This window comes from Streptomyces sp. TRM49041, from assembly GCF_008271805.1.
Lineage (GTDB): Bacteria > Actinomycetota > Actinomycetes > Streptomycetales > Streptomycetaceae > Streptomyces.
In genome coordinates, this window is sequence record NZ_VSRY01000124.1 from 1 (window position 1) to 57,671 (window position 57,671).

42 protein-coding genes, 1 other RNA gene and 2 pseudogenes (1 of these 45 running past the window's edge) are annotated in these 57,671 nt (G+C 72.2%); 25 read left to right on the plus strand and 20 right to left on the minus strand.

The window, feature by feature from the left end:
- Positions 1-147 precede the first annotated feature (147 nt).
- Genes FVS66_RS15110 through FVS66_RS15130 form a run of 5 tightly spaced genes read right to left on the minus strand, consistent with a single transcriptional unit; the run spans position 148 to position 5,540 of the window.
- Complete coding sequence (locus tag FVS66_RS15110; protein WP_149181722.1) at positions 148-1,458, minus strand: DUF58 domain-containing protein; 1,311 nt, start codon at positions 1,456-1,458, stop codon at positions 148-150.
- 3 nt (positions 1,459-1,461) lie between these two features.
- Complete coding sequence (locus FVS66_RS15115; protein WP_149181723.1) at positions 1,462-2,454, minus strand: MoxR family ATPase; 993 nt, start codon at positions 2,452-2,454, stop codon at positions 1,462-1,464.
- Positions 2,451-3,632, minus strand: a complete 1,182-nt coding sequence (locus FVS66_RS15120; RefSeq protein ID WP_149181724.1) for a DUF4350 domain-containing protein — start codon at positions 3,630-3,632, stop codon at positions 2,451-2,453. Before FVS66_RS15120 ends, FVS66_RS15115 begins: the two co-directional genes overlap by 4 nt.
- The gene (locus tag FVS66_RS15125) at positions 3,629-4,321 is read right to left on the minus strand and encodes a DUF4129 domain-containing protein (protein WP_262387009.1); all 693 of its coding nucleotides are present in this window, start codon (positions 4,319-4,321) and stop codon (positions 3,629-3,631) included. Before FVS66_RS15125 ends, FVS66_RS15120 begins: the two co-directional genes overlap by 4 nt.
- Before the next feature lie 4 nt (positions 4,322-4,325).
- A complete protein-coding gene (locus tag FVS66_RS15130; RefSeq protein ID WP_149181725.1) occupies positions 4,326-5,540 on the minus strand; it encodes a hypothetical protein in 1,215 nt (404 codons plus the stop codon).
- Between the two features lie 194 nt (positions 5,541-5,734).
- Between FVS66_RS15130 and mtnA the strand changes: the two genes are divergently transcribed.
- The 7 genes from mtnA to FVS66_RS15170 all read left to right on the plus strand — a co-directional run bounded on the left by mtnA (position 5,735) and on the right by FVS66_RS15170 (position 14,680).
- A complete protein-coding gene (gene mtnA / locus FVS66_RS15135; RefSeq protein ID WP_149181726.1) occupies positions 5,735-6,886 on the plus strand; it encodes an S-methyl-5-thioribose-1-phosphate isomerase in 1,152 nt (383 codons plus the stop codon).
- A 4-nt stretch (positions 6,887-6,890) separates the two neighbouring features.
- Positions 6,891-7,580 (plus strand): two-component system response regulator MtrA, encoded by a 690-nt coding sequence (mtrA, locus tag FVS66_RS15140; RefSeq protein WP_187645534.1) that lies wholly within the window; start codon positions 6,891-6,893, stop codon positions 7,578-7,580.
- 1 nt (position 7,581) lies between these two features.
- Positions 7,582-9,615 (plus strand): MtrAB system histidine kinase MtrB, encoded by a 2,034-nt coding sequence (mtrB, locus tag FVS66_RS15145; protein ID WP_187645535.1) that lies wholly within the window; start codon positions 7,582-7,584, stop codon positions 9,613-9,615.
- Positions 9,605-11,470, plus strand: coding sequence for an LpqB family beta-propeller domain-containing protein (locus FVS66_RS15150; RefSeq protein WP_149181729.1), 1,866 nt, complete (start codon positions 9,605-9,607; stop codon positions 11,468-11,470). Before mtrB ends, FVS66_RS15150 begins: the two co-directional genes overlap by 11 nt.
- Positions 11,471-11,564: 94 nt before the next feature.
- A complete protein-coding gene (locus FVS66_RS15155) occupies positions 11,565-12,623 on the plus strand; it encodes a ComF family protein (protein ID WP_149181730.1) in 1,059 nt (352 codons plus the stop codon).
- A 333-nt stretch (positions 12,624-12,956) separates the two neighbouring features.
- Entirely contained in the window at positions 12,957-13,646 is a 690-nt protein-coding gene (gene hpf, locus FVS66_RS15165; RefSeq protein WP_149181732.1) for a ribosome hibernation-promoting factor, HPF/YfiA family, read from the plus strand.
- A 263-nt stretch (positions 13,647-13,909) separates the two neighbouring features.
- Positions 13,910-14,680: a response regulator transcription factor gene (locus FVS66_RS15170; protein WP_187645536.1), complete on the plus strand. Its 771-nt coding sequence runs from the start codon at positions 13,910-13,912 to the stop codon at positions 14,678-14,680.
- A 7-nt stretch (positions 14,681-14,687) separates the two neighbouring features.
- Here FVS66_RS15170 and FVS66_RS15175 read toward each other — a convergent pair whose 3' ends face one another.
- Together FVS66_RS15175 and FVS66_RS15180 are read right to left on the minus strand one after the other, a co-directional pair.
- Positions 14,688-15,854 (minus strand): winged helix-turn-helix domain-containing protein, encoded by a 1,167-nt coding sequence (locus FVS66_RS15175; RefSeq protein ID WP_149181734.1) that lies wholly within the window; start codon positions 15,852-15,854, stop codon positions 14,688-14,690.
- A gap of 103 nt (positions 15,855-15,957) precedes the next feature.
- The gene (locus FVS66_RS15180; RefSeq protein WP_149181735.1) at positions 15,958-16,539 is read right to left on the minus strand and encodes a GNAT family N-acetyltransferase; all 582 of its coding nucleotides are present in this window, start codon (positions 16,537-16,539) and stop codon (positions 15,958-15,960) included.
- A 253-nt stretch (positions 16,540-16,792) separates the two neighbouring features.
- Between FVS66_RS15180 and secA the strand changes: the two genes are divergently transcribed.
- Entirely contained in the window at positions 16,793-19,609 is a 2,817-nt protein-coding gene (gene secA / locus FVS66_RS15185) for a preprotein translocase subunit SecA (protein ID WP_149181736.1), read from the plus strand.
- Positions 19,610-19,937: 328 nt separating this feature from the next.
- On the opposite strand, the gene FVS66_RS36825 is transcribed toward secA, so the two are convergent.
- A complete protein-coding gene (locus tag FVS66_RS36825; RefSeq protein ID WP_222946934.1) occupies positions 19,938-20,768 on the minus strand; it encodes an Rv3235 family protein in 831 nt (276 codons plus the stop codon).
- 275 nt (positions 20,769-21,043) lie between these two features.
- Between FVS66_RS36825 and FVS66_RS15195 the strand changes: the two genes are divergently transcribed.
- Together FVS66_RS15195 and FVS66_RS15200 are read left to right on the plus strand one after the other, a co-directional pair.
- The gene (locus FVS66_RS15195) at positions 21,044-21,550 is read left to right on the plus strand and encodes a DUF6912 family protein (protein WP_149181737.1); all 507 of its coding nucleotides are present in this window, start codon (positions 21,044-21,046) and stop codon (positions 21,548-21,550) included.
- A gap of 35 nt (positions 21,551-21,585) precedes the next feature.
- The gene (locus FVS66_RS15200; protein WP_149181738.1) at positions 21,586-22,248 is read left to right on the plus strand and encodes an HAD family hydrolase; all 663 of its coding nucleotides are present in this window, start codon (positions 21,586-21,588) and stop codon (positions 22,246-22,248) included.
- Positions 22,249-22,278: 30 nt separating this feature from the next.
- Here FVS66_RS15200 and FVS66_RS15205 read toward each other — a convergent pair whose 3' ends face one another.
- Positions 22,279-22,845: a DJ-1/PfpI family protein gene (locus FVS66_RS15205; RefSeq protein ID WP_149181739.1), complete on the minus strand. Its 567-nt coding sequence runs from the start codon at positions 22,843-22,845 to the stop codon at positions 22,279-22,281.
- Positions 22,846-23,229: 384 nt separating this feature from the next.
- On the opposite strand from FVS66_RS15205, the gene FVS66_RS15210 reads away from it, so the two are divergent.
- Entirely contained in the window at positions 23,230-28,164 is a 4,935-nt protein-coding gene (locus FVS66_RS15210; protein WP_149181740.1) for an NAD-glutamate dehydrogenase, read from the plus strand.
- Between the two features lie 85 nt (positions 28,165-28,249).
- On the opposite strand, the gene FVS66_RS15215 is transcribed toward FVS66_RS15210, so the two are convergent.
- The 3 genes from FVS66_RS15215 to FVS66_RS15225 all read right to left on the minus strand — a co-directional run bounded on the left by FVS66_RS15215 (position 28,250) and on the right by FVS66_RS15225 (position 31,330).
- Positions 28,250-29,482, minus strand: coding sequence for a glycosyltransferase 87 family protein (locus FVS66_RS15215; RefSeq protein ID WP_149181741.1), 1,233 nt, complete (start codon positions 29,480-29,482; stop codon positions 28,250-28,252).
- 98 nt (positions 29,483-29,580) lie between these two features.
- Positions 29,581-30,348, minus strand: coding sequence for an ABC transporter ATP-binding protein (locus FVS66_RS15220; RefSeq protein WP_262387010.1), 768 nt, complete (start codon positions 30,346-30,348; stop codon positions 29,581-29,583).
- The gene (locus FVS66_RS15225) at positions 30,341-31,330 is read right to left on the minus strand and encodes an ABC transporter permease (RefSeq protein WP_399225603.1); all 990 of its coding nucleotides are present in this window, start codon (positions 31,328-31,330) and stop codon (positions 30,341-30,343) included. Before FVS66_RS15225 ends, FVS66_RS15220 begins: the two co-directional genes overlap by 8 nt.
- 106 nt (positions 31,331-31,436) lie before the next feature.
- On the opposite strand from FVS66_RS15225, the gene FVS66_RS15230 reads away from it, so the two are divergent.
- On the plus strand, positions 31,437-32,060 hold the full coding sequence (locus tag FVS66_RS15230; protein ID WP_149181743.1) for a TetR/AcrR family transcriptional regulator: 624 nt from the start codon (positions 31,437-31,439) through the stop codon (positions 32,058-32,060).
- 243 nt (positions 32,061-32,303) lie between these two features.
- On the plus strand, positions 32,304-32,915 hold the full coding sequence (locus FVS66_RS15235; RefSeq protein WP_149181766.1) for a dTDP-4-dehydrorhamnose 3,5-epimerase: 612 nt from the start codon (positions 32,304-32,306) through the stop codon (positions 32,913-32,915).
- Here FVS66_RS15235 and rfbD read toward each other — a convergent pair.
- From rfbD to FVS66_RS15250, 3 genes and pseudogenes are all read right to left on the minus strand, one after another.
- Complete coding sequence (gene rfbD / locus FVS66_RS15240) at positions 32,896-33,771, minus strand: dTDP-4-dehydrorhamnose reductase (RefSeq protein ID WP_149181765.1); 876 nt, start codon at positions 33,769-33,771, stop codon at positions 32,896-32,898. The genes FVS66_RS15235 and rfbD overlap by 20 nt on opposite strands.
- Positions 33,772-33,776: 5 nt before the next feature.
- A complete protein-coding gene (gene rfbB / locus FVS66_RS15245) occupies positions 33,777-34,778 on the minus strand; it encodes a dTDP-glucose 4,6-dehydratase (RefSeq protein ID WP_149181744.1) in 1,002 nt (333 codons plus the stop codon).
- Positions 34,775-34,954 (minus strand): annotated as a pseudogene (locus FVS66_RS15250) (glucose-1-phosphate thymidylyltransferase); the annotation flags it as partial. The gene rfbB and the pseudogene FVS66_RS15250, both read right to left, overlap by 4 nt.
- 245 nt (positions 34,955-35,199) lie before the next feature.
- Here FVS66_RS15250 and FVS66_RS15255 point away from each other — a divergent pair.
- The 3 genes and pseudogenes from FVS66_RS15255 to FVS66_RS15265 all read left to right on the plus strand — a co-directional run bounded on the left by FVS66_RS15255 (position 35,200) and on the right by FVS66_RS15265 (position 39,661).
- Entirely contained in the window at positions 35,200-35,493 is a 294-nt protein-coding gene (locus FVS66_RS15255) for a hypothetical protein (RefSeq protein WP_149181745.1), read from the plus strand.
- Between the two features lie 159 nt (positions 35,494-35,652).
- Positions 35,653-38,003: pseudogene (locus FVS66_RS36830) on the plus strand (CDP-glycerol:glycerophosphate glycerophosphotransferase).
- Positions 38,000-39,661: a glycosyltransferase family 2 protein gene (locus FVS66_RS15265; protein ID WP_149181746.1), complete on the plus strand. Its 1,662-nt coding sequence runs from the start codon at positions 38,000-38,002 to the stop codon at positions 39,659-39,661. Before FVS66_RS36830 ends, FVS66_RS15265 begins: the two are co-directional and overlap by 4 nt.
- 20 nt (positions 39,662-39,681) lie before the next feature.
- On the opposite strand, the gene FVS66_RS15270 is transcribed toward FVS66_RS15265, so the two are convergent.
- The 4 genes from FVS66_RS15270 to FVS66_RS15285 all read right to left on the minus strand — a co-directional run bounded on the left by FVS66_RS15270 (position 39,682) and on the right by FVS66_RS15285 (position 47,424).
- Positions 39,682-40,611 carry a carbohydrate ABC transporter permease gene (locus FVS66_RS15270; RefSeq protein ID WP_149181747.1) on the minus strand — a complete coding sequence of 310 codons (930 nt, stop codon included), beginning with the start codon at positions 40,609-40,611 and terminating at the stop codon, positions 39,682-39,684.
- On the minus strand, positions 40,608-41,957 hold the full coding sequence (locus tag FVS66_RS15275) for a carbohydrate ABC transporter permease (protein ID WP_149181748.1): 1,350 nt from the start codon (positions 41,955-41,957) through the stop codon (positions 40,608-40,610). The genes FVS66_RS15270 and FVS66_RS15275 overlap by 4 nt, the downstream gene beginning before the upstream one ends.
- Before the next feature lie 3 nt (positions 41,958-41,960).
- Positions 41,961-43,331, minus strand: a complete 1,371-nt coding sequence (locus FVS66_RS15280) for an ABC transporter substrate-binding protein (protein WP_149181749.1) — start codon at positions 43,329-43,331, stop codon at positions 41,961-41,963.
- Between the two features lie 217 nt (positions 43,332-43,548).
- Positions 43,549-47,424: an FHA domain-containing protein gene (locus FVS66_RS15285; RefSeq protein WP_149181750.1), complete on the minus strand. Its 3,876-nt coding sequence runs from the start codon at positions 47,422-47,424 to the stop codon at positions 43,549-43,551.
- Between the two features lie 450 nt (positions 47,425-47,874).
- Between FVS66_RS15285 and FVS66_RS15290 the strand changes: the two genes are divergently transcribed.
- The 4 genes from FVS66_RS15290 (at position 47,875) to FVS66_RS15305 (ending at position 53,486) form a co-directional block, all read left to right on the plus strand.
- Entirely contained in the window at positions 47,875-49,596 is a 1,722-nt protein-coding gene (locus tag FVS66_RS15290) for a serine/threonine-protein kinase (protein WP_149181767.1), read from the plus strand.
- Positions 49,597-49,716: 120 nt separating this feature from the next.
- Positions 49,717-50,958 (plus strand): serine/threonine-protein kinase, encoded by a 1,242-nt coding sequence (locus FVS66_RS15295; protein WP_149181751.1) that lies wholly within the window; start codon positions 49,717-49,719, stop codon positions 50,956-50,958.
- A 78-nt stretch (positions 50,959-51,036) separates the two neighbouring features.
- Positions 51,037-52,149, plus strand: a complete 1,113-nt coding sequence (gene prfB / locus FVS66_RS15300) for a peptide chain release factor 2 (RefSeq protein WP_149181752.1) — start codon at positions 51,037-51,039, stop codon at positions 52,147-52,149.
- Positions 52,150-52,598: 449 nt separating this feature from the next.
- Entirely contained in the window at positions 52,599-53,486 is an 888-nt protein-coding gene (locus FVS66_RS15305) for an LPXTG cell wall anchor domain-containing protein (protein ID WP_149181753.1), read from the plus strand.
- A gap of 156 nt (positions 53,487-53,642) precedes the next feature.
- Here the strand turns inward: FVS66_RS15305 and FVS66_RS15310 are convergent, their stop codons facing one another.
- Complete coding sequence (locus tag FVS66_RS15310) at positions 53,643-53,837, minus strand: hypothetical protein (protein WP_149181754.1); 195 nt, start codon at positions 53,835-53,837, stop codon at positions 53,643-53,645.
- 299 nt (positions 53,838-54,136) lie between these two features.
- Here FVS66_RS15310 and ftsE point away from each other — a divergent pair, with 299 nt between their 5' ends.
- The 5 genes from ftsE to ssrA all read left to right on the plus strand — a co-directional run.
- Positions 54,137-54,826 carry a cell division ATP-binding protein FtsE gene (gene ftsE, locus FVS66_RS15315; RefSeq protein ID WP_149181768.1) on the plus strand — a complete coding sequence of 230 codons (690 nt, stop codon included), beginning with the start codon at positions 54,137-54,139 and terminating at the stop codon, positions 54,824-54,826.
- A 19-nt stretch (positions 54,827-54,845) separates the two neighbouring features.
- Positions 54,846-55,763, plus strand: a complete 918-nt coding sequence (ftsX, locus tag FVS66_RS15320) for a permease-like cell division protein FtsX (RefSeq protein WP_149181755.1) — start codon at positions 54,846-54,848, stop codon at positions 55,761-55,763.
- 67 nt (positions 55,764-55,830) lie between these two features.
- Positions 55,831-57,054 (plus strand): S41 family peptidase, encoded by a 1,224-nt coding sequence (locus tag FVS66_RS15325; protein WP_149181756.1) that lies wholly within the window; start codon positions 55,831-55,833, stop codon positions 57,052-57,054.
- A gap of 18 nt (positions 57,055-57,072) precedes the next feature.
- Entirely contained in the window at positions 57,073-57,552 is a 480-nt protein-coding gene (gene smpB, locus FVS66_RS15330; protein ID WP_149181757.1) for an SsrA-binding protein SmpB, read from the plus strand.
- A gap of 114 nt (positions 57,553-57,666) precedes the next feature.
- Positions 57,667-57,671, plus strand: a transfer-messenger RNA (tmRNA) gene (gene ssrA, locus FVS66_RS15335); it runs 365 nt beyond the window's last position.

Below are 57,671 nucleotides of genomic sequence, written 5' to 3' on the forward strand. Positions count from 1 at the left end.
GTGGGAGAGTAGGACACCGCCGAACTATTTTTGATGGGGGAGCCCCGCACCGTTGGTGCGGGGCTTCTCGCATTTCCGGGGTTTTTGGAGCCTCCTATGGAGACTCCCTTTCCATCCTCTCGTTCCATATCCTCTCGCAGCCGCTTCTCAGAGGCGTCCCGCAGCTTTCAGCGCCAGATACGCGTCGGCGAGGGCGGGGGCGAGGTTCTGCGGAGTCGCGTCCACGACCGTGACACCGTGCCGTTCGAGCTGTTCCGCGGTGTGGCGCCGCTGAGCCTGGGCCTGGGCGCCGGCGGCAGCCTCGTACACCGCCTGAGCCGTGCCGCGAGACTTGGTCATCTCGTCGGCGTGGGGATCCGAGACGGAGGCCACCAGCACGGTGTGCCGCTGGGTGAGCTGCGGCAGGACCGGGAGCAGCCCTTCCTCGATCGGGGCCGCGTCGAGGGTCGTCAAGAGCACGACGAGCGAGCGGCGCGGGGCTGCGGCCAGGGCCGCGGCGCTGAGGCCGCGCGCGTCGGTCTCGACCAGCTCGGGCTCGAGCGTCGCCATGGCGTCCACCATGGCCGACAGGACGTCCCCCGCCGCACGGCCCTGTACCCGTGCCCGGGTCCGGCGGTCGTATGCCAGCAGGTCCACCCGGTCACCCGCACGCGCTGCGAGCGCGGTCAGGAGAAGGGCCGCGTCCATGGCCGCGTCGAGCCGTGGGACGTCGCCCACACGGCCCGCCGAGGTACGGCCGGTGTCCAGTACCAGCAGGATGTGCCGGTCGCGTTCCGGGCGCCACGTGCGGACGGCGACGGAGGACTGGCGGGCCGTGGCCCGCCAGTCGATGGAACGGGTGTCGTCGCCTGGGACGTACTCGCGGAGGCTGTCGAACTCGGTGCCCTCGCCCCTGGTCAGCACGCTGGTGCGGCCGTCCAGTTCACGCAGGCGCGCCAGCCTCGACGGCAGGTGCTTACGGCTGGTGAAAGGGGGCAGCACACGGACCGACCACGGCACGCGGTGGCTGCCCTGGCGGGCGGCCAGCCCCAGCGGGCCGTACGAGCGGACGGTGACCCGCTCAGCCTGCCGGTCGCCGCGGCGGGTGGGCCGCAGCAGCGTCTTCATCCTGCGGCGTTCGCCCGCTGGCACGTCGACCTTGTGTCTGGAAGCCGTCTGCTCGCTCCCCGTGGACCAGCTGCTGGGCGGCCACGCGTCGCGGACATCCGCCCGGAGGCGACGCCTGGACGGGTTCGCCACCATGAGCTCCACCTCGGCGCCGTCACCGAGTCGAACGGTCGTGTCACCACTTCGGGTGAACCGCAGTGTTCGTACTGGCGCCGCGAGCATGTAGTCGCACAGAATTGCGAGGGACAGGGGGGCGTTGACGGCGAGCATCCCTGTCCAGCTGGGAGCCAGGATCCCGACGGGCAGTGAGCCGATCGCGGCCAGGAGCGCGGTTCGTCCGGTGAGGGCCATGGGTCACTGCCTTAGCGAGGGCGCGGGGACGTGGGCGAGGATCGAGCTGATGACGGAGTCGGCCGTAAAACCCTCCATCTCCGCCTCGGGGCGCAGCTGGATGCGGTGACGCAGAGTGGGCAGGGCCAGGGCCTTCACATCGTCCGGGATGACGTAGTCGCGGCCGGTGAGCCAGGCCCAGGCGCGGGCGGTGGAGAGCAGAGCGGTGGCGCCTCGCGGGGAGACGCCAAGTGTGAGCGAGGGGGATTCACGAGTGGCACGGCAGATATCGACCACATAGCCGGCGATCTCGGCGGAGACCGAGGTCCGGGCGACCGCACGGCGCGCGGCTTCCAGATCCGCGGGGCCGGCCACCGGGTGGACACCGGCGCCCTTCAGGTCACGGGGGTTGAAGCCCTCCGCGTGGCGGGTCAGCACGTTGATCTCGTCGTCGCGCGAGGGCAGAGGCACCGTCAGCTTCACGAGGAACCGGTCCAGTTGCGCCTCGGGGAGTGGGTAAGTGCCCTCGTACTCCACGGGGTTCTGCGTCGCGGCGACCAGGAACGGCTCGGGGAGCGGACGCGGGGTGCCGTCCACCGTGACCTGGCGCTCCTCCATGGCCTCCAGAAGCGACGACTGGGTCTTCGGCGGAGTCCGGTTGATCTCGTCGGCGAGCAGCAGGTTGGTGAAGACCGGTCCCGGCTGGAAGGAGAACTCGGCGGTTCGGGTGTCGTAGACCAGTGAACCGGTCACGTCGCTCGGCATCAGGTCAGGGGTGAACTGGACACGCTTCGTGTCGAGTTCCAGCGACGCGGCAAGCGCGCGGACGAGCAGCGTCTTGGCGACACCGGGCACGCCCTCCAGGAGGACATGGCCTCGGCAGAGCAGGGCGACAACGAGTCCGGTGACAGCGGGATCCTGCCCGACCACGGCCTTGGCGATCTCGGTGCGCAGGGCTTCCAGCGAGGCGCGGGCGCGGTCCGAGTTCTCAGGGGTCTCGGGGGTCGGGGCACTCATGAGGTGCGTACCTCTCTTTCGAGGGCGTCGAGTTGATCTGCCAGGAGGACAAGCGCGGCGTCATGTGTGGGAGCCGGGCCGAACAACAGGTCCCGTAGGTCTGTCTCGCCGCCGGACAGCCGGGCCGACAGGGCGGGGAGCAGGGCGTCGGGGGAGTGGGCCTCCCTCGTCGGGACGCCCACGAGTGGGGCGAGTCGTGCGCGGGTCGCCGAGCGCAGCACAGCGGCGGCACGGTCACGGGCGTTCGCCCGGAAGTAGAGGCGGGCACGGCCCTCCGTCGCCTCCGAGGCGCGGATGGCGACTGGAAGGCGCTCCGTGACAAGGGGGCCGAGGCGGCGGGCACGCCAGATCGCGGTGAGCGCGGCAGCCACGGCGAGTTGCAGTGTGCCCCAGAGCCAGCCCGAGGGGATCAGGCTGAGGAAGTCCGATTCCTCCTCGACGCCGCGGTCCCCGCTATCAGCGAGTGAGGGGAGGTACCAGACGAGATGGGTGCGGGAACCGAGGAGTTGCAGAGCGAGCGACGCGTTGCCCTCGTCGGCGAGGCGGTGGTTGAAGAGAAGATCGGCCGAGCCGAGCAGCACGGTGTCGCTGCCGGCGGTGCCCTTGAGGTGGACGAGGGTGGGCAGGCCGTCGCTGAAGTAGCAGGTGTCGGCAGGGTCGGCGCCCGTCGTCACGTACCGCTTGCCGCCGAGATTTGCCGAACCCGCGCGGCGGGCCTCCGGCCAGGAGCAACCCGGTGCGAGCGCCGTGACGGGGTCGGGGAGTTCGGCCGTCACGCCAGGGGCCAGGCTGTCAACGGATGGCGTGCCGGGGGCGAGGAGGACGGTGCGGCCACCGGAGTTGTCCATCACGCCACGCAGCACGGTCTGCTGGTGATCGGTCAGCAGGTCCGGTGCCGTGACCAGCAGAGTGGAATCGGGGCCCGCCGCGGCCGTGACCTCGTCGAGAGAGGTGGCCACGCGGATGGAGACACCGCGTTCCTTCAGCAGTTCGGCGACGGCACGGCTGCCGTTGCGGTCCGTGGAGCGCGGGTCGAGGCGTCCGTGCCGGTCGCCGGTGCCCAGCAGGGCCAGGATGACGCCCGCCACGATGAGCAGGGCGACCGCGAAAAGAATGCCCCGGGCACGGGTCCAGACCTGCCGGGTGTCCCGGGACAGGGAGGTGTTGGAGGCGGTCACTCGGCGGCTCCCTGGGCGGCACTGCTCCACTGGGGCCTGGCCCGCTCCAGAGCGGTGTCCAGATCCTTGAGGCGCTGGTACGCGCGCTGGTCGGCGGTGCGGCCGCCGTATGTCACGTCGTCGAACTCGCGGGCGGCGGCACGCAGCTCATCCGAGTGGGCCGACAGCGCGCGGCCGGCCTCCGCGGCCGCCTCGTCCGCCGTACGGCCCGGGCGCGGGTCGAGGAGAGTGCGTTCCTCCAAGGAGCGGACGACGGCCCGCATGCGCTCCTGCACGGCCTGGTTCCAGCGCCCTGCAGCCGCGTGCTTCTCAGCGGCGGCGCGGTGGTCCCCCGCGGTGCGCGGACCGTCGTCGAACAGCGAGTCCGACGTTCCCGCGGCGCGCTTCGGCGCGCCGAGCCGCAACCACAGGGCCACGGCCAGGGCCACGACGACGAGGACGATCACCATGATGCCCAGCCAGCCGCCCGGGGTGGCACCCGACGCGGACGCGAAGAGGCCGTTGATCCAGTCCAGGAAGGCGTCCACGGCGCGGAGGAGAATGTTCGGCTCGTCCTCCCCGTACATCGGCTTGGACAGCTCCCGCTCCGCCGCCTCACGCGCCGGCACACGCGGAATGTCCAGCGGTGGCACGTCGTCGCCCGTGGGGACCAGCCGCCACGCCGACACCGCTCCCCCCGTGATCGGCACCGCATCAGCTCCTAGGAGTGGTGTCGCCCGGCGAGGCCGGGCCGTAGCCGGGCACGCCCGCAGCCCGGCCGAGTTCGAGGTCGAGGGCCTCCCGGCGGATGCGCTGGTCCACGTACAGGAGGACGGTGACACCGGCGGAGATCGGGTACATGATCGCCGATGCGATGACGGCACCGATACCGCTGATGATCAGGAACGTCCAGCCGAGCTGAGCGTTGCCCCCCGCGAACATGGCGTCGATCCCGTCACCGTCCACCGCGTACGCGACGATGGTGAACGGCAGGGACACGATCATCGCCACCACGAAAGTCAGCAGCGCCGTCAGGATGAGAATGCCGAAGATCCGCCACCAGGAGCCCTGCACGAGCTTCGCCGAGCGGCGCAGCGACGCCAGCACACCCTGCCGCTCCAGCATCAGAGCCGAGTAGGCCAGGCTGAAGCGGACCGTCAGCCACAGCACGACGAGCACCGCCCCGAGACCACCCAGGAACACCAGCAGGGCACCCGCCCCGGAGCCGATCAGCAGCCCCGGTGCGATGCCCACCGCCACGACGGCGACGACGATCAGCGGGACGAGGAACGTCAGACCAAGCAGGGGGAGCAACCGGGGGCGGGCCTCACTCCAGACGTCCGAGAACGTCACCGGACGGCCCAGCACCGAGCGGCTCACCACGAACGTCAGCAGGGCCGTGGTGACGAACGTGGCCATGAGGCCGAGCAGCATCGCCGGAGCCGCGGAGACCATGCTCACCCGCAAGGACTCCGCCAACTGCTCCAGCTGCTCCGACGGGCTCGCGTCCGGATTGATCTGAGGCTGCTGAGGCAGCACATAGCGCTGCAGGAGGATCTGGGTGATCTGCACGACGGCGGACACGGCCAGAGTGATACCGAGAACCGTCCGCCAGTGCGCGCGCAACGTGGACACCGCGCCGTCGAGGATCTCGCCCACACCCAGCGGGCGCAGCGGGATCACACCCGGCTTCGGCGCCGTCGGCCTGCCCCAGCCCGCGTACGGCCCACCGCCCCGGCCAGGGGGCGGTGGCGGAGCCTGCCGGCCAGGGCCGGGAGCGGCCGGTGGGGACCACTGGGCGGCGGGTGGCTGGTTCTCGGACCACTTCGGAGCGGGAGCCTGGTCACCGGCCGGGTGCGGCGCACCGGCGCCCTGGTCGTCGGACGGGGAAGGAGATCCGGGCGAAGCCCAGCCCGGAGAGTCGTTCACGGTCGTCCACCTCGTGGCTTGGTCGCGGGGCCCACTCGTCGAGCCGGGTCGGTCACGGCGCCTGGCCGCCGTACTGAGCGGCAGGTCGGCAGCCATCGTGCCACGCGACACCCGACCCCTGGCCAGGGCCCTGGAGACTTCAACGCCAACGTCAACACCTTCATTGTCACTGGTTCAGCGGGCAGACTGGTCGGATGGCTGATCAGTACGCAGGAAAGCCCCTCGGTGAACAGCCGCCCGCGCCGCCCGTGCTGCGCTGGGCGGACCCCCCGGAAGGCCCCGTCGTGGTGCTCCTCGACCAGACACGGCTCCCCGCCGAGGAGGTCGAGCTGGTCTGTACGGACGTGCCCGCCCTCGTGCGGGCCATCCAGGACCTTGCCGTCCGCGGCGCGCCCGTACTGGGCATCGCGGGCGCCTACGGGGTGGCGCTGGCCGCCGCCCGCGGTTACGACGTGGAGGAAGCCGCGGCTCAGCTTGCCGGAGCGCGGCCCACCGCTGTGAACCTCGGATACGGGGTACGGCGCGCCCTCGGCGCGTACCGGGCCGTGGCCGAGAAGGACGCCGAGCCCGAGCGGGCCGCAGAAGCCGCGCTTGCGGAGGCCCGGCAGCTGCACCGGGAGGATGCCGAGGCCAGCGAGGCCATGGCCGCCCGGGGCGTGGCACTGCTCGACGAGCTCCTGCCCGGCGGCAGTCACCGGATCCTCACCCACTGCAACACCGGTGCCCTGGTGTCGGGCGGCGAGGGCACCGCGTTCGCCGTCGCCCTGGCGGCACACCGGGCCGGGAGGCTGCGCCGCCTGTGGGTCGACGAGACACGGCCCCTGCTGCAAGGCGCCCGGCTCACCGCCTACGAGGCCGCCCGCAACGGCCTGACGTACACCCTGCTCACCGACAACGCCGCCGGGTCTCTCTTCGCGGCGGGCAAGGTCGACGCCGTCCTCGTCGGCGCCGACCGCATCGCCGCCGACGGATCCGTCGCGAACAAGGTCGGGACCTATCCCCTCGCGGTGCTCGCCAAGTACCACCACGTACCGTTCGTGGTGGTCGCACCCGTGACCACCATCGACACCGACACCCCGGACGGGGCGTCCATCGAGGTCGAACAGCGGCCGGGAAGCGAAGTGACGCAGCTCACAACACCGGTGCAGGTGGGCTCGGCCGGACTGGGTACGGGCGCAGGGGCACCGGTCGCGCCACTCGGAACGCAGGCCTACAACCCCGCCTTTGACATCACGCCGCCCGAATTGGTGACCGCGATCGTTACCGAGGCAGGAGTGGTATCGCCGGTGACCGGAAGAGGAATCGAAGAGCTGTGTGCCAGGTCACGCCAGGTAACGATTAGCTAATGGGATGATGTCGATTATGAAGGGACGCGTCCTCGTCGTCGACGACGACACCGCACTTGCCGAGATGCTCGGGATCGTGCTCCGTGGTGAAGGGTTCGAGCCGTCGTTCGTAGCGGACGGCGACAAGGCACTCGCCGCATTCCGGGAGAGCAAGCCCGACCTGGTGCTGCTCGACCTCATGCTGCCCGGACGGGACGGCATCGAGGTGTGCCGGCTCATCCGGGCCGAGTCCGGAGTACCGATCGTGATGCTCACCGCCAAGAGCGACACCGTGGACGTCGTCGTCGGCCTCGAATCCGGCGCCGACGACTACATCGTCAAACCGTTCAAGCCCAAGGAGCTCGTCGCCCGCATCCGGGCACGACTCCGCAGGTCCGAAGAGCCCGCACCCGAACAGCTCACCATCGGTGACCTCGTCATCGACGTGGCCGGCCACTCGGTGAAGCGGGACGGGCAGTCCATCGCCCTCACCCCGCTCGAGTTCGACCTCCTCGTCGCGCTCGCCCGCAAGCCGTGGCAGGTCTTCACCCGCGAAGTGCTCCTCGAACAGGTCTGGGGCTACCGCCACGCCGCCGACACCCGCCTCGTGAACGTGCACGTCCAGCGGCTCCGCTCCAAGGTCGAGAAGGACCCCGAGCGGCCCGAGATCGTCGTGACCGTCCGTGGCGTCGGCTACAAGGCGGGACCGAACTGACATGACCCGCGGCAGTGCTGCTCCGAAGCCCGGGAATCCGGGAGTCCGTGCGGGGCGGGCTGCCGGACCCGGGCACGGCCCCTCACGCCTGGGCCGCGTCCTCCACGGCGGACGCCTGCTCCAGGACGGAGCACCGGGCGGACCGGTGCTCCGCCTCCTGGCGCGCTGGATCCGCCGCCCGCTGCTGCCCGCCGTACGGCTGTGGCGGCGCAACATCCAGCTGCGCGTGGTCGTCGCCACCCTGCTGATGTCGCTCGGCGTGGTGCTGCTGCTCGGTTTCGTCGTCATAGGACAGGTCCGCAACGGCCTCCTCGACGCCAAGGAGAGGGCCGCCCAGAGCCAGGCCGCGGGCGGCTTCTCCGCGGCGCAGGACGAAGCCAGCGCCGCCACCGGCTCCGCCGGGCCCGAAGGCGGCGACGGCACCGGAGCCACCTCACGATCCCTGCTGAACTGGCGCTCCGACCTCGTCGTCCAGCTCGCCAGCGGCGGCGCCGGAGCCTTCGACGTCGTCGCACTCAGCTCCGACTCCGCGGGCACCGCACCCAGCCGCGGCGCCCGCGCGTCCGGCGGAGTCAAAGTCGAAAGCATCCCCGTCGCCCTGCGCGAAGCCGTCGCACAAGGCACCGGCACCTTCCAGACGTACACCCGGATCCAATACGCCGACGGACAGCACTCCGAACCCGGACTCGTGATCGGCAAGCGCCTCAACGACGTCGAGGGCAACACGTACGAGCTGTACTACCTCTTCCCCCTCACCCAGGAAGAAGCCTCCCTCACCCTCGTCAAGACGACCATCGCCACCGCCGGGCTCTTCGTCGTCGTCCTCCTCGGCGCCATCGCCTGGCTCGTCGTCCGGCAGGTCGTCACCCCCGTCCGCATGGCCGCCGGCGTCGCCGAACGACTCTCCGCCGGACGCCTCCAGGAACGCATGAAGGTCACCGGCGAGGACGACATCGCCCGCCTCGGCGAAGCCTTCAACAAGATGGCCCAGAACCTCCAGCACAAGATCCAGCAGCTGGAGGACCTGTCCAGGATGCAGCGGCGCTTCGTCTCCGACGTGTCGCACGAACTCCGCACACCCCTCACCACCGTCCGCATGGCCGCAGACGTCATCCACGAGGCACGCGGCGACTTCGACCCCGTCACCGCGCGTTCCGCCGAACTCCTCGGCGACCAGCTCGACCGGTTCGAATCACTCCTCGGCGACCTCCTGGAGATCAGCCGCTTCGACGCCGGCGCCGCCGCACTCGAAGCCGAACCGATAGACCTGCGCGACGTCGTACACCGCGTCATCGGCGGCGCCGAGCCCCTCGCCGAACACAAGGGCGGCCACATCCGCGTCATCGGCGACGAACAACCCGTCATCGCCGAAGCCGACGCCCGACGCGTCGAACGCGTCCTGCGCAACCTCGTCGTCAACGCCGTCGAACACGGCGAAGGCCGCGACGTCGTCGTACGCCTCGCCGCAGCCGGCGGCGCCGTCGCCGTCGCCGTACGCGACTACGGCGTCGGCCTCAAACCCGGCGAAGCGACCCGTGTCTTCAACCGCTTCTGGCGCGCCGACCCCGCACGCGCCCGCACCACCGGCGGAACCGGCCTCGGACTGTCCATCGCCCTCGAGGACGCCCGCCTCCACGGTGGATGGCTCCAGGCATGGGGCGAACCCGGCGGCGGCTCACAGTTCCGGCTCACCCTGCCCCGCACCGCCGACGAACCCCTCCGCGGCTCACCCATACCCCTAGAACCCGACGACTCCCGCCGCAACCGGGAACGGGCAGCCGCCGAAACGGCACAACAGAACACCCGGCACACCGGCGTACCCGGACAGACCCAGGCCGGCAGCGGCACCGGACTCCACGTCCCGCCACGATCCGCCGTACCACCCCGCCAGACCCGGACCGCCACCGCCGACCCCACCGCGCTCCCCGGCAGCGGAACCCGAGTCGTCGCACGCGGACAGACCGGCCGGACGGCCCACGACACGCCGACCGACCAGGAACACACAGAGCGGAAGGACACCACCCGTGGGCGCTGACCGCCGCCGGCACCACCATCGGCGAACGGCACGCGGCGCGGCAGTCCTCACCTGCGCCGCCGTCCTCGCCGGCTGCGCCTCCATGCCCGACAGCGGAGACGTCAGCGCCGTCAAGGCATCCCGGCAAGGCGACTCCCAGGTACGCGTCTACCCCGTGCCGCCCCGCGAGAACGCCGAACCCGCCGAGATCGTCGAGGGGTTCCTGGAGGCGATGACCGGCGACGACCCCGGCTTCGCGACCGCCCGCAAATACCTCACCAAGCAGGCCGCGCGCACCTGGAAGCCCGAGGAACGCACCACGGTGCTCAGCTCCGCCCCCGTGCCCCAGCAGGCCGAACCCCGGCGCCCGGAACGCGGCGCACCCCGCGACACCCAGACCCTCGTCTACCAGGTGTCCGGGCAGAAGGTCGCCACCGTCGACGACCGGCACGCCTACCAGCCGCTCGGCTCCGTCTCATATACCGAGTCGATCCATCTCGTCCAGCAGCACTCCGCCGACGGCAAGCAGAAGGAATGGCGGATCGACGTCCTGCCACAGGGCCTGCTCCTCAGCGAATCCGACTTCCAGCGCAACTACCGATCGGTCAACAAGTACTACTTCGCGTCCGGCAAGAACTGGGTGGTCGCCGACCCGGTCTACATCCGGAAACGCCAGGACCCCGTGACGCGGATGGACTCACTGACACAGACGGTGAAAGCCCTCCTCGAAGGCCCGACGAACTGGTTGAAACCCGCCGTCGATTCACGCTTCCCCACCGGGACGGCGCTGAAGAAGGACACCACGTCCCTGACGACGGACGACCGGAACACACTGAAGGTGCCGCTCAACGACAAGGCCGACAACGTCGACCTCGAGCAGTGCCGCAAAATGGCCGCCCAAGTCCTCTTCACCGTCGGAGACCTGGCCTCCACCAGAGTGGAACAGGTGGAACTCCTGCGCTCCGACGGGCGCTCGCTGTGTGTCGTCGGCGAGGACCAGCGATCCGACTTCACCGCCGACCCCACCCCAGGGCTCCGCGAGAACCCCTACTACATCGACGCCTCCGGAAAGCTCGCCCGCCTCCAGGCCGGCGCCAAGGAAACCGTCGAACCCAGACACGTGTACGGGCCCTTCGGCGACGGCGCCGCCAAGGTCGAGAAGGTCGCCGTGGCACGCGACGAGAAGCACGCCGCCGCCGTGTCCGAGAACGGCCGCACACTCCGCGTCGCGTCCATCGAAGCCGACGCGGAACTCCCCGAACCACTCGTCGCCAGTCGCGGCGCCCGGCCCGATGACCGACTCTCCGCGCCCAGCTGGGACGGACGCAACGACCTGTGGGTCGCCGACCGCGACCCGGCCACCCCCAGACTGCTGCTCCTCCGCGGCGGCTCCGGTGCGCCCATCACCGTCACGACGCCGTGGCTGACCGACGGCGTACGCATCGAGGGACTCCGGCTCTCCGAGGACGGGGTGCGCGTGGCCCTGCTGCTCAGCAAGGGCGGCAAGACCACACTGCAGATCGGCCGCGTCGAACGGCAGAGCACCGGCGACCGGCAGAACGTCTCCGTCGTGGACCTCAAGGCCGTGGCACCACGCATGGAGTCCGTGACCTCGGTGTCCTGGGCCGGGCCCAGCCGCCTCGTCGTCCTCGGCAAGCAGTCCGGCGGCGTGCAGCAGGTCCGCTACCTCCAGACCGACGGCTCCGCCGCGGCCGGCGTCATCCCGGGCCTCAACCAGGTCAACGCCGTGGCCGCCGCGAACGACGAGCGGGCACCCCTGGTCGCCTCGGCCGACGACGGGATCGTACGGCTCCAGTCCGGTGTGAACTGGCAGCCCATGGTCGAGAAGGGCACCTCACCCGTCTACCCCGGCTGAAACGTCTACCCCGGCTGACACCGGCGACCGCCCCTTCCACCGCAGTTGTCCACAGGGGTGGCACCCCGCCCCCGGCCACGCCAGAGTGGACCTCATGCGGGGATGGTGGCAAGAGATCACCGGGCTCGTCCTGCCGGTGACCTGCGCCGGGTGCGGCCGTTCCCGTACGGCTCTGTGCGACACCTGCGCCAGGTCGCTGCACGGGCGGCCGCCGGTACGGGTACGACCCGAGCCGGAACCGGCCGGGCTCCCGGGTGTGTGGGCCGCCGCGCCGTACGCCGACGCCGTACGAGCGGTCCTGCTCGCCCACAAGGAGCGCGGTGCCCTCGGGCTGGCCCCAGCCCTGGGCGTGGCCGTGGCGGGGGCTGTACGGGCCGCTGCGGGGGGTGAGGGGGCCTGCTGGGGGACGGGGGTGGGTGGGGGTGGGGCGGGGGCCCTCCCCCTGGTGCTGGTTCCGGTGCCGTCGGCGCGCCGCGCTGTGCGGGCGCGTGGCCATGACGCGGTGCGGCGGGTGGCTGTGGCGGCGGCCGGGGAGCTGCGGCGTGCGGGGCTGGCGGCGCGGGCCGTCCCGGTGCTGCGGCAGCGGCGGGCGGTCGCGGACCAGGCCGGACTGGACGCGAAGCAGCGGCTGGCGAACCTGGCGGGCGCGCTGGAGGTGGTCGCCGGGGGCGGGCGGCTGCTGCGGGGCGCGCGGGTCGTCCTGGTCGACGACCTCATGACGACCGGCGCCTCACTGGCCGAGGCCGCGCGTGCCCTGCGCGACGCGGCGGTGCGCGACGCGGCGGTGCGCGAGTCGGCGGCGGGCGATCGGTCGGTGCCCGACGCGGCGATGTCTGATACCTCGATGGGCGGTACGGCACTGGGTGACTCCCCTGCCGGGAATCCGGTGCCGCACGGCGCGGCGGGGAGCGGTCGGGCCCCGCGCGATGTGGTGCCGAGCAATCCGGCGGCGGATGATGTGGCTGCGTACCACCGGGTATTGCCGTTTGCGGCAATACCCGATGCGGCGTTGCGTGACGCGACGTTTCGCGGTGCCGGAGTGCCTGGATCGGCACCGCGTGACATGCCGATGGGGGCCCGTGAACAGGGCCTGCTGATCAGTGCTGCTGTTGTCGCAGCTTCTCCAAAAGCGTTCGCGATAAACCGGAACTGACAGGGAAGTTGCAACGTTGCAGGTGGTGAGGGACCAAGAACACCTGATCGGAGGTTTGTGCTGGTAGCGGGTGCCGAGACCCGTCCGGGCGAGCTATGTTCGGTTGTACAGGAATGGCGAATGCCGCCCTTCACCGAATGCGCCGCCATGCGTCCGAACGGAATCCGGAGCCGGTCAGCACATCGAAGTTGTGGGGTGGGGATCTTGTCGACTGGGGAGGAGGACGTCGAAGTCGCCAAGTCCGAGGCTCCGGTGCTCACCGGGGTCTGGTGCAAAAGGGAGATGCTCGCCAGCAGCTGAGCTGGTTGGAGCGATCCGGGAACGGAGTTCTGCGTGGACATCGTCGTCAAGGGCCGCAAGACCGAGGTGCCCGAGCGGTTCCGCAAGCACGTGGCCGAGAAGCTGAAGCTGGAGAAGATCCAGAAGCTCGACGGCAAGGTGATCAGCCTCGACGTCGAGGTGTCCAAGGAGCACAACCCGCGGCAGGCCGACAGGTCCGACCGCGTGGAGATCACCCTCCACTCCCGAGGCCCGGTGATCCGGGCGGAAGCGGCCGCAGCCGACCCGTACGCAGCGCTCGACCTCGCGACTGCCAAGCTCGAGGCACGGCTGCGCAAGCAGCACGACAAGCGTCACACCCGTCGTGGCAGCGGGCGTCTCACGGCCGCCGAAGTGCCCGACGCGGTCCGGGGCGTCGCCCGGCTCAACGGGACCGGTGTCGCCGTCATCGACGAGACGCCGGAGACCATTCCCACGACCAGGATGGGCTCGCTCGAGGTACGGGGTGAGGGCCCGCTGATCGTGCGCGAGAAGACCCACACGGCCGCCCCCATGTCACTCGACCAGGCGCTCTACGAGATGGAGCTTGTCGGACACGACTTCTATCTGTTCGTCGACGCGGAGACCAAGCAGCCCAGCGTCGTGTACCGGCGCCACGCCTACGACTACGGCGTCATCCATCTGGAGAACGACCCGCTGGCAGGAGCCGAGGGCCGCGGCGCCGGCGGGGCGCTGGGCGGCTGACCGCCGCGGCCGGGAACCGCCGACCTGCCGACAGCAGGCGCCCGATGCGGCTGACCGTGGCCGAAAAGAACGGCTGAATCCGATCGATTGTGGTGCCCCTGGAGCGCCCCGTGCGCCCCCAGGGGCACCCCTGTGCCACCGAAGGATCACCGCTTCGGTGCCGGGGCATGAAATCATGGCCACGCGTACCAACCGGTCCACCATGGAGCCGGGTTGGTGTGCCGACCATGAACTACAGGCCCCGGCCTGCAGGGGGAGGAACGATGGCGGACAGCTTCGGCCCGGTGCACCACCCGGGCGGCTCCGGCGCCCCGGACTGCGGGGCGGCAGCACACGGCGACTCCGGTGACGGGGGAGGAGGCGCGTCCAGGCCAGAACCGATCAGGGTTCTCGTCGTGGACGACCACGCACTCTTCCGCCGGGGACTCGAGATCGTCCTCGCACAGGAGGAGGACATCCAGGTCGTCGGGGAGGCGGGCGACGGCGCGGAAGCCGTCGACAAGGCCGCCGATCTGCTCCCCGACATCATCCTGATGGACGTACGCATGCCCAAACGAGGCGGCATCGAGGCGTGCACATCCATCAAGGAGGTCGCCCCCAGCGCGAAAATCATCATGCTGACGATCAGCGACGAGGAGGCCGACCTCTACGATGCGATCAAGGCGGGCGCCACCGGCTACCTCCTGAAGGAGATCTCCACCGACGAGGTAGCGACCGCGATCCGGGCCGTCGCTGACGGCCAGTCGCAGATCAGCCCGTCGATGGCCTCCAAGCTGCTCACCGAGTTCAAGTCGATGATCCAGCGCACCGACGACCGCCGCCTCGTCCCGGCGCCCCGGCTCACCGACCGGGAGCTGGAGGTGCTGAAGCTGGTGGCGACCGGGATGAACAACCGGGACATCGCCAAGGAACTGTTCATCTCCGAGAACACCGTGAAGAACCACGTCCGGAACATCCTGGAGAAGCTGCAGCTGCACTCCAGGATGGAGGCGGTCGTGTACGCGATGCGGGAGAAGATCCTCGAGATTCGGTAGCCCGGCCTCAGGACAGGGCGGCGGTCAGGGCCGGGGCCAGGTCGGGGCGGTCTGTGCGCTCGATACGGACCGAGTCGCAGCCCACCCACTCCGCCGCCTCCCGCAGCGCCCCGGCCATCGGGGCTATCGCCTTGGGGCCCGCCAGGGACAGCTGCCTGGCCACCAGCGTCGTGCCCTCGCGGGCCGGGTCGACGCGGCCCAGCAGCCGGCCGCCCGCCAGCAGCGGCATCGCGAAGTAGCCGTGGACCCGCTTCTGCTTCGGGACGTACGCCTCGAGCCGGTGGGTGAAGCCGAAGATCCGCTCCGTGCGGGCCCGCTCCCAGATCAGCGAGTCGAACGGCGACAGCAGCGTCGTACGGTGCCGGCCGCGCGGCTCGGCCGCCAGCGCCGCCGGGTCGGCCCAGGCGGGCTTGTCCCAGCCCTGGACCCGCACCGGTACGAGCCCCGAGTCGGCGGCCACCGCGTCGAACTGCTCGCCCTTGATGCGGTGGTAGTCGGCGATGTCCGCCCGGGTACCCACGCCCAGCGCCTCCCCGGCGAGCCGTACCAGGCGCCGCAGGCACTCGGTGTCGTCCAGCTCGTCATGGAGGAGATCGCCGGGGACGGCGCGCTCCGCCAGGTCGTACACCCGCTTCCAGCCGCGCCGCTCCATGCACACCACCTCGCCGTACATCAGGGCGCGCTCGACGGCGACCTTCGACGCGGACCAGTCCCACCACTCCCCGCCGTTCTTCGCGCCGCCCAGCTCTGTCGCCGTGAGCGGGCCCTCCGCGCGCAGCTGCTCGATCACCGCGTCGTACGCGCCGTCCGGCAGGTCGTGGTGCCACTGCGGGCGCCGCCGGTAGGCGCGGCGGCGGAACGCGAAGTGCGGCCACTCCTCGACCGGCAGGACGCACGCCGCGTGCGACCAGTACTCGAAGGCGTGCTGCTCCGTCCAGTACGCGGCGTCGACCGCCCGGCGGCCGACGGCGCCCAGCCGGGCGTAGGGCACCAGCTCGTGGGAGCGGGCCAGCACGGAGATCGTGTCCAGCTGCACGGCACCGAGCCGGCGCAGCACCCCCCGCACCCCCGCCCGCCGGTCCGGGGCGCCGAGGAACCCCTGGGCGCGAAGCGCTATGCGGCGGGCCTCGTCGGCGGAGAGCTCGGTCGTGGGACGCGGCAGGGTCGTGGTCATGCTCCGCACGATAGAGGCCGCCACTGACACTCCGGCCGGGTGAGCGGACGTACGGGCCCAGCCGCCCGCGGCCTTCGTCGTGGCATCGGGTCCGCCCCCGCGCTCAGCGTTCCGGCGCCGGGACCGGCACGTACGGTGCGGGGCTCGGAAGGCCCAGGTCGGAGGGGAGCAGGGAGGCGAGCCAGCAGTCCCTGCGGGTGCCCCGGTAGTCCAGGCCGGCGCGCAGGACGCCTTCCAGGGTGAAGCCGGCCTTCTCGGCTACCAGGCGTGAGCCGGTGTTGCCGACCTGGGCGCGCCACTCCAGGCGGGTGCAGACGAGGCTGGTGAAGGCCCAGTGGGCGAGGGTCCGGGTGATCTCGGTCGCGTAGCCGTTGCCGCGGTGTTCCTTGACCGTGTAGAAGCCGATCTCCCAGGTGCCGGAGCGCGGGTGGTGGAGGCTGGCGGAGGCGATGAGCGGGCCGCCCTCGCGGGGGCGCGCGGAGAATGTGTACTCGGTGTCGTCGTGCCACGCCCCTGGGACGTACCTGCCGACGAAGTCCTCCGCCTCCTGGAGCCCGTAAGGGGCGGGGAGAGGTATCCAGCGCTGGATGTCGGGGTCCTGGACGGCCGCGCGCACCTCGTCGGCGTCGTCGAGGGTGAAGGTGCGGAGCACCAGGCGCTCGGAGGCGAGTGTGACGGGTTCCATGACGGGATTCTGGTGCGGGTGCGTGCTGGGAACGAACACTTTCGGCGGGAAGGCGGCACCTTCGGCGTGTCCCGTGCGTTCTCCTTGAGGGCGGCGTCCGGGCCCGGCCATCGTCACTCGGAGGTGCGGACCTCCCGGCGGGGTGGGGTCCTCGCTTACGATGACCGTTGCGGTGGGGCCCACCTGCCGTGCCCGTGCCAGTGTCCATGACAAGACCCAGTGCCAGGCCCGACCGGCAAGGAGACCAGCCTCAGTGTCCGTCTTCAACAAGCTCATGCGTGCAGGCGAAGGCAAGATCCTGCGCAAACTGCACCGCATCGCGGACCAGGTCAACTCCATCGAAGAGGACTTCGTCAACCTCTCCGACGCCGAGTTGCGGGCCCTCACCGACGAGTACAAGCAGCGGTACCAGGACGGTGAGAGCCTCGACGACCTGCTCCCGGAGGCCTTCGCCACCGTCCGTGAGGGCGCCAAGCGCGTGCTCGGCCAGCGTCACTACGACGTCCAGCTGATGGGTGGCGCCGCGCTGCACCTCGGGTATGTGGCGGAGATGAAGACCGGTGAGGGCAAGACCCTCGTCGGTACGCTCCCCGCGTATCTGAACGCGCTGTCCGGCAAGGGCGTCCACCTGATCACGGTGAACGACTACCTGGCGGAGCGCGACTCCGAGCTGATGGGCCGGGTGCACAAGTTCCTCGGCCTGTCCGTCGGCTGCATCCTCGCCAACATGTCGCCGGCGCAGCGTCGTGAGCAGTACAACTGCGACATCACGTACGGCACGAACAACGAGTTCGGCTTCGACTACCTCCGCGACAACATGGCGTGGTCCCAGGACGAGCTCGTCCAGCGCGGCCACAACTTCGCCTGTGTCGACGAGGTCGACTCGATCCTCGTCGACGAGGCCCGTACGCCGCTGATCATCTCGGGCCCGGCCGACCAGGCCACCAAGTGGTACGGCGACTTCGCGAAGCTCGTCACGCGCCTCACCAAGGGTGAGCCGGGCAACCCGCTGAAGGGCATCGAGGAGACCGGCGACTACGAGGTCGACGAGAAGAAGCGGACCGTCGGTATCCACGAGTCCGGTGTCGCCAAGGTCGAGGACTGGCTGGGCATCGAGAACCTCTACGAGTCGGTGAACACGCCGCTCGTCGGCTATCTGAACAACGCCATCAAGGCGAAGGAACTGTTCAAGAAGGACAAGGACTACGTCGTCATCGACGGCGAAGTCATGATCGTCGACGAGCACACGGGTCGTATCCTCGCGGGCCGCCGCTACAACGAGGGCATGCACCAGGCGATCGAGGCGAAGGAAGGCGTCCCGATCAAGGACGAGAACCAGACGCTCGCCACGATCACCCTCCAGAACTTCTTCCGCCTCTACGACAAGCTGTCCGGTATGACCGGTACGGCGATGACCGAGGCCGCCGAGTTCCACCAGATCTACAAGCTGGGCGTCGTGCCGATCCCGACGAACCGGCCCATGGTCCGTATGGACCAGTCGGACCTGATCTACCGCACCGAGGTCGCGAAGTTCGCCGCGGTCGTCGACGACATCGCGGAGAAGCACAAGAAGGGCCAGCCGATCCTCGTCGGTACGACGTCGGTCGAGAAGTCCGAGTACCTGTCGCAGCAGCTGTCCAAGCGGGGCGTCCCGCACGAGGTGCTCAACGCGAAGAACCACGAGCGTGAGGCGTCGATCGTCGCCCAGGCCGGCCGCAAGGGCGCCGTGACGGTCGCCACGAACATGGCCGGCCGTGGTACGGACATCAAGCTCGGCGGCAACCCCGACGACCTCGCCGAGGCGGAGCTGCGCCAGCGCGGCCTCGACCCTGTCGAGCACGTGGAGGAGTGGGCCGCGGCCCTGCCCGCCGCGCTGGAGAAGGCCGAGCTGGCCGTCAAGGCCGAGTTCGAGGAGGTCAAGGAGCTCGGCGGGCTGTACGTGCTGGGCACGGAGCGGCACGAGTCGCGGCGTATCGACAACCAGCTCCGTGGCCGTTCCGGCCGGCAGGGCGACCCGGGCGAGTCCCGCTTCTACCTGTCGCTGGGCGACGACCTGATGCGGCTGTTCAAGGCGCAGATGGTCGAGCGCGTCATGGCGATGGCGAATGTGCCGGACGACGTGCCGATCGAGAACAAGATGGTCACGCGCGCGATCGCGTCCGCCCAGTCGCAGGTCGAGCAGCAGAACTTCGAGACGCGTAAGAACGTCCTGAAGTACGACGAGGTCCTCAACCGGCAGCGCGAGGTCATCTACGGCGAGCGCCGCCGAGTCCTGAAGGGCGAGGATCTGCACGAGCAGATCCGCCACTTCATGGACGACACCATCGACGCCTACATCCAGGCCGAGACGGTCGAGGGCTTCGCCGAGGAGTGGGACCTGGAGCGGCTGTGGGGCGCCTTCAGGCAGCTCTACCCGTGCAAGGTCACTATCGAGGAGCTCGAGGAGGCGGCGGGCGACCGCGCCGGGATCACGGCGGAGTTCATCGCCGAGTCCGTGAAGGACGACATCCACGAGCAGTACGACGCCCGCGAGAAGCAGCTCGGCTCGGACATCATGCGCGAGCTGGAGAGGCGGGTCGTCCTGTCGGTGCTCGACCGCAAGTGGCGCGAGCACCTGTACGAGATGGACTATCTCCAGGAGGGCATCGGCCTGCGGGCCATGGCGCAGAAGGACCCGTTGGTCGAGTACCAGCGCGAGGGCTTCGACATGTTCACCGCGATGATGGAGGGCATCAAGGAGGAGTCTGTCGGCTACCTGTTCAACCTGGAGGTCCAGGTCGAGCAGCAGGTCGAGGAGGTCCCGGTGGAGGCGACCGCGAAGCGGCCGTCGCTGGAGAAGGAGGAGGCCGTCCCCGCGGGCGCCGGCCGCCCCGAGATCCGCGCCAAGGGCCTGGACGCCCCACAGCGCCCGAACCGCCTGCACTTCTCGGCGCCCACCGTCGACGGTGAGGGCGGCGTCGTCGAGGGCGACTTCGACAACGCCGGCGGGGCCCGCTCCGCCTCCGGCGACGGCATGACGCGCGCGGAGCGCCGCAAGGCCCAGAAGGGCGGCCGTCGCCGCAAGAAGTAGCCGCCCGGCTCGCCTGCGGGCGAGCGGCGGAGTGACGGGGCCGGTACGCGCGCGATGCGCGTACCGGCCCCGTGGCATGTGTGCGGGCGGCTGTCGGCGGACGCGCTGAGGGGTGCGTCCGGCCGCGTGCGCGTTCTCTGTGCGGCTGCGGTGGTCTTGCTGCCCCGCCCGCCCGCGAGGGCCCGCGAGGGCCCGCGAGGGCCCGTGCGGGGCGCTGCGCTGTACGGCGGCGTTGCCCGTTCGCTGCCCGCACGCGGAGAGGGGTGCCGCCACCGGAGCGGCTCCAGGGGCGGTAGGCGTCACCCGTCGGCGCCGTCGGCGCCGTCGGCTACGCGGGGGCGGGGTGTGGGTGCGGCTCCGGGCCCAGGTCCACGGCCGCGCAGCGCCACCGGCGGTCGGGGCCGAGTTCCAGGCGGAACGCCATGGCACGGACCCGTTCGCCGGCCGCGATACCGGCGTACGCCTCGACGACGCCCGGGCGTAGGGGGGTGCCCTTGCAGTGGCGGAGGACCGGGCGGGTGTGGCGGGTGCCGGTTGGGCGCAGGGGGTTCGCTGGCGCCAGGCGGATGAGTTGCTCGTACGCCTCGCCGACGGTCTGGCCCAGCATCCAGTGCACGGGCCGCTCCCCGGTCAGCACGGCGAGCAGCCGCTCGGCGAACAGGACGTGCGGGGGCGGGACGCGGCCGCTGCGGCCGGGCGTGCCGTGCGCCGCGCCGACGGGTGGGTGTGGCGGCCGTGGCCGTACGGTGCCCGGGCGGGGCTCGCCGGGCGGCCGGGTGTTGCCGGGCCTGGCGCCGCCGCCCGGGCGGCGTGTGTCGCGTCGGCCTCCGGGCCGGCTCGCCGCGCGGGCCGCGTGGGTGGCGGTTGTGGGCGGGAGCGGCCGCTGGTGTCCGGGCGCAGGCCCAGGACCAGGACCAGGACCAGGACCAGGCCCGGGGCCGGGCTCCGGTGCGGGCTCGGGCGCCGCAGCGGGGCGTGCGGCGGGGTCGGCGGGGGCCGGGGGCCGCCGGCCGCCCGTCGTGCGCGTCGGCTCGGCGTACTCGGTGCGGACGGCGGCGGGGGACGTTCTCGGGGTCTCCGCCGCCCGGGCGGCTGTGGCCGAAGTGGTGGACGGCTGCGCGGGCGCCGGCACAGGCGTGGGCGCGGGCGTGGTCGTCATCGTCGTGGTCCTTCCGTCGACCCCGGACTACCGGGAGGTAACTTCGCGGTGGCCAACTTCTACGGGGGCCGCGAGCGGGCCGCAACATGGCGACCGGGCCGTGCCGAAGCCCTGGTGGGATCACCTATCCGGGTGGCGCGGCACCCTTCCCGCGTGGGCGGGGACGGGAGCGGACAGGCCGCGGCCTGGACCCGCAACCGGGCGGACACCGGCCCCCGATGGGGTACCGGCGCACGTATCCTGAGGGTGTCTCCCGACTACGAAAGCGGCCTGTCATGCGCGTGTACGTTCCCCTGACCCTCCCCGGTCTCGCACAGGCGCACAGGACGGGCACCATCGGCACCGGCCCGCTGACCGCGTACGCCGTCACGCCCGGGCTGCGCGAGTGGTACGTCTCCGACGACATCGAGGAGCTGGAGTACGCCGCGCTCAGCCGGGCCGCGGCGGCCTCCCTGCGCCTGCTCGCCGCCGACCCGGACGCCGCGCGCCGCCGCGTGGTCGTCGCCGTGGACGTCCCGGACGGCGACGCGACCGCCGACCCCGACCGGGGCCTCGACCCCTCCTCCGTGGGCGAGGTACGGGTCGCCGGGCCCGTACCACTGGCCAAGGCGGCCGCCGTGCACGCCGACGCCGACGACGCCGAGCCCGACGTCACCGCGGCGGCCGACGTGCTGGGCGCCGCGGACATGGGCGACGACGACGCGCAGTTCGTCGTGGACGGCGCCGAGGACCACGAGCTGCTCTGGTACGGCGTGCAGGAGGTCCCCGGCCTGATCGGCTGAGGTCTGTTGTCGGACCCTGCCGGTACGGTCTTGGTATGGGGAAGCACCGAACGCATCTGGTCTGGGACTGGAACGGGACACTGCTCGACGACATCGGCGCCGTCATCGAGGCGACCAACGCCGCCTTCGAGGAGATAGGTCTGGAGCCGATCACGCTGGCCCGGTACCGGGAGCTGTACTGCGTGCCCGTCCCGCTGTTCTACGAGCGGCTGCTGGGCCGTCTCCCCACGGAGGAGGAGTGGGCCGTCATGGACGGTGCGTTCCACCGGCACTACTGGGCGCGTGCCGACGCCTGCGGGCTGTCCGACGGGGCGGCGGAGCTGCTCGCCGCCGCGCGGGAGCTGGGCCGGACGCAGTCGCTGCTCTCGCTGGCGCCGCACGAGCGCCTGCTGCCGCTGGTGCGGCGACACGGCATCGAGGAGTGGTTCGTCCGCGTCGACGGGCGCCTGGACCGGTCCACCTCCGGCAAGGCCCAGCACATGGTGCGGCACCTGCTGGCCCTGGACGGGGTCGCACCCGAGCGGGTCGTCGTCATCGGGGACGCCGCCGACGACGCGGTCGCGGCCGCGCATGTCGGCGCGAAGGCGGTCCTCTACACGGGCGGCTCCCACAGCCGCGCCAGCCTGGAATCGGTGGGTGTGCCCGTCGTCGACACCCTGGCGGAGGCCGTCCAGGTCGCCGATGACCTGATCACCTGAGCGGCTCCGGCCGTGGCCCCCGCCGTCGGCTCAGCTCACAGGTGCCCGCTCCCGCAGCACACGCAGGAACTCCCGCATCCACGCCGGGTTGTCCGGCCAGCCGCGAGACGAGACCAGGAGCCCGTCCGTCACCACCTCCGCGTCCTGGAAGGTCGCGCCCGCCGCCTGCATGTCCGGTTCCAGCGCCGGGTGCGCCGTGACCCGTCGGCCCTCCAGGGCGCCCAGGACGGCCGTCAGCAGCGGGCCGTGGCAGGTCTGGGCGACCGGCTTGTCCGAGTCGAAGAAGGACTTGACGATCTTGCGAAGCTCGGGGTCGTTGCGGAGGTACTCGGGCGCCCGGCCGCCCGGGATCACCACCGCCGCGTACCGGCTCGGCTCGACCTCCGAGAAGGCCAGGTCGGCCGTGAGCGCGTAGCCGGGCTTCTCGGTGTACGTGTCGTGGCCCGGCTCTACGTCGTGGACGACGAGACGGAGCCGCTTGCGCGCCGGCGCGGCGACGTGCACCTCGTACCCCTCCTCGCGCAGCCGCTGGTACGGGTAGAGGACCTCGAGGGCCTCCGCCGCGTCGCCGGTGACGATCAGGATTCTCGCTGCCATTGGCCTTTCCTCCGGGAGAGAGGGCTCAGAGCGCGCCTGTCGCTGTCCAGACTGTCAAACTTCGGGCTCGTCTTTTGTACACATACAGCCCATGACGGCCGAGGGGTGGAGGGCGATAGCCTAGACCCGTGATCAGCGCTATACGCCGCGGGGGCAGCGGAGCCCCCGGCCAGCGCCCGGTGTGCCACCGTGCCCGGGCGGGCGCTGATCTTTTCTGCCCGGTTCCCCAGCCGCGTACGGCTTCTTCGCCGAGAATGGCCGAGAACGGTCCGGGCGTCTCACATCACGGCACGACGTCCCCCTTGAGCGGATACCCCGCTCCCGGGCGTCGTGTCACACCCTTCACCTACGTCACGCAACGGCGCGCGACAGGAGCCAGAGGACATGCAGACCAAGCTGGACGAAGCCAAGGCCGAGCTGCTCGAACGGGCCGCCCGGGTAGCTGAGAACGAGAGCGGGGACCGGCCCGACCCGGACACCCTGATCGAGTACCTCCAGCGCTACTACCTGCACACCGCTCCCGAGGACCTCAAGGACCGCGATCCGGTCGACATCTTCGGCGCGGCCCTGTCGCACTACCGGCTGGCGGAGAACCGCCCGCAGGGCACGGCCAGCGTCCGGGTGCACACGCCGACCGTCGAGGAGAACGGCTGGACGTGCAGCCACTCCGTCGTCGAGGTGGTCACCGACGACATGCCGTTCCTGGTGGACTCCGTCACCAACGAGCTGTCCCGGCAGAACCGCGGCATCCACCTCGTCATCCACCCGCAGGTCGTCGTCCGCCGTGATGTGACCGGCAGGCTCATCGAGATCATCCCCTCCGGCCCCGGCTCGGTCTCCGGCGGCGGCAGGCCGCACGACGCGCTCGTCGAGTCGTGGATCCACGTCGAGATCGACCGCGAGACCGACCGCGCCGACCTCAAGCAGATCACCGCCGATCTGCTGCGCGTCCTGTCCGACGTCCGCGAGGCCGTCGAGGACTGGGAGAAGATGCGCGACGCGGCCCTCCGCCTCGCCGAGGACCTGCCCGACGAGCCCACCGCCGACGACCTGCGTCCCAGCGAGGTCGAGGAGGCCCGCGAGCTGCTGCGCTGGCTCGCCGACGACCACTTCACCTTCCTCGGCTACCGCGAGTACAACCTCGTCGACGGCGACGCTCTCGCCGCCGTCCCCGGCACCGGCCTCGGTGTGCTCCGCTCCGACCCGCACCACAGCGGCGACGACGCGCACGGCCACCCCGTCTCGCCGTCCTTCAACCGGCTCCCCGCCGACGCCCGCGCCAAGGCCCGTGAGCACAACCTGCTCATCCTCACCAAGGCCAACAGCCGCGCCACCGTCCACCGGCCGTCCTACCTGGACTACATCGGCGTCAAGAAGTTCGACGCCGCCGGCAATGTGGTCGGTGAGCGGCGGTTCCTCGGGCTGTTCTCGTCCGCCGCCTACACCGAGTCCGTCCGGCGCGTGCCCGTCATCCGCCGCAAGGTCGCCGAGGTCCTCGACGCCGCCGGCTTCTCGCCCAACAGCCACGACGGCCGCGACCTGCTGCAGATCCTGGAGACGTACCCGCGCGACGAGCTGTTCCAGACGCCCGTCGACCAGCTGCTCTCCATCGTCACCAGCGTCCTGTACCTCCAGGAACGCCGCCGGCTCCGCCTCTACCTGCGCCAGGACGAGTACGGGCGCTACTACTCCGCGCTCGTCTACCTGCCGCGCGACCGGTTCAACACCACCGTCCGCGAGCGGCTGACCGACATCCTCAAGGAGGAGCTCGGCGGCACCAGCGTCGACTTCACCGCCTGGAACACCGAGTCGGTCCTCTCCCGCCTCCACTTCGTCGTCCGCGTCCCGCAGGGCACCACCCTCACCCCGCTCACCGACGCCGACGTCGACCGCGTCGAGGCCCGGCTCGCCGAGGCCGCCCGGTCCTGGGTCGACGGCTTCGCCGAGGCGCTCAACGCCGAGACCGGCGAGGAACGCGCCGCCGAGCTGATGCGCCGTTACGGCAACGCCTTCCCCGAGGGCTACAAGGCCGACCACCCGCCGCGCTCCGCCGTCGCCGACGTCGTCCAGCTGGAGCAGCTCACCAAGGGCGGCGAGGACTTCGCGCTCTCCCTGTACGAGCCGGTCGGCGCCGCCCCCGGCGAGCGCCGGTTCAAGATCTACAAGTCGGGCGCCCAGGTCTCCCTGTCCGCCGTGCTGCCCGTGCTGAACCGGCTCGGCGTCGAGGTCGTCGACGAGCGGCCGTACGAGCTGCGCTGCGCCGACCGCACCCACGCCTGGATCTACGACTTCGGCCTGCGCATGCCCACCGCCACCGGCGGCGGCGACTACCTCGGCGACGACGCCCGCGAGCGCTTCCAGGAGGCATTCGCCGCCTCCTGGACCGGCCAGGCCGAGAACGACGGCTTCAACGCCCTCGTCCTCAGCGCCGGGCTGGGCTGGCGGCAGGCGATGGTGCTGCGCGCCTACGCCAAGTACCTGCGCCAGGCCGGTTCGACGTTCAGCCAGGACTACATGGAGGACACCCTCCGAAACAACGTCCACACCACCCGGCTGCTCGTCTCCCTCTTCGAGGCGCGTATGTCGCCGGAGCGCCAGCGGGCCGGCACCGAGCTGACCGACGGGCTCCTGGAGGAGCTCGACGGCGCGCTCGACCAGGTCGCCTCGCTCGACGAGGACCGCATCCTGCGCTCCTTCCTCACCGTCATCAAGGCGACCCTGCGCACCAACTTCTTCCAGAAGGACGCGGAGGGCCGGCCGCACGCCTATGTGTCGATGAAGTTCGACCCGCAGGCCATCCCCGACCTGCCGGCGCCGCGTCCCGCGTTCGAGATCTGGGTGTACTCGCCGCGGGTCGAGGGCGTCCACCTGCGGTTCGGCAAGGTCGCGCGCGGTGGTCTGCGCTGGTCCGACCGGCGTGAGGACTTCCGTACGGAGATCCTCGGCCTGGTCAAGGCGCAGATGGTGAAGAACACCGTCATCGTCCCGGTCGGCGCCAAGGGCGGCTTCGTCGCCAAGCACCTGCCCGACCCGTCCGTCGACCGTGACGCGTGGCTCGCCGAGGGCGTCGCCTGCTACCGCACGTTCATCTCCGCGCTCCTCGACATCACCGACAACCTGGTCGCGGGCGAGGTCGTGCCGCCCGCCGGCGTCGTCCGCCACGACGAGGACGACACCTACCTCGTCGTCGCCGCCGACAAGGGCACCGCGACGTTCTCCGACATCGCCAACGAGGTCGCCGTCGGGTACGGCTTCTGGCTCGGCGACGCCTTCGCTTCCGGCGGCTCCGCCGGATACGACCACAAGGGCATGGGCATCACCGCGCGCGGCGCCTGGGAGTCCGTCAAGCGGCACTTCCGGGAGCTCGGCCACGACACGCAGACGGAGGACTTCACGGTCGTCGGCGTGGGCGACATGTCCGGTGACGTGTTCGGCAACGGCATGCTGCTCAGCGAGCACATCCGGCTCGTCGCGGCCTTCGACCACCGGCACATCTTCATCGACCCGGACCCGGACGCGGCCGTCTCGTACGCCGAGCGCCGCCGTCTGTTCGAGCTGCCCCGCAGCTCCTGGGCCGACTACGACACCGAGCTGCTCTCCCCGGGCGGCGGCATCCACCCGCGCAGCGCCAAGTCCATCCCCGTCAACGCGCACGTGCGGGCCGCCCTCGGCATCGCGGACGGCGTCACCAAGCTGACCCCCGCCGAGCTGATGAAGGCCATCCTCAAGTCCCCCGTGGACCTGCTGTGGAACGGCGGCATCGGTACGTACGTCAAGGCGTCCACCGAGTCGCACGCCGACGTCGGCGACAAGGCGAACGACGCCATCCGCGTCGACGGCCAGCAGCTCCGCGTCAAGGTCGTCGGCGAGGGAGGCAACCTCGGCCTCACCCAGCTCGGCCGTATCGAGTTCGCCCGCAAGGGCGGCCCCGGCGGCACGGGCGGCAAGGTCAACACCGACGCCATCGACAACAGCGCCGGCGTGGACACCTCCGACCACGAGGTGAACATCAAGATCCTGCTGAACGGGCTGGTCGCCGACGGCGACATGACCGTCAAGCAGCGCAACAAGATCCTCGCCGAGATGACCGACGAGGTCGGCGCGCTGGTGCTGCGCAACAACTACGCGCAGAACGTGGCCCTCGCCAACGCCGTCCGCCAGTCGCCGTCGCTCCTCCACGCCCACCAGCGGTTCATGCGCCGCCTGGGCCGCGAGGGCGCTCTCGACCGGTCCCTGGAGTTCCTGCCCCACGACCGGCAGATCCGCGAACTGCTCAACGCGGGCAAGGGGCTGAGCCAGCCCGAGCTTGCGGTGCTGCTCGCCTACACGAAGATCACGGTGGCGGAGGAGCTGATCACCACCGGCCTGCCGGACGACCCGTACCTGCGGAGCCTGCTCCACGCGTACTTCCCGACGAAGCTCCGCGAGGAGTTCCCCGAGCAGGTCGACGGCCACCCCCTGCGCCGCGAGATCATCACCACGGTCCTGGTCAACGACACCGTCAACACCGGCGGCTCCACGTTCCTGCACCGGCTCCGCGAGGAGACCGGCGCGTCGATCGAGGAGATCGTCCGGGCGCAGGCCGCCGCCCGCGCCATCTTCGGGCTCGGCGCGGTCTGGGACGCCGTCGAGGCCCTCGACAACCAGGTCGCCGCCGACGTCCAGACCCGGATCCGGCTCCACTCCCGCCGCCTCGTCGAACGCGGTACGCGCTGGCTGCTCAACAACCGGCCGCAGCCGCTGGAGCTCGCCTCGACGATCGACTTCTTCGCCGAGCGGGTCGAGCGGGTCTGGGGCGAGCTGCCGAAGCTGCTGCGCGGCGCCGACCTCGACTGGTACGAGGGCCTGGTCACCGAGCTGACCGGGGCGGGCGTCCCTCAGGAGCTGGCCGCACGGGTCGCCGGGTTCTCGTCGGCGTTCCCGACGCTTGACATCGTCGCGATCGCGGACCGCACCGGCAAGGAGGCGCTCGCCGTCGCCGAGGTCTACTACGATCTCGCGGACCGGCTGCGGATCACGCAGCTGATGGACCGGATCATCGAGCTGCCGCGCGCCGACCGCTGGCAGTCCATGGCCCGCGCCGCCATCCGCGAGGACCTGTACGCGGCGCACGCCGCGCTCACCGCCGACGTGCTGTCCGCGGGCAACGGTTCGCTGTCGCCCGGTGAGCGGTTCGCGGACTGGGAGCGCAAGAACGCCTCCCTGCTGACCCGGGCGCGGACGACGCTGGAGGAGATCCAGAGCTCGGACGCCTTCGACCTGGCGAACCTGTCGGTGGCCATGCGGACGATGCGGACGCTGCTGCGCACGCACAGCTAGTACGGGGACGCCCCACAAGGGGCGTGGGACGAGTACGCAGCACAGGGGCGCCCGCCGCGACACGCGGTGGGCGCCCCGCCGCGTCTCACGGCACCCGCAGCACGTCCGGCGCCGACTCTTCCCACAGCAGTCGGCACGACAGCAGCGCCGCCAGCACCAGCAGCCCGTTACGGGCCAGCAGCACCGCGCACCCCAGCGGCGTGACCATCAGCACGTCGACGTAGAGCAGCGGGTACGCGAGCGCCGTCAGCGCGGCGGCCGGCAGCAGGAGCATCGCGACCGGGCGCTGTGTGGTGTTCCGGAACGTCAGGCACACCGCCGCCAGCCCGAGCAGCCACACCAGGTACTGGGGGCTGATCACCCGGCTGGTCACCGTGCACAGCAGGACGGCCATGAGCGCCGCGTCCGCGGGCGTGGCGTCCGACCAGTGGAGCGACCGCACCCGCCAGAGCATCAGCCACACCAGCACCGCCCCGGTCAGCACCAGCGAGGCGAACACCACGACCCCGACGTGCGGGCCGGTGAACTCGAACGCCCCGTACCGGTACACGACCTGGCCTGGCCATCCGGCCAGGTGCGCCAGCGACAGCAGGGTGCCGCCGACCGACTCGACCTGCACCCCCCGGTTGCCCTGGTGGCGCAGGAAGTCCAGGGTGTGCGGGAACGCCAGGGCCAGAGCGGCCGCCCCGCCCGCCGTGGTGACCAGCGCGGACGTCCACGACCTGCGCGTGGTGAGCCCCCGGGGCGTGCCCAGGAGGGTGAGCGCCGGCCAGCCCTTGGCGAGGGCGCCGAGCCCGGCCAGCGCGCCGCCCGCCCGCAGTCTGCCCGCCCGTAGGGCGAGGAGGGCGCCCACGGCCAGGGCGGTGACCTGGACGTCGTACCGGGCGAGCGGGATGTGCAGCAGCAGGGGCAGGCCGCCGGTCCAGTACCAGGCGCCGTGTTCGCCCGCCCTGGCCAGGGCGAGCATCACCGCCGCGTCCGCCACCAGGGCGAGGCCGACGAACGCCTGGAAGTACGTGAGGCCGGGCACCAGGCCGGGGGCGAGGAGCACCAGGGCGGCGCCGGGCGGGTACTGCCAGGTGGCGTCGCCGGCCGGGAGGGCGCCGTGGGCGAGCTGCTCGTACCAGTGCTGGTAGAGGATGTGGACCTCGCGGCCGACACCGCCGATGCCGAGCGTGTCGTGCGCCAGCAGCCACAGCATCCCGGCGCGGCTGAGGGCCCAGACGGCGAGGAGGGGAAGGAGGCCCGGGCGGTGCCGCTCGCGGAAGCGGAGGCGGTGGCGCCGGGTACGCGGTGTGCTGAGCCGGTACGTCGTCATCCCCGCGCACTCTAGTCCGCTATGGGGTGGTTTGCCTGATATTGACGTCTTCGGGGTGACAGGCTCCGGGACGCTGTCCGCGGGGCGGCCGGCGGTGACTAGCGGGTGTGGCGTTCGTACGCCGTGACGACCTCGTCCGACGGGCCGTCCAGCAGGATCTGCCCCGACTCCAGCCAGATCGCCCGGTCGCAGGTCTCCCGGATCGTCGAGTTGCTGTGGCTGACCAGGAAGACCGTGCCGGCCTCGGCGCGCAGCTCGTTGATGCGCTCCTGGCTGCGCCGCCGGAACGCCGCGTCACCCGTGGCCAGTGCCTCGTCGATGAGGAGTACGTCGTGGGACCGGGCGGCGGCGATGGAGAAGCGCAGCCGGGCGCCCATGCCGGACGAGTACGTGCGCATCGGCAGCGAGACGAAGTCGCCCTTCTCGTTGATGCCGGAGAAGTCGACGATCCGCTGGTAGCGGTCCTTGATCTCGGCGCGCGTCATGCCCATCGCGAGCCCGCCGAGCACGACGTTCCGCTCGCCCGTCAGATCGCCCATCAGGGCGGCGTTCACGCCGAGGAGGCTCGGCTGGCCCTGCGTGTAGATGCGGCCCCGGCTGGGCGGCAGCAGCCCGGCGACCGCCTTCAGCAGGGTGGACTTGCCGGAGCCGTTGGTGCCGATGAGCCCGATGGCCTCGCCCTTGTACGCGGCGAAGCTCACGCCCTTGACGGCGTGCACCGTACGGGTGCCGGGCGCGGCCTTCCCGCGCGCCAGGATCCGCCCGAGCGCCGAGCCGGCGCCGCCCTTCGCCCGGCCGCCCGCACCCTGCACGGTGTAGGTCACATGGACGCCGTCGACGACGACGGTCGGAACGCGTTCAGCCACGGCCGTATGTCTCCTCTGCCTGCCAGAAGTAGATGAACCCGCCCACGAAGGCGGCCAGTGCCCAGCCCGCCGCCGCGGCCCACGCATGGGGCGGCAGCTGCGCGGCGGTGAAGCTGTCGATGAGCGCGGAGCGCATCAGGTCGATGTAGAGGGCGGCCGGGTTGTACTGGAGCGCCGTGGCGACCGCCTGCGGCAGGTCCCGGTCCGCGAGGATGTGCTGGAGGCTCCACATCACGCCCGACGCGTACATCCAGGTCCGCAGCACGAACGGCATCAGCTGCGCGACGTCGGGCGTTCGGGCGGCGACCCGCGCCATGGCGAGCGACACGCCCGTGTTGAAGAGTGCCTGAAGCGTCAGCGCCGGGACCGCGAGCAGCCAGGACGCGCCCGGCGGGACGCCGAAGCCCAGCAGGATGACGACGAGCGCGGCCAGTGAGAACACCAGCTGCTGGAGCTGCTGCAGCGAGAGCGCCACGGGCAGGCTCGCGCGCGGGAAGTGCAGCGCGCGGACGAGTCCGAGGTTGCCGCTGACGGCACGGGTGCCGGCCATGATCGAGCTGGCTGTGAAGGTCCAGATGAAGACACCCGTCACCAGGAACGGGACGAAGTCCTCGACATGGGAGCGGGTGTCCATCAGGACGCCGAAGACGAAGTAGTACACCGCCGCGTTCAGCAACGGCGTCATCACCTGCCACAGCTGCCCCAGCTTCGCCTGGCTGTACTGCGCGGTGAGGCGGGCGGTCGCGAACGCGGTGATGAAGTGCCGCCTCGACCAGAGCTGCCGCATGTACCGGGGGAGGGGCGGCCGGGCGCCGCTGACGGTCAGACCGTGGCGCAGGGCGAGGGCCCGGAGGTCCTCGTGCCCGTGGGGGAGGGGTGCGGGGGAGGGTGCCTGTGCGGCGGGTGCCTGTGCGGCCTGCGCCGGGGCGGCGAGGCGGTCTGCCGCGGGCGGTGGCGCGATCGTGCTGCTCGCAGGACTCACCGTGCGCTCCCCTTTCGTCGGGACGGACCCGTATCGTCGCTACGCCGACATTAGGACGCCCCTGCGTCGGAACGCAACCGTCCCGTCGTGACGTGGGCGTCGCGCTATGATCCCGGGCATGACGCCACCGCCCCCCGGAACCCCCCGCCGCGCCCCCGCGGGAGCCGCCGTGCTCCGGGAGGACGTGACCGAAGCGATCCGCGCGGCCGTCTTCGAGGAGCTGGCGGCGGTGGGGTTCGCGCGTATGTCGATCGAGGGCATCGCCCGTCGGGCCGGTGTCGGGAAGACCGCCGTGTACCGGCGCTGGAAGTCCAAGCTGTCGCTGGTGCTCGACCTGCTGGGCGCGTTCGCCGCGCAGGGGCTGCCGGCGCCCGCGACCGGGTCCTTGTACGGGGATGTGCGCGCCCTCCTGGAGGTCGCCTCGCACGCCCTGCGCCACCCCGTCGCGTCGCAGGTCATCCCCGATCTGCTGGTGGAGGCGGCGCGGCAGCCGGAGATCGCCGAGGCGGTGCGGGGTGCTCTGCTGGACGGTCAGCAGGGGGTGGTCGCGCAGGTCGTGCGGGACGCGGTGGCGCGCGGTGAGCTGCCGGAGGGCACCCGGCCCGACCGGGCGCTCGACCTGGTGGTCGGGCCCTTGTACTGGCGCCTCGTCGTGGTCCGCGACCCCGAGCTTCCTACGGGCTACCTCGACGACCTGGCCAAGTCCGCGGTAGCGGCGCTCACCGCCTGAACGCGACCTCCCGCGCCCCTGTCAACGCGCGCCGCGGCCCCGGTGGGTACGGAACGGACCGGGGCGCGGTGTCCGCGGCGGTACGGGACCGACGGGCCGGCGGCGCGGGGGTCGGTTCCACTTCCAGCGCGTGTGTCACTGCTGTCACCGCGCTCGCCGCGCATCACCCGAACGGAGGTGTCTTCGGTGACGTGATGCCGCTCGACCGGTTGAGTCTGCCGACACGAAAGGACGGTGGCCACAGTGCGAGAGCTGAGCATCGAAGGCGCATGGGTGAGGGAGCCGCAGGTCTTCGCGGACGACCGGGGAACGTTCCACGAGTGGTTCCGGGCGCCCGACCTGGCGGAAGCCGCCGGATACGGGCTCGGGCTCGCCCAGGCGAACTGCTCCGTGTCCAGTCGCGGCACGCTGCGGGGCGTGCACTACGCCGACGTGCCGCCCGGGCAGGCCAAGTACGTCACCTGTGTGCGGGGTGCCGTGCTCGACGTCGTCGTCGATCTGCGGGAGGGATCGCCCACCTACCGCGCCTGGGAGGCCGTACGCCTCGACGACCGCGAGCGCCGCGCGCTCCACCTCGCCGAGGGGCTGGGGCACGCCTTCATGGCGCTCACCGACGACGCCACCGTCGTCCACCTCTGCTCCCGCGGCTACGCCCCCGCCCGCGAGCACGGCATCCATCCCCTCGACCCGGACCTGGCCATCGACTGGCCCCCGGGCATCACCCCGATCCTGTCCGACAAGGACGCCGCGGCCCCCACGCTCGCCGAGGCGGAACGCGGGGGCCTGCTGCCGTCCTACGAGGTGTGCCGCGACTGGTACGCCACCCTGAAGGGCCTCAGCCCCGCTCGGCGCTGACCAGCGAGGGGAACGCCGCCGCCAGCGCGTCCCGCCAGTCGCGCGGCGGCTCGAGCCCCGCCTCGTGCCAGCGGTCGTGCCCCAGCACGCTGTACGCGGGGCGCGCCGCCGGCCGGGGGAACGCCGTACCGGGCGTCGCCCGGACCCGCTCCGGGGCGGCGCCCAGCAGCCGGAACGTCTCGCGGGCCAGCTCGTACCAGGTGGCGTCGCCGCCGCTCGAGCCGTGGTACACGCCGGCGGGCGCCCGCCCGGCCGTCGCTGCCCGGCCCAGCGCCCGCAGCCGGTCCGCCAGGTCGGCCGTCCATGTCGGCTGGCCGCGCTGGTCGTCGACGACCGCCACGCTCTCCCGGGTCGACTCCGCGCGGATCATCGTGCGGACGAAGTTCCCCCCGCCGCCGCCGTACAGCCACGCCGTCCGGACCACGTAGCCGCGCTCGGGCAGCAGCTCGAGGACCGCCCGCTCGCCCGTCAGCTTCGTCCGGCCGTACGCGGTGCGCGGGCCCGGCAGGGCGTCCTCCGCATACGGCACGCACGCGTCGCCGCCGAAGACGTAGTCGGTCGAGACGTGCAGCAGCAGGCAGCCGACGTCGGCGCACGCCTCCGCCAGATAGCGCACCGCCGTGCCGTTGACCAGCAGGGCCTCCCGCTCCCTGGACTCCGCCGCGTCGACCGCCGTCCAGGCCGCGCAGTTCACCACCACCGCCGGGCGGTGCGCCTGGAGTACCGCGCGCACCGCGACCGGGTCCGTGACGTCCAGCGCCCGCCGGTCCAGGCCCACGGCGCGCGCGCCCAGCCGGGCCACGACGTCCCGGCCGAGCAGCCCGCCCGCGCCGGTGACCAGCCACCGCTTCCGCACCCGCGTCACCGCCCGGCCCGCCCCGGCAGCGGCTCCCACCAGGAGCGGTTGTCCCGGTACCAGGCGATGGTCGCGGCGAGCCCGGTCGCGAAGTCCGTACGCGGCCGGTAGCCCAGCTCGGCGCGGATCTTCGAGTCGTCCAGCGCGTACCGCCGGTCGTGGCCCTCGCGGTCGGCGACGTGATCGACGCGGGACCAGTCGGCGCCGCAGGCGGCCGGCAGGAAGTCGGTCAGCCGGCGGTTGCTCAGTTCCGTGCCGCCGCCGATGTGGTGGATCTCGCCGGGCCTGCCCTGGGTCCGTACCCGCTCGATGCCCGCGACATGGTCGTCGACGTGCAGCCAGTCGCGGATCTGCGAGCCGTCCCCGTACAGCGGCACCCGGCCGCCCGTCAGCAGCCGTGTCACGAACAGCGGGACGACCTTCTCCGGGGACTGGTACGGGCCGTAGCCGCTGGAGCAGCGCGTCACCCGCACGTCCAGGCCGTGCGTACGGTGGTAGGAGAGCGCGAGCAGGTCGGCGGCGGCCTTCGTCGCCGCGAACGGGGAGTCGGGCCGCGGCGGCTCGTCCTCGGTCGGGGCGCCCGCGTCGACCGACCCGTACACCTCGTCCGTGGAGATCTGCACGAACCTGCGGAGCCTGTTCCGCAGCGCCGCGTCAAGGAGGGTCTGTGTGCCGAGGACGTTCGTCCGGACGAACGCGTCGGCGCCCGCGATGGACCGGTCGACATGGGACTCGGCCGCGAAGTGCACTACCTCGTCGTGCTCCGAGACCAGCTTCCCGACGAGTTCGGCGTCGCAGACGTCGCCGCGTACGAAGGCGAAGCGGGGGTCGGCGAGGACGGGGTCGAGGCTGGCGGGGTTGCCGGCGCAGGTGAGCCGGTCGAGGACGGTGACCTCGGTACGGGCGGCCTCCGTACCGGTACAGGGGGCGGCCAGGAGCGTACGGACGTAGTGCGAGCCGATGAAGCCCGCGCCGCCGGTGACCAGGATGCGCGTCACGGTGTTCATGCTGAGATCTGCACCTTGCTGTGATCGCCGAGCACCGGACGGTGGGCGGCCGGGATGGGCGGAGCCGGGGTGATCTCGACGTTACGGCCGATCAGGGATGCCTCGACGCGCCCCACGCCGAGCGGGGACGACCCGCTGGGCACGATGGAGTACCCGATGCCGCTGTCCGTCACCCGGTGGTTCCCCGCGATGGACTGACCTGATTCTGGGACCTGAGCGGAACCGACACGCGGAGCGCGCGAACAAGAGGCGGGCTCTGAAGGACAGTTGAACGCCACGAATTTAGTCGCGCCTTGGTCCATATGTGTGATTCATGAATTCACTCGTGCGCCCATGGCAGGCGTTCTGTGAACTCCATTGCGGATTAAGTGTGTTAATCGGTGCTTCGCTCATCGCATGTGCGTTGCTACGTTCGTCGATCATGTACGGACGAATGTCGCCTCTGCCCCGGGACGCGCGGAAAGCGCGGATTGTCGACCTGAGCGTCGCGGCGCTCGCGTTTCCCGCCGGGATGCTGCTCGCCGCCGCCACCCGAGGCCCCGCTGACGTGCGGTTCTTCTATGGATTCGGGTGTGTCGTCGCCCTGGCGGGGCCCGTGCGTATCCACGCCGAGCCGCTCCCGCACCCGCCGGTCCACAACCATCCGCCACTGACGGGCTGGATGCTCCTCGGCATGGAAAAAAACACGGGTTCGGTGTGCCGTTCGCCCCCGTGATCCGATTTCCGGCGTGTCTCGCGGGCGATCGTCGCGGGGCAGCACATCCCCGTCCAGGACATCCTCAACCGCCAGTTCGTCCCGGTCGACAGGCCCGCCGACCGCGTGGCCGCCTGAGCGCCCGCCCCCGCACCGCTCTCAGAAGGACCGTACGTCCCCATGCTCAAGCTCAGCGTCATCGTGTCCGGCCGGGGCCCGCTGCCCCACCTCCGCGCCTGTCTGGACAGCGTCACAGGGCAGGCGTACCCCGGCCTGGACCTCGTCGTCACCGCCCACGAGGGCGGCACCGGCGACGATCCGGCCGCCCGCGCGCTCGCCGAGGCCCACGCCCTGCGTGACCCACGCGTCACCGTCGTCCGCGTCCCTTCGGACGCTCCCGCCGCCCACGCCCGAGCGGCCGCCGCCCGCGCGGCCACCGGGACATACCTCCAGTTCCTCCGCCCCTCCGACCGCCTCCCGGACGGCGCGGTCGCCGCTCTCGCCGAACGCCTGACCCGCCTCGGCGCCGGGCGTGACGGCGCCGGGCGTGACAGCGCTGGTCGTGACGGCGGCGGGCCTGACGACGCCGGGCCTGACGGCGGCGGCGCGGCGTCCGAGGCGCGTGGTGCGCGCGACCGGCTGCCCGACGTGCTGTTGTGCGACCACCACCGCGCCACCTGGTGGGACGACGCCGCCCCGGGCGGGGCCCGCCCCGTCCTCACCCGGGCCCTCGGGGCGCCCGCCGGCACCCTCGCCCGCCGCCCGGACCTGCTCGACGTGGCGCCGCTCCTCGGCGACCGGCTCATCCGGGCCGGGCTGCTCGACGAGCACCCCGAGCTGATCGGCACAGACGGGCACGACGAGCTGTACGTGTCGTACGCGGTGCTGCTCCTGGCGCGGCGTATCGCCTGCTGCGACACGCCGGTGCTCGTCCACCGCGACGAACGGCCCGCCCAGCGGCGTGCCGCCGGGCCCGGACGGCATTTCGCGGCGTTCGCGCAGTACGAGCGGCTCCACCACCTGGCCATCGCCGCCTCCGCCCCGGCCGGGGTGCGGGCCCGGCTGTACGACCGCATGGTCGGCGACTATCTGCACACCCTCGCCCGCCGCGACGAACTGCCTCCGGGCGACGCCGCCGAGTACTTCCGCCGCGCCGCCGACCACACCGCACGGTTCCGCCCGGAGGGGCACCACCGTCCCGGCGGCCTCGACGGCGTACGGCACGCGCTCCTCGGCCACCACGCGCACCTCTGCTACCGGCTGCTCCGCCTGGCCGACGACGGGCGGCGCGCCCTGCACACCGCGGGCGCCCGCCACGCCCGCCGCGCCGCCGACGCCCGCACCCGGCTCCGCTACCGGCGGGCCCTGCGCCGCCCCGTCGACGAGGACCTCGCGGTCTTCTCCGCGTACTGGGGCCGCGGCGTCCACTGCAACCCGGCCGCCATCGCCGCCGAACTGGCCGAACTCGCCCCGGACATCCGCAGGCTGTGGCTCGTCCGACCGGACCGCGTCCCGCTGCTGCCGCCCGGCACCGACCATGCCGTCCTCGGCACCGCCCGCGCCTGGGACGCCCTCGCCCGCGCCAAGTACCTCGTCAGCAACGTCGACTTCCCCGGCCGGGTCGTCAAACGCCCCGGCACCGTCCACCTCCAGACCCACCACGGCACCCCGCTCAAGACCATGGGCGTCGACCAGCGGGCCCACCCCGCCACCGCCCGCGGCCTGGACTTCGAGGCCCTCCTCGCCCGCGTCGACCGCTGGGACTACAGCCTCTCCGCCAACGCCCACTCCACCGAGACCTGGCAGCGTGCCTACCCCTCGGGCTTCCGGACGCTCGACTACGGCTACCCCCGCAACGACGTCCTGTACCGGGCCACCGCCGCCGACGTCCGCGCCGCCCGCGCCGCCCTCGGCGTCGAACCCGGCGTACGCGCCGTCCTCTACGCCCCCACTCACCGCGACCACCAGGCCCGGTGGACGCCCCGGCTCGACCTGACCCGCCTGGCGGACCGGCTCGGCGACGACACCGTCCTCCTCGTCCGCGGCCACTGCATCCACGCCGACGAGCCCCGGTCCGTCCCCCGCCACCCGCGCGTCCTCGACGTCACCCGCTCCACCCCGTGGAGAGGCTGCTCCTCGCCGCCGACGCCCTCGTCACCGACTACTCGTCGATCATGTTCGACTACGCCAACCTCGACCGGCCGATCGTCGTCCACGCCGACGACTGGCCGACGTACACCGAGACCCGCGGCGTCTACTTCGACCTCACCGCCGAGCCGCCCGGCCCCGTCGCCCGCACCCAGGGCGACCTCACCGACATCCTCCGCAACCCCGACGACTGGTCCGGCGAGGCGGCCGCCAAGCTCCGCCACGACTTCCGGCTCCGCTTCTGCCAGTACGACGACGGGCGCGCCGCCGAACGCGTCGTCCGCCGCGTCTTCCTCGGTGAGGGCGAGGAGAGCCTGCCGCCCGTCCTGCCCCTGGACCGCCGCACTCCCGCCCCGACACCTCAGGAAGCCATCCGCCGATGACGACCCTCCCCACGGTCACGGTGATCGTCGTCGTCCACGACGACGCGGCCCGGCTGCCGCGCGCCGTGGCCTCCGTACGGAACCAGACCCACCGCGCCGTCGAAATCGTCATCAGCGACGACCACTCCACCGACGACACCCCGAAGGTCGCCGCCGACCTCGCCGACCGCGACCGCCGCATCCGAGTGCTGCGCCTCGAACGCAACAGCGGCGGCTGTTCCGTGCCCCGCAACCGCGCCCTCGACATCGCCCGCGCGCCCTACGTCATGTTCCTCGACAGCGACGACGAACTCCCCCCGAAGGCCGTGGAACTGCTCCTCGCCGCGCACGCCGAGGACGACGTCGACTTCACCATGGGCGCCGTCGAACGCGTCCGCACCGACACCGGCGCGCACGGCCTGTGGATGCCGTCCCTCTTCGACCGCCGCCGCACCGTACGCGGCCTCGCGGACGAACCACGGCTCCTCTTCGAGCCCCTGGCGACGAACAAGATGTACCGGAAGGAGTTCCTGGACCGGCACGCCCTGCGCTTCCCCGAGGGCCTCCACTACGAGGACCAGCTGTTCTCCGCCCAGGCGTACACCCTCGCCCACGCCTTCCGGATCATCACCGAACCCGTCTACCGCTGGTACTTCGCCCCGTACGCGCCGCACGCCCCGCACGCCCCGGCGGACGTCGCGACGCTCTCCACCCGCCGGCACCTCATCGCCGACGTCCGCGACCGCGTCGAGATCGCCCGGCGCATCGACACGTTCCTCGCCGTGCACGGCGCCCCGCCCGGGTCCGCGCTGCGGGAGGAGAAGGACTACCGCTTCCTCGCCCACGACCTGCGCCTGTACGCCGGTGACCTGCCGTACCGGGACACTGCGTGGGTCGAGGGGTACGCCGCGGAGGTCGTCCCGTACATGGCGGGTCTCGCGCCCGCCGCGTTCGAGCGGCTCGGGCGGGTCGAGCGCGCCGTGGTGGGACTGCTGCGCGAGGGCCGGTACGGGGAGGCGCGGCACGCGGCCCGGGGCCTGGCGCACGGGATCGGCCCGCGCCGGGTGACCGTCGAGGACGGCCGTACGTACTGGGGCGACGCCGTGCCCTCGTCGGAGGCCGCCCGCCGGGACCTGGACCTGACCGAACCGGACCTGTCCGGCTGCCCGTTGGCCGCGGCGTGGTTCCGCCACGAGATCCTCCGGGTGACCCCGGGGCCCGGCGCGGCCGTGGACCTGGCGGTGCGCACGTACGACCCGGGCCTGCGCCTGCCGCTGGCTCCGCTCCCGGCGCGCGTCCACCTCACCCCGGCCGGGCGCCGTACGACGGTCCCGTTGCGCCTGGACCCGGCGGGCCGGGGCGTCTTCGAGGGCACCGTGCGGCTGGACCTGGCGGCGGTGTCCCTGCCCGTGTACGGCTTCCGGGGCGTGCGCCACCCGGTCCTGGAGCTCACGGAGGAGGGCACCGCCCACACGGGCGTCCTCCTGGCCCCCCTGGACTTCGCGCCCTTCTCGCTCCCCGGCCCCGCACGCCACCGCGTCACGGTCGAGCCGGAGGCCCGGGACGCGGGCCGCCTCCAGCTCCACTGGGACGCGCAGGGCCCGGTGGGCCGCCTGCTGGGCCCGGTCGCACAGCGGGGCCCGGTACGGCGCGCGGCCCGAGCACTGATCAGGGGCTGAGCGGCGAGGTCCCGACCGGTCTACTTCACCGCGCCCGCCATCACCCCCGACACGAACTGCCGCTGGAAGGCGAAGAACACCGCCAGCGGAATCACCATCGACACGAACGCCCCGGGCGCCAGGACGTCGATGTTGTTGCCGAACTGACGGACCTGCTGCTGCAGGGCCACCGTGATGGGCGGCGCGTCCGAGTCGGCGAAGATGAGGGCGATCAGCATGTCGTTCCAGACCCACAGGAACTGGAAGATGCCCAGCGACGCGATCGCTGGGCCGCCCAGGGGCATCACCACACGGGCGAACAGGCGGATCTCGCCTGCCCCGTCCAGGCGGGCCGCCTCCAGCAGTTCGCGCGGGATCTCCGCGAAGAAGTTGCGCAGCAGGAAGATCGCGAAGGGCAGGCCGAAGGCGGTGTGGAACAGGACCACGCCCAGGGTCGTCTCGAAGACGCCGATCTCGCCGAACAGCTTCGACACCGGGATCAGCGCCACCTGCACCGGGACCACCAGCAGCCCCACCACCGCGAGGAACCACCAGTCCCTGCCCGGGAACTCCATCCACGCGAACGCGTACCCCGCCAGTGAGCCGATCACCACGACCAGCACCGTCGCCGGGACCGTGATCAGCACCGTGGAGAGGAGCGAGTCCGTGATCGTCTCGTTCCTGAGGATGGTCGTGTAGTTGTCGAGGGTCAGCTGCGCCGGCGCCGTGAAGACCCGCCACCAGCCGCTCTCGTTGATGTCCGACGGCGAGCGGAGCGAGGACAGGAGCAGACCGGCCGTCGGCAGCAGCCAGAACAGCGCCACCGCGACGAGGAAGAACTGCGCCGCGCCGCCCGCCAGACGGGAGACGATACGGGCCGCCACCGACTGCTGCGCCTTCGTCTGCGGCGCCTTGGTCCGCGGCGCCCTCGTCTGCGGCGCCTTGGTCCGCGGCGCCTGGGGAGTCGTCATCGGCGCGTCTCCTTCCGGATGCGCCTGATATTGAAGAGCATCACCGGGATCACCAGCAGCAACAGCAGAACCGAGATCGCACTGCCCACGCCCGGATGCGCGTCCGTGCCGAACGACGAGCGATACAGCTGGAGCGCCAGCACGTTCGCGTCGTCCTGGACCGAGCCCGGCGCGATGATGAAGACCAGGTCGAAGATCTTCAGAACGTTGATCATCAGGGTGACCAGGACGACCGCCAGCACCGGCGCCAGGAGCGGTACGGTCACACGGCGGAAGACCTGCCACTCGTTGGCGCCGTCCACCCGCGCCGCCTCCAGCAGCTCGCGGGGGAGACCCGCCAGGCCCGCCGCGATGAGGACCATCGCGAAGCCGGCCCACATCCACACGTAGCTGCCGATGATGGCGGGCGTCACCAGCGTCGGGCCCAGCCAGTCGACGCCGCTGTACGGCTCCCGGAAGTTCGAGCCGGGCAGGCGCAGATGCGCGCCGTCCGCCGCCGCGGGCAGCGTGAACGTACCGTCCGCCGCCGCCTTCGCCCTGGCGACGACCCTCCCGTCCTTGACCGCTTCTATCTCAAGGCCCTTGAGGCCCCGTTCCGCCTTGTCGACGGCGTTGGCGGCCCCTCCGCCGCCCTTGGTGAAGTCCAGCCAGGCCGTGCCCGTCACCCGGCCGGACGCCGGCTGCGGCTCCCTGGCCGGCTCCGCGCCGTCCGGCATCCTCGCGGGCGCCACCCCGACCAGCGGCAGCCGCGCCGGCGTGCCCGCCCGCACCGGCTCCTTGGTGATGTACGCGCCCCCGCCGGCCGCCTCCAGCGGATGCACCGGCAGCGGGCGCGCCTTCGGGTACCCGGCCGACTCGGCGAACGTGTCGTGCACGCCCACCCACACCGCGTTCGCGACGCCCCGCTCCGGGTCCTGCTCGTAGACGAGCCGGAAGATGATCCCGGCGGCGAGCATCGAGATCGCCATCGGCATGAAGACGAGCAGCTTGAACGCCGTACCCCACCGCACCCGTTCCGTCAGCACCGCGAAGATCAGGCCAAGGGCAGTGGCGACCGTCGGCGCCACGACGACCCAGATCGCGTTGTTCCGTACGGCCGTCAGGATCGTGTCGTCGGTGAAGATCTCCACATAGTTGTCCAGGCCCGCGAAGCCCGTGCCGGGCTGGTCGAAGAACGACCGCTGGACCGAGTATCCGATCGGGTAGACCACGAGCGCGCCCAGCAGTACCAGCGCGGGCAGCAGGAAGCCCGCCACAAGCGGCTTGCGCGTGCCGGTCACGCTCCTGCCCTGTCGGTCCTTCCGCCGGTGCTGCTGCGTTCCCTTCTGCGGGGGAGCGGCTGCCATGGCTCAGCTCGTGCTCTTGTACGCCTTGGCCGCGTCGGCCTCCAGCCGTGCCTGGGTCCCCGCGATGTCCTTCGGGTTCTTCAGGAAGTCCTGGAGCGCCTTCCACTCGCCCTTGCCGGGTGTGCCGCCGAACGACTGAGGCATCTGGTCCGACATGTCGAAGCGGAAGTCGTCGCCCGCCGCGATCAGCGCCTTCGCGATGTCCCGCTGCACGTCGTTCGGGTACGCGGCCACGTCCAGCGCCTTGTTGGGCGAGATGAAGCCGCCCTCACCCGCCCAGATCGCCGCCGCGTCCGGGGACGCCAGGAACGTCAGCAGCGCCTGCGCCGCCGGCTTGTCCGTCAGCGCGACCGCCACGTCCCCGCCCGTCACCACGGGGGCCTCGCCACCCACGGCAGGGAACGGGAACACCTTCGCGTCCGTGCCGAGCTTCGCCTCCGTCTGGGCGATGTTGATCGACACGAAGTCGCCCTCGAAGACCATCGCGGCCTTCGGCTGGGCGCCGCCGGTGAACGTCTGCGTCACGGACGTCGGGAACTCCGTCTGGAGCGCCCCGGCCGCGCCGCCCGCGATCAGGTTCGGCTTGCCGAACAACTCGGCGAGGGTGGCGAGGGCCTGGGTGACCGAAGGGTCGGTCCACTTGATCTCGTGCTTCGCCAGCTGGTCGTACTTCTCCGGGCCCGCCTGGGACAGATAGACGTTCTCGAACCAGTCCGTGAGCGTCCAGCCGTCCGCGCCGCCGATCGACACCGGGGTGACTCCGGACGCGGAGATCGTCTCGGCGGTGGAGAGCAGTTCCTTCCACGTCTTCGGCTCGGATGCGCCCGCGTTGTCGAAGACGGCGGTGTTGTACCAGATCAGCGACTTGTTGGCGGTCTTGAAGTACACGCCGTACTGCGTGCCGTCCACCGCGCCGAGGTCCTGCCAGCCCTTGGAGTAGTTCTTCGCCAGCTGCGCCTTCGTCTCGGCGCCCGCCGGTTTCGCCCATGCGCGCTGCACCGCCTGGTGGAGGGCGCCGACCTGCTGGAGCATCGCCACATCGGGCGGGGAATCGCCGGCGATCTTCGTGCCGATGTAGTTGAGCATCGCGTCCTGCGTCGGGACGTATGAGACCTGCGCGCCGGTGCGCTTCTCGAACTCCTTCAGGACCTTCGTGAACGCCTCCTGCTCCGGGCCGGTCCACACGGCCACGACCTGGAGCTGCTGACCGTCGAGCTTCGGTAACCGGACCGTCTCCGTCGTGCCCTTGCCGCTCCCGCCCCCGCTGGAGCCGCCGCCGTCACCGTCGCCGCCGCAGCCGGCCATGGTGAGGGCGAGGGCCCCGATGGCCGCGACGGCGACCGCGGCCCGGTGTTTGCGCGGAGTTGTACGCATCACTGCCCCGTTTCTCCCGTGTGCGTCGTCCCTGTCGTCCCGTTGCGCTGTCCTTCTCGCTGTCCTTCACGCTGTGTCTTCCGGTCTGGTCTACGCCCGGTGCCGGGGGCCCGCAATACCGCCTTCCGCGTCTACTCCTCGATCGTGATGGGCTCGTGACGTGCCGTCAGCGATGCCGGGCCGCACGGGAAGGCCACCTGACGGGCCACCTGACGGGTCACCTGACGGGGTCGGAGGTGTCCGGGGCGGCGGTGAGCGGCGGGACCGGTGCGGCCTGGACCGAGCGCGCGGCCCGGTCCAGGGCGCTGGCCAGCAACGCCAGGTCCGTCGGCCCGTTGCCCAGCTCCCGTACCGGGCGGCGGGTCGGCGGGTCGCCCATGCGCTCCCACTCCAGCGGTACGACGGTGGGGCGCAGCGTCGCCGTACGCGGGATGCGCCCGGTCACGCGGCCCGCCTGGAACGGGGTCACCCGGCCGTCCGGGTGGCACAGCCGGCCCCGGCCGGGCAGCGGGTCGTCCGGACCCGGGGACGCCGGAGCCGCGTCCAGCACCACGCGCAGGCGTGCGCGTCGGGCCGGCTCCGTGTCGGCCGTACGGTCCGGGCGCGCCGACGCCGCCACCAGGTGGACGCCGAGCCGCTCGCCGTCCCGCGCCACGGCCTCCAGCGCCCGTACGACCGAACCGGCCGCGGGCCGGCCCGGGCTGCCGAGCGCGGGAGCGACCAGTGCGTCCAGGTCGTCCACCAGAACGACGAGGAGGGGCAGCGGGGGCGGTGTCGTCCCGCCCTGGCCACGGCCCCCCGGCGCGGCGGGGCGCAGCCGCAGCGTGCCACTGGGCGGGGACTCCACGTCGCCGCCGACGCGCTGCTCGGGGAACGCCCTGTCGCCGGGGCGCTGGGCGTCGGGCCCGGTGTTCCGCGGTGCGTCGCGCCTCTGGTCCCCCTGGACGCGGGGACCGGTCTCCGGCCGGACGCCGGTTCGGGGGTCGGGCAGGAGGCCGGCCCTTTCGTCGGCCGGGGCGTTCCGGCGCGTGGGCGCCTCCGTGAACCCCTCGCGGCCCAGCACCTCGGCGCGTCGCTTGAGCTCCGCCCCGAGCGCCTGCGCGAAGGCCCGCATCCGCACCGGGTCGGCGGCGACCAGGTGCTCGGTGACGTGCGGCAGGTCGGTGCACGGGCCGAGGCCCTCGCCGCGCTCGCCGCCCGCGCCGTCCACCAGCAGCAGGCCCAGCCGGTCGGGGCGGGACGCGGCGGCGAGAGACGCGGCGAGGGAGCGCAACAGCTCCGTACGTCCGCTGCCCGCCGGGCCCTCGACGAGCAGGTGCGGCCCTTCGCCGGTCAGGTCGACCCGGAGCGGGCCGTGCGGGCCGGTGCCCAGCACCGCCGTACCGTCCGGGGCCGACGCCCAGCGGGCCATCAGCGACGCGGGCGTGGCCCTGGCCAGCTCCAGCTCGTCGAGCAGGCGGGAGGAGCGGGGCAGCGCGGCGGCCGTGGCCCGGCCGTGCTGTGCCGGGCCCTCGGCGCGCAGCGGCGCCAGGGACCGGGCGAACCGCTCCGCCCACGCGCCCGACACGGCGTCCACCGCCGCCACCGTGCCGTGGCCGACCGGGTGGCCGCCCGCCGCCCGCATCACGCGCAGCGCCGTCGCCACGTCGCCGGTCAGCAGACCGACCGCGCCGCACTCCCGGAACGGCAGCGACTCCGCGCACGCCGCCTCGTACGCCGCCGCGACCGGGAACACCGCCGAGGCGGGCGCCGTCTCGGCCAGGCAGACCAGGTGGATGCCCGCCGCGGCACCCGCGCCGGCCAGGCGTGCGGTCGTCTCGCGCAGCGCGGACGTCCCCGGATCGCCGTCGACGATCACGACGGTGTACGGCCCGGTGCTCTGCGGCGCCCCCGTGGCGTACGACTGTTGGAACCGCTCCGCCGCCTCCGCGACCGCGTTGTGGTCGGCGTCCGCCCAGCCCGGGCCGAGCGGCCCGTCGTCCAGACGCCGTGTCAGCTCGGCGGCCCTGGCGGCGGCCTGGTCTCCGTCGTACGCCAGGAGGAGGCGGCAGTCCTGGCCGTGCGCCGGCCGTACGTGCGGCAGCCAGCCGAGCCAGGCCCAGTCGCGTCGCCGCTCCTCCAGGGGGCGCGCCCGGTCGGCGCTGATCAGCACGATCTCCAGGTCCGCCGGGGCGTGCAGCGCGGTGAGCTGCGCCACCACGGAACGGGCCAGCCCGACGAGGCGGGCGCGCGGCCCGGCTATGCCCAGGGACCGTGCCTCGCGCAGCCCCACCGTGACGGGCACGGCGGCCAGTTCGGCGCGGTCCGTGGTGCCGAGCCGGACCACCAGCGACTCGGGGTGCCCGGGGGCCCGCTCCCAGAGGCGTGGGCCGGGACCCAGGGCGGTCAGCAGTACGGCGGCGGGGTCGGGCCACGCCTCGGCGCCCGGTCCGCGGAGGGCGGCCGGCGCGGACGTGGCGGGCGTCCGGGCGGCGGAGCCCCTGTGGTCGGCACCGTCGGCCCGGCCACCTGCCAGGCGGCGCGCCCATGCCCCTATGCCCCGCCGCCTCGGCGCCTCGGCAGGCACGGGCGTCCCGCGCGCGGGTGTGCCCTGCGGCCCGCCGGGCGCCGCCGTCCGACTGTGCGTCACCCCGCCGTCAGCCACCCCGTGCGCGCGCGCATGCCCGCCACCGGAACTCCCGCCCGCGCCCTGACCCGTGCTCGAGTACCCCGCACGAGCCTGGCCGTCGTACGACCGCCGAGCCCTCGGCGCCACGGCACCACCCGCACCCGCATCCCCCGGGCCGCCGGGCCCCGGGTCGGCACCTCCCGGGGCCACGCCCCTGAACTCCGCACCGCCCACCAGGTCACCGCCCACCGGGTCACCGCCCGGGGCACCCGCCCCGGAACCGGCCCCGCCCATGGGCACCGCACCCCCGGAACCGGCACCGCCCGTCGGGCAGCCGTCACTGGTCCCCGCCCGCGCCAAGGCACCGCCCTGCGGCGCCCCGCCCGGGCCCACGACACTCGCACCGGTACCGCCCGGCGCCCCCGGCCCCGCGACCTCCCCGCCCAGCCCAGTACCGCTCCCGGAGCCCGCCCGGCCACCACCGCTCACCGCACCGGGCTCGGTCACCCCACCAGCGCTCCCCGCGCGGGGAGCGCCGTCACCCGAGCCGCTCACCACACCTGCCTCGGCCGCCCCGGCAACGCCGCTCACCGCACCCGCCCGGGGACTCGCAGCCCCGAGCCGCGCCACGCGCACATACCCCTCGCCGTCCGGTGTCGTGGCGAGGGGCGCACCGTACGGATCCCCGTACACACCCCCGTACACGCTCCCCGTACTCTCCGGCGCCCCGCTCGGCCCCCGCGCGCCGCCCGGCGCACCACCCCCGCCGCCCACTGCACCCGCACCACCACCCCGCGCACCGTCAACCACGCCCGCATCCAAGCCCTGGGTACCCGCGCCCCCGGCGACCGCGACCCCACCCCCGCCGGCCGCACCCCCGCCTGCCGTGCCCCCGCCCCCGAGCACCAGCCGCAACACCGACTCACCCACCCGCAGCAACGCCCCCGGCTTCAGTCGCACCGCGCGGGTGCCGACCCGCTTCCCGTCCAGGGTCGTGCCGTTCGTCGAGTCGAGGTCGGCGACCGTCACGCGGCCGTCGTCGCCGACCGTGACCACGCAGTGGAGCCGCGACACGTCGGGGTCGTCCAGCGGGACGTCCGCGTCGGCGGAGCGCCCGATGCGGACGTGCCCGGCGTCCAGCAGATGGACGCCGCCCGCGTCGGGCCCGGCCACCACGTGCAGCCGCGCCGCCGCGCCGTCCGGCGCCACCGCCTCCTCCGCGGGCGACTGGAGCGCCAGCACGGCGCCGTCCACGAGTGGCGGGTCGCCCAGGGCACAGCGCTGGGGGTCCAGGCGCTCGGGCCCGGCGTAGAGCACGACGGGCCCCGTGCCCGCCGCGCCGTCCGGTCCGGCCACCGCGGCGGCGAGGCCGGAGGCCACGGCGGCCAGGGCGGTGCCCGCGGGGGCGGTGACGAGCACGTCGCAGGCGCGCCGCGCGGTCTGCCCGCCGGGCGGCGCCGCGAGGACGGTCAGCCGGATCTGCATCGCCGTCAGCGGTCCCTTCTGCGCGACGCGCCCGCAGCAGGGGGACAGGGCCCTCGAACTCCCCCCACCCGCGCGCGGACACGTCGTCCGGTACAGGTCGGCACGGCCCGCGGAACTCCCGGCCCCACGATGCGCCGTGCAGGATGCATCCTCCCATCCGCCACCGACACAACGCCCGCGACCCGGCACTAAATGATCTTGAATGCTCGCGACTGATCGGCGAAACGCCTGCTTGCGCCCATCTTGGGATCATGTGTATGTCAGGCAACCGGGCGCGCCGGTCATACGTCTTCCCTCCCACGAAACCCGTTCCGGAGCCGTTCCGGGGCTGCTCCCGAGCCGTTCCGGGCCGGATGACGGAAACGTTCGAAGGAAATTCGAAGAAAGCGGAACGGCATTAGAGTGGGTCGAACGCAAGCTTCGGACCACGATCGCAGGGAGCGCATGACCGTGCGGCCAGTCGGCAGCAAGTACCTGCTCGAGCAGCCGCTCGGACGCGGCGCCACGGGTACCGTCTGGCGTGCCCGCCAGAGGGAGACGGCGGGCGCCGAGGCGGCCGTGCCCGGCCAGCCGGGCGAGACCGTCGCGATCAAGGTCCTCAAGGAGGAACTCGCCAACGACGCGGACGTCGTGATGCGCTTCCTGCGGGAGCGCTCCGTCCTTCTCCGTCTCACTCACCCGAACATCGTCCGCACCCGTGACCTCGTGGTCGAGGGCGACCTCCTGGCCCTCGTCATGGACCTCGTCGACGGCCCCGACCTGCACCGCTACATCCGCGAGAACGGTCCGCTCACCCCCGTCGCCGCGGCCCTCCTCACCGCGCAGATCGCCGACGCGCTCGCCGCCAGCCACGCGGACGGCGTCGTGCACCGCGACCTGAAGCCGGCGAACGTCCTGCTCGCCGAGCGGGACGGCCAGATGCACCCGATGCTCACCGACTTCGGCATCGCACGCCTCGCCGACTCCCCGGGCCTGACCCGCACGCACGAGTTCGTCGGCACGCCCGCGTACGTCGCGCCCGAGTCCGCCGAGGGCCGCCCGCAGACCTCCGCCGTGGACATCTACGGCGCGGGCATCCTGCTGTACGAGCTGGTCACCGGCCGTCCCCCGTTCGCCGGCGGCACGGCCCTGGAGGTCCTCCACCGGCACCTCAACGAGGACCCGCGGCGGCCGTCCACCGTGCCGGGACCGCTGTGGACGGTCATAGAGCGCTGCCTCAGCAAGAACCCGGACCACCGCCCCAGCGCCGAGAACCTCGCCCGCGGTCTGCGTACGGTCGCCGCCGGCATCGGCGTGCACGCGACCGTCGCCCAGATCGAGGCTGCCGAGGGCGTCGGCGCGCTCCTCGCGCCCGACCCGGCGCCCGCGCCCGTGCCGGAGGTCCCCGGCGCGTCCGACGCGACCCAGGTCCTGCCGAACAGCGGCCAGGGCGTCGGCGCGCCCCAGTACGACCCGGGCGCCGCGACCGGTGTCATGCCGTCGGCCGGCCAGGGTGCCGGCGGCCCGGGCGGCGCACCCGACCCGACCTCGGTCATGCCCCCCGTACCGCAGCCGGAGGAGCCGCACCCGTGGCAGACCCAGCTGCGCGCCGCGCGCGACCGCAACGAGCAGACACAGGTCCAGTACCTGGACCCCAGCGAGGACCCGCTGCGCCGCCGCCCCCAGCGCCGGCCCCAGCAGTCGCCCCAGCCCCAGCAGCCGCCGCCGTACCGGCCGCAGCACCAGCAGTACGGCCAGCAGGCCCAGCCGCAGCAGTACGCCCCGCAGCCCCAGCCGCAGCAGTACGCCCCGCAGCCCCCGCAACCCCAGCCGCAGCCGCAGCCGCGCCAGCAGCACGCGCCCGCTCCGCAGCCGCCCCGCCAGCAGTACACACCCCAGCCTCAGCAGCCTCAGCAGCCGCAGGCCCCGCAGCCGCCCGCGCCCCGCGCACCCCGGCAGCGCAGCGCCAACCCGATGCGTATCCCGGGCCTCGGCTGCCTCAAGGGCTGCCTGTTCACGATCATGCTGTTCGTCGTGGCGGGCTGGCTCATCTGGGAGCTGACCCCTCTTCAGGACTGGATCGCCGAGGGCAAGAGCTACTGGCAGGCCATGGGCGACGCCTTCTCGTCCGTCAGCGACTGGATCTCCGGACTCAGCGGCGAGTCGGGCGGCGGCGACACCCCCGCCCAGTGACGCCCGGCGACAACTCTGCCGATTTATCGACTTCTCAGGGGCGATTTCCGCTCCGGCGTGAATACCGGTGCCCGCACCCGCGTAACTTGGTCGGGAACGCCAGCCGCTGAGGGAGCAGTCTTGGCACGGAAAATCGGCAGCCGGTACACGGCTCACCAGATCCTCGGGCGGGGCAGCGCCGGCACGGTCTGGCTCGGCGAAGGTCCCGAGGGTCCTGTCGCCATCAAGCTGCTGCGCGAGGACCTGGCCTCCGACCAGGATCTCGTCGGACGCTTCGTCCAGGAGCGCACCGCGCTGCTCGGGCTCGAGCACCCGCGCGTGGTGGTCGTACGCGACCTGGTCGTGGACGGCGACGACCTGGCCCTGGTCATGGACCTGGTGCGCGGTACCGATCTGCGCAGCCGGCTCGACCGGGAGCGCAGGCTCACCCCGGCCGCCGCCGTCGCGATCACCGCGGACGTCGCCGAGGGCCTGGCCGCCGCGCACGCCGCGGGGGTCGTCCACCGGGACGTCAAACCGGAGAACATCCTGCTCGACATGGAGGGCCCCCTCGGGCCGGGCGGCGCCCACCCGGCCCTGCTCACCGACTTCGGCGTGGCCAAACTGATCGACACCCCGCGCCGTACCCGTACGAACCGGATCATCGGCACGCCCGACTACCTGGCTCCCGAGATCGTCGAGGGCCTGCCGCCGCGCGCGGCCGTCGACATCTACGCGCTCGCGACCGTTCTGTACGAACTGCTGGCGGGCTTCACACCGTTCGGCGGCGGCCACCCGGGCGCCGTGCTGCGCCGCCACGTCACCGAGACGGTGGTCCCGCTCCCCGGCATCCCGGACGAGCTGTGGCAGCTGATCGTCCAGTGCCTGGCCAAGGCCCCCGCGTCCCGGCTGCGCGCCTCCGAGCTCGCGGCGCGCCTCCACGACCTGGCGCCGCTCGTCGCGGACATGCCGCCGCTGGACGTGGACGAGCCCGGCTCGGAACCGACCTCGGAGCCCTACGAGGACGACCCGTACCCGACCTTGCCGAACGCCCCCCGCCGGTCCGCCGTCCCGCTGGTCCCCGGCTCGTCCACCGACTCCAGCAGGGACACCCACACCTCCATGCGCGTGCCCGGCCCCGACGAGCTCTCCGGCGGCCCCCTGGGCACCGCGCGCGCTCCCCGCGCCGCCGGGCAGCGCCGCCCGGGGTCGGCCCGTAACAAGACCTCCGCCGTGCGGCGGCGCCGCCTCGTCATCTCGGTGGCGGGGGCGGCACTGGCGGCGGCGGTCGGGGTGGGCGGCTGGTTCGCCGCCGGCTCCGACAGCCCGGAGCCCGCCGCGCCGGACTCCCAGCGCTCGGCCCCGGGCACCCCGCCCCGCTGACCCCCGTCCCGGCCGGCGACGGCCGGGATACCGCCCTCGGGGGGAGGGGGTGTCGCGGGCAGCCGTTACGCTGGACCCGTGGCAGTCGTCGACGTATCCGAAGAGCTGAAGTCCCTCACCTCGACCATGGGGTCGATCGAGGCCGTCCTGGACCTCGACAAGATGAGGGCAGACATCGCCGTGCTCGAGGAGCAGGCGGCCGCGCCGTCCCTCTGGGACGACCCCGAGGCGGCACAGAAGATCACCAGCAGGCTCTCCCATCTGCAGGCCGAGGTCCGCAAGGCGGAGTCGCTGCGCGGCCGGATCGACGACCTCGGGGTGCTCTTCGAGCTCGCCGAGGCCGAGGACGACTCGGACACCCTCGCCGAGGCCGAGGCCGAGCTGGCCGATGTACGCAAGGCCCTCGACGAGATGGAGGTCCGCACCCTCCTCTCCGGCGAGTACGACGAGCGCGAGGCCCTCGTCACCATTCGCGCCGAGGCCGGTGGCGTGGACGCCTCCGACTTCGCGGAGCGCCTCCAGCGCATGTACCTGCGCTGGGCCGAGCGGCACGACTACAAGACCGAGATCTACGAGACGTCGTACGCCGAAGAGGCCGGCATCAAGTCGACGACGTTCGTCGTGCACGCCCCGTACGCGTACGGCACGCTCTCCGTCGAGCAGGGCACGCACCGCCTGGTCCGCATCTCGCCGTTCGACAACCAGGGCCGCCGCCAGACGTCCTTCGCGGGCGTCGAGGTGCTGCCGGTCGTCGAGCAGACCGACCACATCGACATCCCGGAGAACGACCTCCGTATCGACGTGTACCGGTCCTCCGGCCCCGGCGGCCAGTCCGTCAACACCACGGACTCCGCCGTCCGCATCACGCACATCCCGACCGGTGTCGTGGTCTCCTGCCAGAACGAGAAGTCGCAGATCCAGAACAAGGCGTCCGCGCTGCGCGTCCTCCAGGCCCGGCTGCTGGAGCGCCAGCGCCAGGAGGAGCGCGCCAAGATGGACGCCCTGAAGGGCGACGGCGGCAGCTCCTGGGGCAACCAGATGCGCTCCTACGTCCTGCACCCGTACCAGATGGTCAAGGACCTGCGTACGGAGCACGAGGTCGGCAATCCGCAGTCCGTGCTGGACGGCGAGATCGACGCCTTCCTGGAGGCCGGCATCCGCTGGCGGAAGCAGCAGGACCAGGAGAAGTAGGAAACCTGGCTCAGCGTCACGGCGCCGTACCCCGCAGGGGTCCGGCGCCGTCGTCGTGCTCTACCGGGAGGTGTACGGCGCGGGCATCTGCGTGAATGCGGTGGGCAAGGGCGAGGACCGCGACGGAGTCACCACCCTGTGAAGCGCGATTCGCTGTCGCAACCAACGGGCTGCGAATTTCCTCGCTTTGTCGACATGGAAATGACCCTGACGCAGGTCCCTCTCCTCGATTTCGTCACAGTCCTTCGGTGCACGACAGGCAAGCTTGATCATTTCGGACATCGCATGCGTAACGAGCTTGACGCCCCCTTCAAAACTGGGAAAGCTGACGCGCGGCATGCGCATGTCCGGGGCGCATGTGACCGGGGGGACGGCACGAGGCCCTCTAGCGTCCGTGGCCCCGAGCGCGCTGCTCCATGACGAGATCAGCTACTGGGGGTAGCAGCTTTATGACCAAAAAGACGCGGATCCGGGTCGCGCGGATAGCCGCTGGTGCGGTGATCGCCGCCGGTGCGTCCCTGACCGCCGCGGGCGCCGCTCAGGCCGCCGGTATCGGGCTCGACCTTTCGATCGAGCTCGGCGACGAGACCTGCCACCCGGCCGACCCCACCTGCCAGGACCCGACGGACCCGACGGACCCCACGGACCCGACGGACCCGACGCCCAGCACCACCGGTGGTAGTGGCGGCGACGGCGGCTCGACCGGCGGTGACGGCGGTTCGACGGGCGGCGACGGCGGTTCGACGGGCGGCGACGGCGGCTCGACCACGGGCGGCGACACCACCGGCGGTTCGACCGGCGGTGACGGCGGTTCGACCGGCGGCGACGGCGGCTCGACCACGGGCGGCGACACCACCGGCGGTTCGACCGGCGGTGACGGCGGTTCGACCGGCGGCGACGGCGGCTCGACCACGGGCGGCGACACCACCGGCGGTTCGACCGGCGGCGACGGCGGCTCGACCACGGGCGGCGACACCACCGGCGGCTCCACCACCGGCGGTGACGGCGGTTCGACCGGCGGTAACGGCGGCTCCACCACGGGCGGCGACACCACCGGCGGCTCCACCACCGGCGGTTCCGGCTCCTCCGGCTCCACCACCGGCGGCACGGGCAACTGCGCCGTGACCGTCGACGGCGCCGAGTGCGCGGACAACAACCCCGGCACGAACAACGTCGGCTCCCAGCCGGTCGAGCAGGGCAAGGCCAAGGAGGAGCTGGCCGAGACCGGTGCCGCCGAGACCTCGTTCCTCCTCATCGGCGCCGCGACGATGATCGCCGGTGGCGTCGGCTTCCGCATGCTGCCGCGTCTGGTCGGCGGTGGCCGCACGGTCGCCTGAGCGCACCTGAAGCCCGGCCGCGGCCGTACCAGCCGGTAAGCCGGCAAACCGGTAAGGCCGCGCAAGGGCACAGTGAAGGGCCCGGATGCCGTATCCACGGCGTCCGGGCCCTTCCGCTGTGCAGGTGATGTGTCGCGCCGCGCGCGGGGGCAGGCGCTACGCGGGCTGGTGGGTCGCCACCAGCGCCGCCGCTGCCGCCACCAGGAGCAGGAGCAGCGTCAGCAGGGCGGCGGGGCTCATGGCGGCCCATGGGCTCTGCTGCATGCGCTCACGGTTGGCCCGGCACACGGGGCAGCGGCCCTCGCTGACGGGCGCCGCGCAGTTGGCGCACACCAGTCGGTCATAGGTCATGCGCTCTCCTCCTCCCGCGCGGCGGAGCCGCGGGACGCGGGACTGTCGGCCGGACGTACTCGGACCGTCGACCCAGTTCTCTCCGCACAACGCTCAGGGAAACGCATCCGTTCCCCCTCCCACTGTGCCAGGTCCCATGAGTTTAGGCGCGCCCCGATGGGTTTCCGCCGGTCAGGACCCGGGCAGGCAGGGCGCAAGCACGGACAAAACGGGCAAGGCTGGACGGTGCCTGCACGGGACATCCCGGTTCGCGTATGGTCACGCTCACCTACTCCTCCCGGCCGACCGTGGGTGCACCCGTGATCCGATTCGACAACGTCTCCAAGTCCTACCCGAAGCAGAACCACGCCGCTCTCAGAGACGTCTCCCTGGAGATCGAGAAGGGCGAGTTCGTCTTCCTGGTGGGGTCCTCCGGCTCCGGAAAGTCCACCTTCCTGCGTCTCGTCCTCCGCGAGGAGCGCGCCAGCCACGGCACGGTGCACGTCCTCGGCAAGGATCTGGCCCGGCTGTCCAACTGGAAGGTGCCGCACATGCGCCGCCAGCTGGGGACCGTCTTCCAGGACTTCCGGCTGCTGCCGAACAAGACCGTCGCGCAGAACGTGGCGTTCGCGCAGGAGGTCATCGGCAAGTCGCGCGGCGAGATCCGCAAGTCGGTTCCCCAGGTGCTCGGCCTCGTCGGCCTCGCGGGCAAGGAGGACCGGATGCCCGGCGAGCTGTCCGGTGGTGAGCAGCAGCGGGTGGCGATCGCGCGCGCGTTCGTCAACCGGCCGATGCTGCTGATCGCGGACGAGCCGACCGGCAACCTCGACCCGCAGACCTCGGTCGGCATCATGAAGCTCCTGGACAAGATCAACCGCACTGGCACCACCGTCGTCATGGCGACCCACGACCAGAACATCGTCGACCAGATGCGCAAGCGCGTCATCGAGCTCGAGAAGGGCCGCCTCGTCCGCGACCAGGCCCGCGGCGTCTACGGCTACCAGCACTGAGAAAGGCTCAACGCACGCGATGCGCGCCCAGTTCGTACTCTCGGAGATCGGTGTCGGCCTCCGTCGCAATCTCACGATGACCTTCGCGGTCATCGTCTCCGTGGCTCTCTCGCTGGCCCTCTTCGGCGGCGCCGTGCTGATGGGCCAGCAGGTCAACGCGATGAAGGACTTCTGGTACGACAAGGTCAACGTCACGATCTACCTCTGCAACAAGAACGACGCCTCGGTCTCCGAGACCTGCTCCAAGGGCGCCGTCACCGCCCAGCAGAAGGAGCAGATCGAGACCGACCTCGGGAAGCTCGACATCGTCGAGACCGTCCACCACGAGTCGGCGGAGGAGGCGTACAAGCACTACCGGGAGCAGTACGGCGACACGGCCATCGCCAGCGTCATCACCCCGGACCAGATGCAGGAGTCGTTCCGGGTGAAGCTCAAGGACCCGGAGAAGTACGAGGTCGTCGCGACCGCGTTCTCCGGCCGGACGGGCGTGCACTCGGTGCAGGACCAGCGCGGCATCCTGGAGAACCTGTTCAACATGATGCGCGGCATGAACGTCGCCGCCCTCGTCGTCATGGGCCTGATGCTGCTCATCGCGCTGATGCTGATCGTCAACACCGTGCGTGTGTCGGCGTTCAGCCGGCGCCGTGAGACGGGCATCATGCGGCTGGTCGGCGCGTCCAGCTTCTACATCCAGATGCCGTTCATCATGGAGGCCGCGTTCGCGGGTCTGCTGGGCGGTCTGGTGGCCTGCGTCCTGCTGCTCGTGGGCCGTTACTTCCTGATCGACGGGGGCCTCTCGCTCGCCGAGCAGATGCCCCTGGTCCAGTTCATCGGCTGGGACGCGGTGTTCTCGGTGCTGCCGCTGGTGCTGGTCATCGGCCTGTTGATGCCGTCCCTTGCGGCGGCGGTCGCCTTGCGCAAGTACCTGAAGGTGTGACAAGCGCCCCTGGCGCCGTGCGGTCAACAACCGTACGGCGCCGTTTGCTTGTCCTAGAGTGGGCGCCATGTCGCTGCCGGATCCAGAGTCCTCGCTCCGGCTCCGCCGCATCGGGCGCGGGGCGGCGCTGAGCGTGCTCTTCGCGACCGTCCTCGCGACGGCCGCCGCGACCGACTCCCTGCCTCACGACGACACGGACGGAGTGAGGGCGGCCGACAGCCGCTCCGCCGCCCACGCCGGCGCGCCGCCCCGCTCCGGCGACGACGAGGCCGTACGGGACGAGGCGGTCCGCGCCGCGGCGGAGGCCATGGCGGACGGCAAGTCCGGGGCGAAGGCGGCCGAGGAGGTCGTCAGCCGCAGCGGCGACCGCTGGGGCGCCGTCTACGACAAGGGCGAATACGAGGAGTTCCAGCGCGCCCTCGACGGTGCGTACACCGGCGTCGGCCTGGGGGCGCGCCGTACCGCCGACGGCCATGTCGAGGTGGCCCGGGTCCAGCCGGGCGGCCCCGCGGACCGGGCCGGTCTCCGGCCCGGTGACCGGATCCGTACGATCGACGGCCGCCCCATAGGCGGGCGCACCGCCGCCGAGGTGGTCGCCCTGCTGCGCGGCGACGGCACGGCCGGCGACGGTACGGGCGCCGAGGAGGGCTCCGCCGTCGTGCTCGGCCTGGAGCGCGGCACGCGCGCGTGGACCCGGACCCTGCACCGGGCCCGGCTCGCCACCGAGGCCGTCACCGTACGGCGGATGGGCGGTGACACGGTACTCATCCGGGTGACCGCGTTCACCCGGGGCAGCGGCGCCCTGGTGCGCGAGGCGGTGGAGGGCGCCCCCGAGGGCGCCGGGGTCATCCTCGACCTGCGTGGCAACGGCGGCGGGCTGGTCACCGAGGCGGTCGCCGCCGCGTCCGCGTTCCTCGACGGCGGGCTCGTCGCCACGTACGACGTGCACGGCGAGGAGAAGGCCCTGCACGCCGAGCCCGGCGGTGACACCGGCAGACCCCTGGTCGCACTGATCGACGGCGGCACCATGAGCGCGGCCGAGCTGCTCACCGGCGCGCTCAAGGACCGCGGGCGGGCCGTGACCGTCGGCTCCCGCACCTTCGGCAAGGGCGCCGTCCAGATGCCCAGCAACCTCCCGGACGGCTCCGTCGCCGAACTCACCGTCGGCCACTACCGCACCCCGGCCGGGCTACGTGTCGACGGCCGGGGCATCACGCCCGACGTGCCCGCCGACGACCGGGCCGAGGATCGGGCCCGGACGGTATTGAGTGGCCTCGGGGGCGGTGCGTAGTGCGAAAATGGCCGCACTATGGCTAAGGAAAAAGGGCGCAAGCTGATCGCGCAGAACAAGAAGGCGCGGCACGATTACCACATCCTGGACACCTACGAGTGCGGCCTGGTCCTGACCGGCACCGAGGTGAAGTCGCTGCGCCAGGGTCGGGCCTCGCTGGCCGACGGCTTCGTACAGATCGACGGGCACGAGGCGTGGCTGCACAACGTGCACGTACCGGAGTACAGCCAGGGCACCTGGACCAACCACAGCGCTCGGCGCAAGCGGAAGCTGCTGATGCACCGGGCCGAGATCGACAAGCTGGAGTCCAAGTCCCAGGAGACGGGTCACACGATCGTGCCCCTCGCCCTGTACTTCAAGGACGGCCGGGCCAAGGTCGAGATCGCGCTCGCGCGGGGCAAGAAGGAGTACGACAAGCGGCAGACCCTGCGGGAGAAGCAGGACCGGCGCGAGGCCGAGCGGGCGATCTCCGCGGTGAAGCGGCGCCAGCGGGCGTGACGCGGGTCACAGGTGCCGGGAAATAAGCTGGCACGGTGCCGTGTTGTTCACGTACGATGGCGCCTGCCCCACACAGCGGGGGCGCGCCCCTCAGGGGGCTTGAAAAATCAACATGGGGA

Bases quoted from the DNA above. Each gene is read 5' to 3' on its own strand.
- FVS66_RS15110 (WP_149181722.1), bottom strand. From the start codon at position 1,458: ATGGCCCTCACCGGACGAACCGCGCTCCTGGCCGCGATCGGCTCACTG.
- FVS66_RS15115 (WP_149181723.1), bottom strand. From the start codon at position 2,454: ATGAGTGCCCCGACCCCCGAGACCCCTGAGAACTCGGACCGCGCCCGC.
- mtnA (WP_149181726.1), top strand. From the start codon at position 5,735: ATGGCTGATCAGTACGCAGGAAAGCCCCTCGGTGAACAGCCGCCCGCG.
- mtrA (WP_187645534.1), top strand. From the start codon at position 6,891: ATGATGTCGATTATGAAGGGACGCGTCCTCGTCGTCGACGACGACACC.
- mtrB (WP_187645535.1), top strand. From the start codon at position 7,582: ATGACCCGCGGCAGTGCTGCTCCGAAGCCCGGGAATCCGGGAGTCCGT.
- FVS66_RS15155 (WP_149181730.1), top strand. From the start codon at position 11,565: ATGCGGGGATGGTGGCAAGAGATCACCGGGCTCGTCCTGCCGGTGACC.
- FVS66_RS15170 (WP_187645536.1), top strand. From the start codon at position 13,910: ATGGCGGACAGCTTCGGCCCGGTGCACCACCCGGGCGGCTCCGGCGCC.
- FVS66_RS15175 (WP_149181734.1), bottom strand. From the start codon at position 15,854: ATGACCACGACCCTGCCGCGTCCCACGACCGAGCTCTCCGCCGACGAG.
- FVS66_RS15180 (WP_149181735.1), bottom strand. From the start codon at position 16,539: ATGGAACCCGTCACACTCGCCTCCGAGCGCCTGGTGCTCCGCACCTTC.
- FVS66_RS36825 (WP_222946934.1), bottom strand. From the start codon at position 20,768: ATGACGACCACGCCCGCGCCCACGCCTGTGCCGGCGCCCGCGCAGCCG.
- FVS66_RS15195 (WP_149181737.1), top strand. From the start codon at position 21,044: ATGCGCGTGTACGTTCCCCTGACCCTCCCCGGTCTCGCACAGGCGCAC.
- FVS66_RS15200 (WP_149181738.1), top strand. From the start codon at position 21,586: ATGGGGAAGCACCGAACGCATCTGGTCTGGGACTGGAACGGGACACTG.
- FVS66_RS15205 (WP_149181739.1), bottom strand. From the start codon at position 22,845: ATGGCAGCGAGAATCCTGATCGTCACCGGCGACGCGGCGGAGGCCCTC.
- FVS66_RS15210 (WP_149181740.1), top strand. From the start codon at position 23,230: ATGCAGACCAAGCTGGACGAAGCCAAGGCCGAGCTGCTCGAACGGGCC.
- FVS66_RS15215 (WP_149181741.1), bottom strand. From the start codon at position 29,482: ATGACGACGTACCGGCTCAGCACACCGCGTACCCGGCGCCACCGCCTC.
- FVS66_RS15230 (WP_149181743.1), top strand. From the start codon at position 31,437: ATGATCCCGGGCATGACGCCACCGCCCCCCGGAACCCCCCGCCGCGCC.
- rfbB (WP_149181744.1), bottom strand. From the start codon at position 34,778: ATGAACACCGTGACGCGCATCCTGGTCACCGGCGGCGCGGGCTTCATC.
- FVS66_RS15255 (WP_149181745.1), top strand. From the start codon at position 35,200: ATGTACGGACGAATGTCGCCTCTGCCCCGGGACGCGCGGAAAGCGCGG.
- FVS66_RS15265 (WP_149181746.1), top strand. From the start codon at position 38,000: ATGACGACCCTCCCCACGGTCACGGTGATCGTCGTCGTCCACGACGAC.
- FVS66_RS15270 (WP_149181747.1), bottom strand. From the start codon at position 40,611: ATGACGACTCCCCAGGCGCCGCGGACCAAGGCGCCGCAGACGAGGGCG.
- FVS66_RS15275 (WP_149181748.1), bottom strand. From the start codon at position 41,957: ATGGCAGCCGCTCCCCCGCAGAAGGGAACGCAGCAGCACCGGCGGAAG.
- FVS66_RS15280 (WP_149181749.1), bottom strand. From the start codon at position 43,331: ATGCGTACAACTCCGCGCAAACACCGGGCCGCGGTCGCCGTCGCGGCC.
- FVS66_RS15285 (WP_149181750.1), bottom strand. From the start codon at position 47,424: ATGCAGATCCGGCTGACCGTCCTCGCGGCGCCGCCCGGCGGGCAGACC.
- FVS66_RS15305 (WP_149181753.1), top strand. From the start codon at position 52,599: ATGACCAAAAAGACGCGGATCCGGGTCGCGCGGATAGCCGCTGGTGCG.
- FVS66_RS15310 (WP_149181754.1), bottom strand. From the start codon at position 53,837: ATGACCTATGACCGACTGGTGTGCGCCAACTGCGCGGCGCCCGTCAGC.
- ftsX (WP_149181755.1), top strand. From the start codon at position 54,846: ATGCGCGCCCAGTTCGTACTCTCGGAGATCGGTGTCGGCCTCCGTCGC.
- FVS66_RS15325 (WP_149181756.1), top strand. From the start codon at position 55,831: ATGTCGCTGCCGGATCCAGAGTCCTCGCTCCGGCTCCGCCGCATCGGG.
- smpB (WP_149181757.1), top strand. From the start codon at position 57,073: ATGGCTAAGGAAAAAGGGCGCAAGCTGATCGCGCAGAACAAGAAGGCG.